Origin of the sequence: Rahnella sp. PAMC25617, from assembly GCF_050606005.1 — a bacterium.
GTDB classification, from domain to species: domain Bacteria; phylum Pseudomonadota; class Gammaproteobacteria; order Enterobacterales; family Enterobacteriaceae; genus Rahnella; species Rahnella variigena.
In genome coordinates this window covers 57,672-115,342 of record NZ_JBOCUM010000013.1, presented here as the reverse complement: position 1 = coordinate 115,342, position 57,671 = coordinate 57,672, and the positions used below count along the sequence as shown (strand labels likewise).

Annotated in this window: 57 protein-coding genes and 1 other RNA gene; 26 read left to right on the top strand and 32 right to left on the bottom strand. The window is 51.1% G+C overall.

Features of this window, described 5'->3' with window-relative positions; translation table 11 throughout:
* Positions 1-191: 191 nt before the first annotated feature.
* The 10 genes from ACM615_RS16735 (at position 192) to ACM615_RS16690 (ending at position 9,115) form a co-directional block, all read left to right on the top strand.
* The gene (locus tag ACM615_RS16735; protein WP_112288357.1) at positions 192-542 is read left to right on the top strand and encodes a PRD domain-containing protein; all 351 of its coding nucleotides are present in this window, start codon (positions 192-194) and stop codon (positions 540-542) included.
* 44 nt (positions 543-586) lie between these two features.
* On the top strand, positions 587-952 hold the full coding sequence (locus ACM615_RS16730) for an SFCGS family glycine-rich protein (RefSeq protein ID WP_112288358.1): 366 nt from the start codon (positions 587-589) through the stop codon (positions 950-952).
* Entirely contained in the window at positions 952-1,251 is a 300-nt protein-coding gene (locus ACM615_RS16725) for a DUF4312 family protein (RefSeq protein ID WP_113876720.1), read from the top strand. Before ACM615_RS16730 ends, ACM615_RS16725 begins: the two co-directional genes overlap by 1 nt.
* 32 nt (positions 1,252-1,283) lie before the next feature.
* A complete protein-coding gene (locus ACM615_RS16720; RefSeq protein ID WP_056776226.1) occupies positions 1,284-2,060 on the top strand; it encodes a DUF4311 domain-containing protein in 777 nt (258 codons plus the stop codon).
* A 12-nt stretch (positions 2,061-2,072) separates the two neighbouring features.
* The gene (locus ACM615_RS16715) at positions 2,073-2,720 is read left to right on the top strand and encodes a DUF4310 family protein (RefSeq protein WP_112288360.1); all 648 of its coding nucleotides are present in this window, start codon (positions 2,073-2,075) and stop codon (positions 2,718-2,720) included.
* 79 nt (positions 2,721-2,799) lie between these two features.
* Positions 2,800-3,933 carry an amidohydrolase/deacetylase family metallohydrolase gene (locus ACM615_RS16710; protein WP_431012207.1) on the top strand — a complete coding sequence of 378 codons (1,134 nt, stop codon included), beginning with the start codon at positions 2,800-2,802 and terminating at the stop codon, positions 3,931-3,933.
* Positions 3,923-5,050, top strand: coding sequence for a DgaE family pyridoxal phosphate-dependent ammonia lyase (locus tag ACM615_RS16705; RefSeq protein WP_431012206.1), 1,128 nt, complete (start codon positions 3,923-3,925; stop codon positions 5,048-5,050). The genes ACM615_RS16710 and ACM615_RS16705 overlap by 11 nt, the downstream gene beginning before the upstream one ends.
* On the top strand, positions 5,047-5,787 hold the full coding sequence (gene dagF, locus ACM615_RS16700; protein ID WP_113876723.1) for a 2-dehydro-3-deoxy-phosphogluconate aldolase: 741 nt from the start codon (positions 5,047-5,049) through the stop codon (positions 5,785-5,787). The genes ACM615_RS16705 and dagF overlap by 4 nt, the downstream gene beginning before the upstream one ends.
* Positions 5,788-5,907: 120 nt before the next feature.
* Entirely contained in the window at positions 5,908-7,107 is a 1,200-nt protein-coding gene (locus ACM615_RS16695; protein ID WP_431012205.1) for a lactonase family protein, read from the top strand.
* An 88-nt stretch (positions 7,108-7,195) separates the two neighbouring features.
* On the top strand, positions 7,196-9,115 hold the full coding sequence (locus tag ACM615_RS16690) for a BglG family transcription antiterminator (RefSeq protein ID WP_431012204.1): 1,920 nt from the start codon (positions 7,196-7,198) through the stop codon (positions 9,113-9,115).
* Positions 9,116-9,140: 25 nt separating this feature from the next.
* Here ACM615_RS16690 and npr read toward each other — a convergent pair whose 3' ends face one another.
* From npr to ACM615_RS16635, 11 genes are all read right to left on the bottom strand, one after another.
* Entirely contained in the window at positions 9,141-9,413 is a 273-nt protein-coding gene (npr, locus tag ACM615_RS16685) for a PTS phosphocarrier protein NPr (RefSeq protein ID WP_112288366.1), read from the bottom strand.
* Entirely contained in the window at positions 9,410-10,264 is an 855-nt protein-coding gene (gene rapZ / locus ACM615_RS16680; RefSeq protein WP_013577261.1) for an RNase adapter RapZ, read from the bottom strand. The genes npr and rapZ overlap by 4 nt, the downstream gene beginning before the upstream one ends.
* A gap of 67 nt (positions 10,265-10,331) precedes the next feature.
* Positions 10,332-10,814 (bottom strand): PTS IIA-like nitrogen regulatory protein PtsN, encoded by a 483-nt coding sequence (gene ptsN, locus ACM615_RS16675; RefSeq protein ID WP_431012203.1) that lies wholly within the window; start codon positions 10,812-10,814, stop codon positions 10,332-10,334.
* 98 nt (positions 10,815-10,912) lie between these two features.
* Positions 10,913-11,200 (bottom strand): ribosome hibernation promoting factor, encoded by a 288-nt coding sequence (hpf, locus tag ACM615_RS16670; RefSeq protein ID WP_013577259.1) that lies wholly within the window; start codon positions 11,198-11,200, stop codon positions 10,913-10,915.
* A 23-nt stretch (positions 11,201-11,223) separates the two neighbouring features.
* Positions 11,224-12,657, bottom strand: coding sequence for an RNA polymerase factor sigma-54 (gene rpoN, locus ACM615_RS16665; RefSeq protein ID WP_112288367.1), 1,434 nt, complete (start codon positions 12,655-12,657; stop codon positions 11,224-11,226).
* A 102-nt stretch (positions 12,658-12,759) separates the two neighbouring features.
* Positions 12,760-13,485: an LPS export ABC transporter ATP-binding protein gene (gene lptB / locus ACM615_RS16660; protein WP_112288368.1), complete on the bottom strand. Its 726-nt coding sequence runs from the start codon at positions 13,483-13,485 to the stop codon at positions 12,760-12,762.
* Between the two features lie 5 nt (positions 13,486-13,490).
* Complete coding sequence (gene lptA, locus ACM615_RS16655) at positions 13,491-14,048, bottom strand: lipopolysaccharide ABC transporter substrate-binding protein LptA (RefSeq protein WP_112288369.1); 558 nt, start codon at positions 14,046-14,048, stop codon at positions 13,491-13,493.
* Positions 14,026-14,595: an LPS export ABC transporter periplasmic protein LptC gene (gene lptC, locus ACM615_RS16650; RefSeq protein ID WP_112288370.1), complete on the bottom strand. Its 570-nt coding sequence runs from the start codon at positions 14,593-14,595 to the stop codon at positions 14,026-14,028. The genes lptA and lptC overlap by 23 nt, the downstream gene beginning before the upstream one ends.
* Positions 14,592-15,158 carry a 3-deoxy-manno-octulosonate-8-phosphatase KdsC gene (gene kdsC, locus ACM615_RS16645; RefSeq protein ID WP_113876727.1) on the bottom strand — a complete coding sequence of 189 codons (567 nt, stop codon included), beginning with the start codon at positions 15,156-15,158 and terminating at the stop codon, positions 14,592-14,594. The genes lptC and kdsC overlap by 4 nt, the downstream gene beginning before the upstream one ends.
* Before the next feature lie 16 nt (positions 15,159-15,174).
* Positions 15,175-16,161: an arabinose-5-phosphate isomerase KdsD gene (gene kdsD, locus ACM615_RS16640; protein ID WP_113876728.1), complete on the bottom strand. Its 987-nt coding sequence runs from the start codon at positions 16,159-16,161 to the stop codon at positions 15,175-15,177.
* A gap of 19 nt (positions 16,162-16,180) precedes the next feature.
* Positions 16,181-17,158 carry a calcium/sodium antiporter gene (locus ACM615_RS16635; RefSeq protein WP_112288373.1) on the bottom strand — a complete coding sequence of 326 codons (978 nt, stop codon included), beginning with the start codon at positions 17,156-17,158 and terminating at the stop codon, positions 16,181-16,183.
* A 307-nt stretch (positions 17,159-17,465) separates the two neighbouring features.
* On the opposite strand from ACM615_RS16635, the gene mlaF reads away from it, so the two are divergent.
* The 7 genes from mlaF to murA all read left to right on the top strand — a co-directional run bounded on the left by mlaF (position 17,466) and on the right by murA (position 22,371).
* Positions 17,466-18,269 (top strand): phospholipid ABC transporter ATP-binding protein MlaF, encoded by an 804-nt coding sequence (mlaF, locus tag ACM615_RS16630; RefSeq protein WP_112288374.1) that lies wholly within the window; start codon positions 17,466-17,468, stop codon positions 18,267-18,269.
* A 15-nt stretch (positions 18,270-18,284) separates the two neighbouring features.
* A complete protein-coding gene (gene mlaE / locus ACM615_RS16625) occupies positions 18,285-19,082 on the top strand; it encodes a lipid asymmetry maintenance ABC transporter permease subunit MlaE (protein ID WP_112288375.1) in 798 nt (265 codons plus the stop codon).
* 3 nt (positions 19,083-19,085) lie between these two features.
* Positions 19,086-19,652 carry an outer membrane lipid asymmetry maintenance protein MlaD gene (gene mlaD / locus ACM615_RS16620; protein WP_113876729.1) on the top strand — a complete coding sequence of 189 codons (567 nt, stop codon included), beginning with the start codon at positions 19,086-19,088 and terminating at the stop codon, positions 19,650-19,652.
* Positions 19,653-19,693: 41 nt separating this feature from the next.
* Positions 19,694-20,326 carry a phospholipid-binding protein MlaC gene (mlaC, locus tag ACM615_RS16615; protein WP_112288377.1) on the top strand — a complete coding sequence of 211 codons (633 nt, stop codon included), beginning with the start codon at positions 19,694-19,696 and terminating at the stop codon, positions 20,324-20,326.
* A complete protein-coding gene (mlaB, locus tag ACM615_RS16610; protein WP_112288378.1) occupies positions 20,323-20,616 on the top strand; it encodes a lipid asymmetry maintenance protein MlaB in 294 nt (97 codons plus the stop codon). Before mlaC ends, mlaB begins: the two co-directional genes overlap by 4 nt.
* Before the next feature lie 173 nt (positions 20,617-20,789).
* The gene (gene ibaG, locus ACM615_RS16605; RefSeq protein ID WP_013577246.1) at positions 20,790-21,044 is read left to right on the top strand and encodes a BolA family iron metabolism protein IbaG; all 255 of its coding nucleotides are present in this window, start codon (positions 20,790-20,792) and stop codon (positions 21,042-21,044) included.
* Between the two features lie 67 nt (positions 21,045-21,111).
* A complete protein-coding gene (gene murA, locus ACM615_RS16600; RefSeq protein ID WP_112288379.1) occupies positions 21,112-22,371 on the top strand; it encodes a UDP-N-acetylglucosamine 1-carboxyvinyltransferase in 1,260 nt (419 codons plus the stop codon).
* Positions 22,372-22,446: 75 nt separating this feature from the next.
* Here murA and degS read toward each other — a convergent pair whose 3' ends face one another.
* The 3 genes from degS to zapG form a co-directional block, all read right to left on the bottom strand.
* Positions 22,447-23,514 carry an outer membrane-stress sensor serine endopeptidase DegS gene (gene degS, locus ACM615_RS16595; protein WP_112288380.1) on the bottom strand — a complete coding sequence of 356 codons (1,068 nt, stop codon included), beginning with the start codon at positions 23,512-23,514 and terminating at the stop codon, positions 22,447-22,449.
* 87 nt (positions 23,515-23,601) lie between these two features.
* Positions 23,602-24,969 (bottom strand): serine endoprotease DegQ, encoded by a 1,368-nt coding sequence (gene degQ, locus ACM615_RS16590; RefSeq protein WP_431012233.1) that lies wholly within the window; start codon positions 24,967-24,969, stop codon positions 23,602-23,604.
* A gap of 153 nt (positions 24,970-25,122) precedes the next feature.
* On the bottom strand, positions 25,123-25,524 hold the full coding sequence (zapG, locus tag ACM615_RS16585; protein WP_013577242.1) for a Z-ring associated protein ZapG: 402 nt from the start codon (positions 25,522-25,524) through the stop codon (positions 25,123-25,125).
* Between the two features lie 285 nt (positions 25,525-25,809).
* Between zapG and zapE the strand changes: the two genes are divergently transcribed.
* From zapE to sspB, 5 genes are all read left to right on the top strand, one after another.
* Positions 25,810-26,946 carry a cell division protein ZapE gene (gene zapE, locus ACM615_RS16580; RefSeq protein WP_431012202.1) on the top strand — a complete coding sequence of 379 codons (1,137 nt, stop codon included), beginning with the start codon at positions 25,810-25,812 and terminating at the stop codon, positions 26,944-26,946.
* A gap of 346 nt (positions 26,947-27,292) precedes the next feature.
* Positions 27,293-27,721 (top strand): 50S ribosomal protein L13, encoded by a 429-nt coding sequence (rplM, locus tag ACM615_RS16575; RefSeq protein ID WP_013577239.1) that lies wholly within the window; start codon positions 27,293-27,295, stop codon positions 27,719-27,721.
* Between the two features lie 16 nt (positions 27,722-27,737).
* Positions 27,738-28,130 carry a 30S ribosomal protein S9 gene (gene rpsI, locus ACM615_RS16570; protein ID WP_013577238.1) on the top strand — a complete coding sequence of 131 codons (393 nt, stop codon included), beginning with the start codon at positions 27,738-27,740 and terminating at the stop codon, positions 28,128-28,130.
* A gap of 333 nt (positions 28,131-28,463) precedes the next feature.
* Positions 28,464-29,105, top strand: a complete 642-nt coding sequence (gene sspA, locus ACM615_RS16565; RefSeq protein WP_112288384.1) for a stringent starvation protein SspA — start codon at positions 28,464-28,466, stop codon at positions 29,103-29,105.
* A 3-nt stretch (positions 29,106-29,108) separates the two neighbouring features.
* Positions 29,109-29,603 carry a ClpXP protease specificity-enhancing factor gene (gene sspB, locus ACM615_RS16560; RefSeq protein WP_013577236.1) on the top strand — a complete coding sequence of 165 codons (495 nt, stop codon included), beginning with the start codon at positions 29,109-29,111 and terminating at the stop codon, positions 29,601-29,603.
* Positions 29,604-29,764: 161 nt separating this feature from the next.
* On the opposite strand, the gene ACM615_RS16555 is transcribed toward sspB, so the two are convergent.
* Both ACM615_RS16555 and gltB read right to left on the bottom strand, forming a co-directional pair.
* The gene (locus ACM615_RS16555; protein ID WP_095924435.1) at positions 29,765-31,183 is read right to left on the bottom strand and encodes a glutamate synthase small subunit; all 1,419 of its coding nucleotides are present in this window, start codon (positions 31,181-31,183) and stop codon (positions 29,765-29,767) included.
* A 9-nt stretch (positions 31,184-31,192) separates the two neighbouring features.
* Entirely contained in the window at positions 31,193-35,650 is a 4,458-nt protein-coding gene (gltB, locus tag ACM615_RS16550; RefSeq protein WP_431012201.1) for a glutamate synthase large subunit, read from the bottom strand.
* Positions 35,651-36,520: 870 nt separating this feature from the next.
* On the opposite strand from gltB, the gene arcB reads away from it, so the two are divergent.
* Together arcB and mtgA are read left to right on the top strand one after the other, a co-directional pair.
* On the top strand, positions 36,521-38,860 hold the full coding sequence (arcB, locus tag ACM615_RS16545) for an aerobic respiration two-component sensor histidine kinase ArcB (RefSeq protein WP_113876732.1): 2,340 nt from the start codon (positions 36,521-36,523) through the stop codon (positions 38,858-38,860).
* 896 nt (positions 38,861-39,756) lie between these two features.
* Complete coding sequence (mtgA, locus tag ACM615_RS16540) at positions 39,757-40,479, top strand: monofunctional biosynthetic peptidoglycan transglycosylase (protein WP_113876733.1); 723 nt, start codon at positions 39,757-39,759, stop codon at positions 40,477-40,479.
* A gap of 70 nt (positions 40,480-40,549) precedes the next feature.
* On the opposite strand, the gene dolP is transcribed toward mtgA, so the two are convergent.
* The 4 genes from dolP to ACM615_RS16520 form a co-directional block, all read right to left on the bottom strand.
* Positions 40,550-41,125, bottom strand: a complete 576-nt coding sequence (dolP, locus tag ACM615_RS16535; RefSeq protein ID WP_113876734.1) for a division/outer membrane stress-associated lipid-binding lipoprotein — start codon at positions 41,123-41,125, stop codon at positions 40,550-40,552.
* A gap of 9 nt (positions 41,126-41,134) precedes the next feature.
* A complete protein-coding gene (gene diaA, locus ACM615_RS16530; RefSeq protein ID WP_013577230.1) occupies positions 41,135-41,725 on the bottom strand; it encodes a DnaA initiator-associating protein DiaA in 591 nt (196 codons plus the stop codon).
* Between the two features lie 30 nt (positions 41,726-41,755).
* Positions 41,756-42,124: a YraN family protein gene (locus tag ACM615_RS16525; protein WP_113876735.1), complete on the bottom strand. Its 369-nt coding sequence runs from the start codon at positions 42,122-42,124 to the stop codon at positions 41,756-41,758.
* Between the two features lie 63 nt (positions 42,125-42,187).
* Positions 42,188-44,215 carry a penicillin-binding protein activator gene (locus ACM615_RS16520; protein WP_431012200.1) on the bottom strand — a complete coding sequence of 676 codons (2,028 nt, stop codon included), beginning with the start codon at positions 44,213-44,215 and terminating at the stop codon, positions 42,188-42,190.
* Between the two features lie 61 nt (positions 44,216-44,276).
* Between ACM615_RS16520 and rsmI the strand changes: the two genes are divergently transcribed.
* Together rsmI and rnpB are read left to right on the top strand one after the other, a co-directional pair.
* Positions 44,277-45,146, top strand: a complete 870-nt coding sequence (gene rsmI, locus ACM615_RS16515) for a 16S rRNA (cytidine(1402)-2'-O)-methyltransferase (protein WP_431012199.1) — start codon at positions 44,277-44,279, stop codon at positions 45,144-45,146.
* A 25-nt stretch (positions 45,147-45,171) separates the two neighbouring features.
* Positions 45,172-45,550, top strand: an RNA gene (rnpB, locus tag ACM615_RS16510) — RNase P RNA component class A.
* Between the two features lie 90 nt (positions 45,551-45,640).
* On the opposite strand, the gene ACM615_RS16505 is transcribed toward rnpB, so the two are convergent.
* The 12 genes from ACM615_RS16505 to ACM615_RS16450 form a co-directional block, all read right to left on the bottom strand.
* A complete protein-coding gene (locus ACM615_RS16505) occupies positions 45,641-46,450 on the bottom strand; it encodes a M23 family metallopeptidase (protein WP_129638086.1) in 810 nt (269 codons plus the stop codon).
* A 3-nt stretch (positions 46,451-46,453) separates the two neighbouring features.
* A complete protein-coding gene (locus tag ACM615_RS16500; protein WP_132966313.1) occupies positions 46,454-47,284 on the bottom strand; it encodes a prepilin peptidase in 831 nt (276 codons plus the stop codon).
* Between the two features lie 28 nt (positions 47,285-47,312).
* Positions 47,313-48,650, bottom strand: coding sequence for a hypothetical protein (locus tag ACM615_RS16495; RefSeq protein ID WP_431012198.1), 1,338 nt, complete (start codon positions 48,648-48,650; stop codon positions 47,313-47,315).
* 11 nt (positions 48,651-48,661) lie between these two features.
* Positions 48,662-49,708, bottom strand: a complete 1,047-nt coding sequence (locus tag ACM615_RS16490) for a type II secretion system F family protein (protein ID WP_129638089.1) — start codon at positions 49,706-49,708, stop codon at positions 48,662-48,664.
* Positions 49,692-51,221: an ATPase, T2SS/T4P/T4SS family gene (locus ACM615_RS16485; protein ID WP_129638090.1), complete on the bottom strand. Its 1,530-nt coding sequence runs from the start codon at positions 51,219-51,221 to the stop codon at positions 49,692-49,694. The genes ACM615_RS16490 and ACM615_RS16485 overlap by 17 nt, the downstream gene beginning before the upstream one ends.
* On the bottom strand, positions 51,218-51,718 hold the full coding sequence (locus ACM615_RS16480) for a hypothetical protein (RefSeq protein WP_129638091.1): 501 nt from the start codon (positions 51,716-51,718) through the stop codon (positions 51,218-51,220). The genes ACM615_RS16485 and ACM615_RS16480 overlap by 4 nt, the downstream gene beginning before the upstream one ends.
* Positions 51,700-52,548, bottom strand: a complete 849-nt coding sequence (locus ACM615_RS16475; protein WP_129638092.1) for a hypothetical protein — start codon at positions 52,546-52,548, stop codon at positions 51,700-51,702. The genes ACM615_RS16480 and ACM615_RS16475 overlap by 19 nt, the downstream gene beginning before the upstream one ends.
* Before the next feature lie 4 nt (positions 52,549-52,552).
* A complete protein-coding gene (locus tag ACM615_RS16470; protein WP_129638093.1) occupies positions 52,553-53,110 on the bottom strand; it encodes a pilus assembly protein in 558 nt (185 codons plus the stop codon).
* An 18-nt stretch (positions 53,111-53,128) separates the two neighbouring features.
* Entirely contained in the window at positions 53,129-54,577 is a 1,449-nt protein-coding gene (locus ACM615_RS16465; protein ID WP_129638094.1) for a type II and III secretion system protein, read from the bottom strand.
* A gap of 22 nt (positions 54,578-54,599) precedes the next feature.
* On the bottom strand, positions 54,600-55,064 hold the full coding sequence (locus tag ACM615_RS16460; protein ID WP_232829847.1) for a TcpQ domain-containing protein: 465 nt from the start codon (positions 55,062-55,064) through the stop codon (positions 54,600-54,602).
* A 55-nt stretch (positions 55,065-55,119) separates the two neighbouring features.
* Positions 55,120-56,787, bottom strand: coding sequence for a pilus assembly FimT family protein (locus ACM615_RS16455; RefSeq protein WP_129638095.1), 1,668 nt, complete (start codon positions 56,785-56,787; stop codon positions 55,120-55,122).
* Positions 56,788-56,882: 95 nt separating this feature from the next.
* Positions 56,883-57,581: a prepilin-type N-terminal cleavage/methylation domain-containing protein gene (locus tag ACM615_RS16450; protein ID WP_129638096.1), complete on the bottom strand. Its 699-nt coding sequence runs from the start codon at positions 57,579-57,581 to the stop codon at positions 56,883-56,885.
* Positions 57,582-57,671: the final 90 nt, after the last annotated feature.

The following is a 57,671-nucleotide window of genomic DNA, read 5'->3' as shown; positions in this document are numbered from 1 at the left end:
ACAGACAGCAATATTCAGTGATATGCCGACTTAACTTTTCGTTTTGCGAATTGGATCTGCTCAGCTCATCGTATTTCCACTTTGAACTGGAAAAAGACCCACTACACAGGAAATCTTCCCGGAGTTAGGGTAAAGACAGACGAAATAAACGGCTGAAATAGTGAGTCAGGTAAGGAGAGAGGTAATCGCGAGTGAATAACGCAAGCGCATCTGTGAAAGGGATCGGGCGGATTGAATTGAAAGATGCTCCGGCCACAACAGAGCAAGTATTAAAAGATATTCAGACAATGCAAAGCGCGAAGAATATCTACACCACAGATGTTCAGTTGCAGATGTTAACGTCTCACGTAAAAGCCATGGTATTACGCGCCATTACCGGCGAGCCGTTACCTGAAGTCGAAAAAGATTTATTTGATGAAATATCTGCCGAATCCATGCAAATGGCAGAAGAAGTGGTCAGCTGGTTCGGAAATTTACCGATTGAGGAAGCCTATTTGCTCTCGGTGCATTTTGAAGTCGCAAGAGACAACGAACCGAAATAACTTTTTTAGAATACCGCGAATTAATTAATCTGGAGATGTGAATTATGGGACAAGTATTAGTTGTGATCGGCGACCGTTTAGGTAAAGGCCAGAAAGTGGCGGCAGGCGTGGAAGCAGCTGGTGGCAAAGCCATTGTTGTCCCGGGTATGGCAGCAGATATGAAACTCGGCGACGTGATGAAAGCAGAAGGTGCCAGCTTAGGTATTTCCTTCTGCGGCAGTGGCGGCGCGGGTGCGATTACCGCACAAAATAAATATGGATATAAAGCCAAGTACGGGATGCGCTCAGTGGATGAAGGCGTCACGGCAATTAACGAAGGCTGTCTGGTATTAGGGTTCGGATTTATGGATAAAGAAGAACTGGGTCAGCGTCTGGTTGAAGCGTTTAACAAGAAGTATGGTCAGGCGTAATGAAGCAACAATTAACCACGACAGTTCGGGTTGAAGGAAAAGGCGAAAATAAGGCTGCCGCCTTTTCTTCCGCACTGAGTCAGGTTCAGAGGACTGTTCTCAAATCTTCCGCCAATAATGTCTTGCTGCGTATTGAACCGCAGGACGTCAAGGTAATAAAAGCAGAAGAGTCAGTGAAAAGAGAAAAGTTTCTGTTCTTTTTTCTGGCCAGGGAAAGAAAGAGTTATTACGTGGCGTTAGACATTATCGTCAACCTGACTGTTATTAATACGGAACAGGTAGTTTTTGTCACGAAATAAAAACGTTAGCTATAAATGACAAGGATATACTGATGTTTTTAATTATTTTATTTAAGTCGCTTATTATCGGCGGACTGGTTGGCGTGGGCGTAGGTGCGGGTGCCGCACGTATGTTCCATGCGCCAACCGTGCAAGGAATGGGGGCTTTTCGTACGCTTGGGGAATTAAACTCCTGTGAAGGCGATCCGGCTTCGCATTTCTCATTCGGTCTGGGCTTCTTCTTTAACGCCTGGGCATCTTCCGTTGCAGCAGGTTCTTTCACGCAGGACGTTGACCACCGCATTATCCCTCACTGGGCTACCGCGGCGCTGATGTTCAAAAACCGCAATGTCGCCGAAACCATGCATGATCCGCGCAAGATGGCGATTGCCGGCGGCATCATCGGCATGATTGTGGTGGCCTTCCTCAACACCACCGCGTCCGCCGTTCCTCCGGCGTTACAGGTTACCGCGATTAAAGTGCTGGTACCGGCGGCCAACCTGCTGGTGAACACTGTCATGCCGGTGATTTTCTGGCTGGCGGCGATTGATGCAGGGCGTCGTTCCGGTTTCTGGGCCACCATTTTTGGCGGTCTGGCGCAGATGATCATGGGTAACGCCGTACCGGGTCTGGTGCTGGGTATCCTGATCGGTAAAGGCGTCGAAGAAAGCGGCTGGAACCACGTGACCAAAGTGATGATGGCGGCGATTATCGCGCTGTTCGTCCTCAGCGGTTTCTTCCGTGGTTTCGACGTCAAACTGTTGCAGTCATTCATGCTGGACGTCCCGACATGGCTGAACGGCATTCACAATTCACTCAGCGGTAAGTAAGGGAGCATGACAATGGAAGAACAAGCCAAACGTGGTTTCTGGTACGCCGAGTGGTCGTTCCCGATTTTTGTCGGACTGCTGTCTTCCGGCGTTTTCGCCGGGACACACATGTATTACCTGTACGGCATCGGCGCATTTAACGAAGTGGCGTTTGTGTCGATGTTGCGCTCGGGCATGGACACCGGTGTGTACGGCGCAGTGGCGGCCTTCGGTGCCAGCTTCCTGTTTGCCCGCATCATCGAAGGTTCACTGGTCGGTATTCTCGATATCGGCGGCGCAATCCAGACCGGTATTGGTCTGGGCGTTCCGGCGATGCTGCTGGGTGCAGGGTTTATTTTCCCGGTGGCGAACTTCGCCGCTTCGCTGGTCACCGGCCTGATCCTCGGTTTAGCCGTTGGTTACATCATCATTCTGGCGCGTAAATTCACCATCAATCAGAGCAATTCAACCTACGGCGCTGACGTGATGATGGGCGCGGGTAATGCCTCCGGCCGCTTCCTCGGGCCGTTGATTATCCTGTCAGCGATGGCGGCCTCGATTCCGATCGGTCTGGGTTCACTGCTCGGCGCACTGGGTTTCTATCTGTGGCAGAAGCCTATCACCGGGGGGGCGATCCTGGGTGCCATGATCCTGGGCGCTATCTTCCCGGTTTCATTGTAAAAACAGCAACATAGAATAAAATCAGCAGTAAAGCGGGCGTCGGGAATATTCCTGACGCCCGGATTATGGAGAACGTCGTATGTATGACTTAATCATCCGGCAGGCATTACGCACAGACGGCAGCCTGACTGATATTGCAATTCAGGACGGCAAATTCGCCGCCATTGGCACGCTGGCAGCCGATGCCACTGCCCGCCAGACTCTCAATCTTCAGGGCAAGGTTTATGCCAGCGCAGGCTGGATTGACTCCCACGTTCACTGTTACCCCAAATCGCCGATTTATCATGACGACGCCGATCTGATTGGCGTCGCCTGTGGCGTCACCACTGTGGCGGATGCCGGCAGCACCGGCGCGAATGATGTCGACGATTTCTATCAGATAACCCGTGCGGCGAAAACCAACGTCTACGCGTTTCTGAATATCGCCCGCACTGGCATTGTCACGCAGAACGAACTGGCGGATATGACGCAGATCGACAAAGTCGGCGTGCGTGACGCCATCGCGCGAAATTCCGGTTTTATCATCGGTATTAAAGCGCGCATGAGCAGCAGCGTGGTCGGCCAGAACGGCATCAAGCCACTGGTGCGCGCAAAAGAAATTCAGCAGGAAAACGACGACCTGCCGCTTATGGTGCATATCGGTAATAACCCGCCGAACCTCGATGAGATCGCGGATTTGCTGACGTCGGGCGACATTATCACCCACTGCTACAACGGCAAGCCGAACCGCATTCTCTCGCCGGACGGTGTGCTGCTCGATTCCATTAAACGTGCGCTGAGCCGCGGCGTATTGCTGGATGTCGGTCACGGCACCGCGAGTTTCAGTTTCGACGTGGCAGAACTGGCGATTAAGCAGGGCATTTTGCCGCACACCATCAGTTCCGATATTTACTGCCGTAACCGTATGAACGGCCCGGTGCATAGCCTTGCGACCGTCATGTCGAAGTTCTTTAGCGTCGGTATGACCCTGACGCAGGTGATTGACTGCGTCACCTCACACGCCGCTGACGCGCTGCGCCTGCCGGCGAAAGGCCGCCTGGAAGCCGGCGCTGATGCCGACCTGACCCTGTTCGAGCAGCGTTTTGCGCCACAGGTGTTTGTCGATTCCGAAGGACAGTCCGTGAAGGGCGAAAGTTTGCTGGTGCCTCTGGCCGCTGTGGTCGCGGGCGTCCCCCTGTTAACTGAAGAAGGGAAATCTGCTCATGTCTTCTGAACAATCTTTATATGAAAAATATGATTTAAAACAGGTTATTAACGCGTCTGGTCGTATGACGGCGCTGGGCGTTTCCACGCCGCGCGAGGAAGTCGCCGCAGTAGTGAATACCGGTCTGAATCATTACTTCGAGATGAAAGATCTGGTGAATAAAACCGGCGCTTACATTGCGAAACTGCTGAACGTAGAAAACGCCGTGGTGGTGTCCTGTGCTTCCGCCGGGATCGCGCAGTCCGTAGCGGCGGTGATCGTCAAAGATGATGCGTGGCTGCTGGAAAACCTGCACGCCGCACCGCTGGAAATCCCGCACGATATCGTGCTGCCAAAAGGCCATAACGTGAATTACGGTGCGCCGGTGGGCACGATGGTCACTATGGGCGGCGGCAAAGTGGTGGAAGCCGGTTACGCCAATGAATGTTCTGCCGCGCAGCTTGCTGCCTGCATCACGCCGCGTACCGCCGCCATCATGTACATCAAATCGCACCACTCAGTGCAGAAAAGCATTCTGTCCGTTGCGGAAGCTGCTGAAGTGGCGCGTGCGCATAATCTGCCGCTGATCGTCGATGCGGCCGCAGAAGAAGACCTGACCTGCTACTACGAGATGGGCGCAGATCTGGTGATTTACAGCGGCGCGAAAGCCATTGAAGGGCCAACCAGCGGTCTGGTGCTCGGCAAAAAACAGTACGTCGAATGGGTAAAACTGCAATCGGGCGGGATTGGCCGTGCGATGAAAGTCGGCAAAGAGGGCATTCTTGGCCTGACGCAGGCGATCGAAAGCTACATCACGCTGCCGAAAACCACCGGGCAGGAAATGGTCGACAAGATGACGCCATTTATCGCCAGCCTGAATGAAATCAACGGCGTTACTGGTCGCGTAGTCTGGGACAGCGCCGGACGTGATATCGCCCGCACGGAAATCACTTTCGATGAAGCGGTGCTGGGCTGGGAAACCAAAGACATTGTGGACGCCATGAAAAACGGCGATATCGCGATTTATTTCCGTGGCTACCGCGCCAACGAAGGCAAGATTGAAGTCGATGTGCGCAGCGTGACGCCACCGCAACTCGCCGTCGTCGCACAACGTTTTAAACAACTTTTTAGCGGAGAGAAAGCATGAAGCTAACCCCAAATTTCTACCGTGACCGCGTGTGCCTGAATGTGCTGGCGGGCTCGAAAGACAATGCCCGTGACATCTACGAAGCGGCAGAAGGTCATGTGCTGGTCGGCGTGCTTTCCAAAAATTATCCGGATGTCGCGAGCGCAGTGGCGGACATGAAAGAGTATGCCGCTCTGATTGAAAACGCGTTGTCCGTCGGTCTGGGCGCGGGCGATCCACGTCAGTCGCTGATGGTCAGCCAGATTTCTGCGCAGGTTCAGCCGCAGCACGTCAATCAGGTCTTTACCGGCGTCGGTACCAGCCGTGGAATGCTTGGGCAAAACGACAGCGTGGTCAACGGTCTGATTTCACCGACCGGTAAACCCGGCTTTGTGAAGATCAATACCGGACCACTGAGTTCTGCTTCTGCGGACGCCATTGTGCCGGTGGAAACCGCCATTGCACTGCTGAAAGATATGGGCGGCAGCTCGGTGAAATATTTCCCGATGGGCGGCCTGAAAACCCGCGATGAATTCGCTGCCGTGGCCCGTGCCTGTGCGGAACAGGATTTCTGGCTGGAACCGACCGGCGGCATCGATTTAGAAAACTTCGAGCCTATTATGGAAATCGCGCTGTCGGCGGGCGTGACCAAAATCATCCCGCATATTTACAGCTCAATCATCGACAGCGCATCGGGTAACACCCGTCCTGAAGATGTGAAAACCCTGCTGGCCAGCGTCAAAAAGCTGCTGGGCTGAGGGTTCTGACCTTTCCTGCGCGGTAAGCCGTCTGCGCGGTTAAACACCCTGCATCTCTCAGCGACTGAGCGGGTGCAGGGTTCTCTCGTTTGTCTGATATCCCAAATTCTGAGGAAATGTATGAGAAACTGGTTTCTGATTTCAGGTTTAACCTCCGCGATGCTGGCAGTGTCTGCCATGCCGCTCTATGCAGCAGAAAAAACAATGACTTCGATGACTCCGCATTTTGCTTACGTCGGCACTTACAACCCGAACGGGGAAGGTGTCTACCGCTTTAAATTCGATCCGAAAACCGGCGCGCTGAGTGATAAAACGCTCGCCAGCCAGCTGCCGAATCAGGCGCAGATGGTGCTCAGCCACGACGGCAAAACGCTGTTTATCGGCAGTGAAATTGATAATTACAACGGCGGCAAACATGGCGCTGTGGCGGCCTACCGCATTGCACCGGAAGACGGCAGCCTGACGCTGATTAACCAGGTGGATTCGCAGGGTGCAGGGCCGGTGTATTTGTCGCTGACGCCAAAAGGTGACCATCTGCTGGTGGCGAACTACATCAGCGGCGTGGTGGCAGTGTTCCCGGTGGATGCCAGTGGAAAACTGAGCGAAGCAAGCAACAGCCAGCAGGATTCCGGTCCGGCGGGGGCAGGCAAACCGGCAGCGGCGGCGGAGGGTAGTTTTGCCATCAGCGACCATAACGGGCCGCACGCGCACATGATCGCCACCGATCCTTCCGGCAAATTTGTGTTCTCCACCGATCTCGGACTTGACCGGATCTATCAGTGGAAACTCAACAGCGAAACCGGCGTGCTGGAAGCCAACGATCCGCCGTTCATCAAGGCCTCTTCAGAAGGGGCAGGACCGCGCCATTTTGTGTTCCATCCGAACGGCAAAGTGGTGTTCCTGATCAACGAGGAAGCCTCGACCCTGACCAGTTATCGCTTTGATACCACCAAAGGCACGCTGACGGAGTTGCACAGCCTGTCATCGCTGCCGGCCGGTTTCAAAGGCACCAACTTTGCGGCAGGCATCGTGCTGAGCAGAGACGGCAGGCATCTGTACGTGGCGAACCGCCTGCATAACAGCATCGCGCAGATTAACGTGACCGGCGAAGGCGCAATGACCTGGAGTGATGAAACCTGGACGCGTGGCGATTATCCAAGAACGCTGACGTTGTCACCGGACGGCAAATATATTTACGCAATGAATCAACGAAGCGATAACATCACCAGATTCAAGGTTTCTGGCGAAAACGGCAAACTGTCATTCGTTGATAATTATGTGGCTGTGGGCAGTCCGTCACAGATGGTGATCTTGCCCTGATAACGTACTGCGTCTGAACTAAACCTTCTGCGTGGAAACTTTCCCGGTGACTGCGCAGAGGGCGTATCCGCAATAATATGGAAGAACAATGGTGAGATTTCCCAATCAACGTCTGGCGCAACTGTTTGATGCGCTGCAAACCGAAACCCTTCCTCAGGATGAGCTGGCAAAACGCCTGTCTGTGTCGACGCGCACGGTGCGTGCCGATATTACTGCGCTGAATGAAATCATCGCCGATTTTGGTGCGACCTTTGTTCACAGCCGTGGCAGCGGATATCAGCTGCGGATTGACGATCAGACGCTTTTCTCAACGTTACAGCAATCGACGCAACGCAAACCGAATCCGACGCCGCGCACTGCCGCTGAGCGGGTGAAAACGTTGCTGATCCGCTTTTTGACCTCAGCTTTTTCATTGAAGCTGGAAGATCTGGCCGATGAATGGTTTGTCAGCCGGGGAACCCTGCAAAATGATATGGCTGAGGTGAGGGAGCATCTGGCTCGCTATCACCTGAATATCGAAACCAAGCCGCGCTACGGCATGAAACTGTTCGGTGCAGAACTGGCGATCCGCGCCTGTCTGACCGATCTGCTGTTCCAGCTGGATGCCGAGGAACAGGCGAATCCGCTGCTGAAGGCGGAAAGTCTGGAGCCGGAAGCGCTGGTCCCGCTGACACGCTTTATGCATCAGGTGCTGACGCAGTCTTCTGTTCAGCTGACCGATGAGGGCGAGCAGTATCTGATCTTGTACTGCGCGGTGGCGATTAAGCGCATTACCGGCGGTTACCCGCTGACCGATTTTGATGCGGAAGACGGTGACCCGGCGGTGAAGCAGGTTTCCGTACGACTGGCGGCTGAGCTCAGAAATCTCGTCGGCAAGGAAATTCCTGCCTCTGAGGAAGCTTATCTGCGGGTGAATATCGCCGCACGCCGCGTGCAGCAAATCCTGCCGACCGACATTAACGCCGACGATGACGAAGCGCTGGTCGATTACATTCTGTCGTATATCAATTCGCACTATAACTATGATTTGCAGGGCGATAAGCAACTGCGTGCTGACCTGCTGACGCACATTAAGACCATGATTACCCGGGTGAAATATCAGATAAATATCCCGAATCCGCTGCTGAACAATATCAAACAGCATTACCCGATGGCCTATGACGTCACGCTGGCGGCGGTCTCCAGCTGGGGAAAATACACCCCGTATACGCTGAGTGAAAACGAGATTGGTTTTCTGGTGCTGCATATCGGCGTCGGGCTGGAGCGGCATTACAATATCGGCTACCAGCGGCATCCGCAGGTGATGCTGGTGTGCGACACCGGCAATTCAACCATCCGCATGATCCAGGCGCAGATTAACCGTAAGTATCCGCAACTGGTGATGAAACAGGTGGTTTCGCTGCGTGATTACGAGCAGCTGGAGCATATCGACGAAGATTTTATTATTTCCAACGCCCGCATTACCGAGAAGAATAAGCCGGTGGTGGTGTTGTCGCCGTTTCCGACCGAATACCAGATGGAACAGCTCGGCAAGCTGGTGCTGGTCGACCGCACACGGCCTTATATGCTGGAAAAATTCTTCGACGAAAAGCACTTCATGATCGTCAACGAACCGATGACGCAGGCGGAGTTGTTCCGTCATGTGTGTTCACAGCTGGAAGAAGAAGGATATGTCGATCAGGCGTTTTACCCGTCAGTGGTCGAGCGTGAGGAGATTGTCTCGACCATGCTGGGCGAAGGGATTGCGCTGCCGCATTCGCTGGGACTGCTGGCGAAGAAAACCGTGGTGATTACGTTGCTTTCGCCGCAGGGCATTGCCTGGGGAGAAGGGGAAACCGCGCACGTGATTTTCCTGCTGGCGATCAGCAAGGCGGATTACGAAGAAGCGATGGCGATTTACGATTTGTTCGTGACGTTTGTGCGGGAACGCTCAATGAGCCGTTTGCTGAGCAGTAAGAATTTTGAAAGCTTCAAGGCCATTGCAATAGACTGTTTAAGCCGCATTTAATACGGCTCAAATAGTGCTTTAATTATTAGTCTTCGTCAAAACCTGAATTAATCAGATTTACGACGGCGCTGAGAGCCTGTTCTTCATCTGGCCCGGTGGCTTCGATTTCGATTTTCTGACCTTTCGGGGAATCGAGCATCAGCAGCGCGATCACGCTGCTGGCTTCCGCTTCAATGCCTGTGCCGTTGCGCAGCATCACTTCTGATTCAAAGCTCTGCACCAGTTCAAATAACTTCATCGCCGGACGGGCATGCATCCCTAACCGGTTTTTGATTTCTACCGTTTGTTTTACCGTCATGATTTACGTTTTTCCAGCGTGCGATGGCGGGATTGCACGTTCTTCCCGCGGGAACGGAAATAGTCGGCCAGTTGCTCTGCGATATACACCGAACGGTGCTTACCGCCGGTACAACCAATGGCGACGGTCAGATAGCTGCGGTTGTTGGTTTCCAGCATCGGCAGCCATTGTTCAAGGTAGCTGCGGGTCTGGTAGATAAAGTTGTGCACTTCGGTATGACGGTCGAGGAACGCCGCCACCGGTTTGTCTAGGCCGGTCATCGGACGCAGTTTCGGATCCCAGTGCGGGTTCGGCAGGAAGCGTACATCGAACACGTAATCCGCATCAATCGGAATGCCGTGTTTGAAACCAAAGGATTCGAAGACCATCGTCAGTTCACGTTCGCGTTTACCCAGCAGGCGGGTACGCAGCATTTCTGCCAGTTCGTGAACGGACATTTCGGACGTGTCGATGATGAGATCAGCGGAAGAACGCAGAGGCTCGAGCAGATCGGCTTCTTCATCAATGGCACTTTCGAGGGAGAGATTTTTGCTGGAAAGCGGGTGCAGACGACGGGTGTCGCTGTAGCGGCGGATCAGCGTGTTGCGGTCGGCATCAAGGAACAACAGCTGCGGTGAGAAGCTCTCCGGCAGTTGTGACATCGCGTACTCATAAACTTCCGGGGTTTCCGGCATGTTACGCACGTCGATGCTGACGGCAGCTGACGTATTACGTTCAACGAGGGTCTGGGCAAGCTGCGGCAATAACACCACCGGCAGGTTATCCACACAGTAAAAACCCATGTCTTCCAATGCCCGTAGGGCAACCGATTTCCCGGAACCGGAACGGCCGCTGACAATCATCAGCACCATGGTGTCACTCCCCTGGCATTCAGTGTTCAGAATTCATTTTCCCGGCACCGTACCGGGAATCAGCAATTTATTCGTTTTCAGTCATTATCTGGAACAGTTCTTCATCGCTCTGCGCACTACGAAGGCGGCGACACACTGTTTTATCAGCTAATTTCTTAGCCACCAAAGATAATGTATGTAAATGGGTTTTACATTGATCTGCCGGTACCAGCAAGGCAAAAAGTAAGTCTACCGGCTGATTATCGATGGCATCAAAAGCGATCGGTTGTTCCAGCTGAATGAACACGCCGACGGCACGTAACGTATCTTCTTCCAGCTTACCGTGCGGGATGGCGATCCCGGCACCGATCCCGGTGCTGCCCATACGTTCACGGGTCAAAATAGCGTCGAAAATCACCTGTGGCGACAAATTAAGTTGTCTGGCTGCCAGTTCGCTGATGATTTCCAGTGCGCGTTTTTTGCTGGCGCAATGAACGCCGCTTTTAGTGCATTCGGCATTAAGCACCGACGTTAATTGCATTGCTATATCGTTGTTCATGTCATCTTTCACTTTTGCGCTGTTTCACCCTTAAAGCTATATCGGCTCGTTTCCCGAAGGTCACAAGCCGATGCCCGAAGGTTTGTAGCACAGGGTTGGCTACATGAATGTCAGTGCTGTTTCAGTTTGTCTTTATGTTTATTCAGCTGACGGGCCAGTTTATCAACCAGTCCGTCAATCGCTGCGTACATATCCTGATGTTCCGAGGTGGCATGTAACTCGCCTCCATTCACATGCAAAGTTGCTTCGGCAACTTTTTGCACCTTTTCCACGCTCAACACCACATACACCTGATTAATCCTGTCGAAATACTGCTCAAGCTTGGCCAGCTTCGACGTGATGAACTCTCTCAGGGGATCCGTGATCTCAATGTGATGTCCGGTAATGTTGAGCTGCATAATGTCTTCCTTCTCTGTTGAGGTCAAACTAACTGTTTACGTTGGTTTGAGGGCGGGATGGACAAAGACTCTCGGTATTTGGCGACGGTTCGTCGTGCAACCATAATTCCCTGATCGGAAAGCAGGGTCGCTAACTTACTGTCACTGAGCGGTTTTACAGGATTCTCCGCTGCGATTAATTTCTTCACCAGCGCCCGGATGGCGGTTGACGATGCCTCGCCGCCGCTGTCTGTACTGACATGGCTGGAAAAGAAATACTTCAGTTCGAAAATGCCACGCGGGCTGTGCAGAAACTTCTGCGTCGTGACGCGTGAAATCGTCGATTCGTGCATTTCTACGGCGCTGGCGATATCAGCCAGCACCATAGGTTTCATAAATTCTTCACCCAGTTCAAAGAACGCCTGCTGCTGCTCAACGATACAGCGCGTGACTTTCAACAGCGTGTCGTTACGGCTTTCCAGGCTTTTGATTAACCATTTGGCTTCCTGCAGGTTGCTGCGGATAAACTGCCCGTCGCTGTCGCTGCGTGCGGAATTCCCCATCGCGGCGTACTGCTGGTTAATCTTCAGACGCGGAATGCTGTCCGAATTGAGTTCAACCGTCCAGACTCCTGACACTTTGCGCACCAGCACATCCGGGATCACGTATTCGGATTCGCCGGTATTGATCGACTGGCCCGGACGCGGATCAAGAGACTGGATCAGGAGCATCGCTCCTTTCAGTGTATCTTCTTTTAACCGGGTTGATCGCATAAGTGCGCGGAAATCATGGTTCGCCAGCAAATCCAGATGTTCGCTGATGATAAGACGGGCTTCGGTGATGAAAGGCGTGTCGGTCACATACTGGGAAAGTTGGATCAGCAGGCAGTCGCGCAGGTCGCGCGCGGCCACGCCGACCGGGTCAAAACGCTGTACGCGTTTGAGCACGGCTTCCACTTCGTCCATCGTGACGTTTTCATCCCCGATGCTTTCCAGAATGTCGTCAAGAGAAACGGTGAGGTAACCGGTGTCATCGACCGCATCGACAATGGACGTCGCAATCGCCGCATCAGTATCTGAGAACGGCGTCAGCTCGACCTGCCACATCAGGTAATCCTGAAGGGTCTGGGTGGTTTCACCCTGATAAATCGGCAGCTCGTCGTCGCTGTAATCATTACCGGTGCCGGAAGGCGTGCCCGCGGTATAGATTTCATCCCAGGTCGCATCCAGCGGCAGCTCTTCGGGCATGTCTTTTTGCTCGAGTGCTTCGCGGGTATCTAACCCTTCGCTGTCGGTGGCTTCTACCGAGTCGATTTCTTCATGAAGGTCGGTTTGTTCCAGCAGAGGGTTGCTCTCCAGCGCGAGTTGGATCTCCTGTTGGAGCTCAAGCGTGGACAATTGCAACAGGCGGATGGCCTGTTGTAACTGTGGAGTCATTGCCAGTTGTTGGCTGAATCTGAGTTGCAAACCTTGCTTCATATCTTGGCTTTATTTCCGTTGATGAGTGAAAACGGCAACACTTCTGTCAGAGACGGCCTGTTTCATTTTAAAGTGAAACAGGCACGGTTCCGGCGGCACAGATCACAGACGGAATTCTTCACCAAGATAAACGCGTTTAACTTGTTCATCAGCAAGAATATCGGCTGGCGTGCCGTGGGCGATTAACTTGCCCTGACTGACGATGTAAGCGCGTTCACACACGTCGAGCGTTTCGCGAACGTTATGGTCGGTGATCAGTACGCCGAGGCCACTGTCACGCAAATGCTCAATGATTTTTTTGATGTCGATAACTGAAATCGGGTCAACACCGGCGAACGGTTCATCCAGCAGAATGAATTTAGGGTTCGCCGCCAGCGCGCGGGCGATTTCAACACGACGGCGTTCACCACCGGACAGTGACTGACCGAGGTTATCGCGCAAATGAGAAATATGGAACTCTTCCATCAGTTCATTGGCGCGATCGTTACGCTGTTCTTTGTTCAGATCGTCGCGGATCTGCAACACGGCCATCAGGTTATCAAATACGCTGAGGCGGCGGAAAATGGACGCTTCCTGAGGAAGATAGCCAATACCGCGACGGGCGCGGGTATGCAATGGCAACAGGCTGATGTCTTCGTCATCGACGATAATACGGCCTGCATCACGCTGCACGATGCCGACGACCATGTAGAAGGTCGTGGTTTTACCGGCACCGTTTGGCCCTAATAACCCGACGATTTCGCCGGAGTTGACCATCAGGCTGACATCTTCAACGACCTTGCGGCCTTTGTAGGCTTTTGCCAGATTCTCTGCGATTAATTTAGCCATAAAAATCAGTTACTCTTTTTGGTCGGCTGGCCCGCCGCTGCAGGTGTTTTCTGTTGCAGCTGCGAAGGAACCAGAACGGTCGTCACACGGTTGCCTTTATCACTGAAGGCTTCCATTTGCTGTTTCTGCACCAGATACGTAATACGGTCGCCTTTCACGTTGCTGTCGAGCTGTTCAAGGTAAGCGTTACCGGTCAGGGTCACCAGATCGTTTTCCACTTCATAGCGGACTTTCTGCGCATGGCCTTTTACCGGCTTGCCGTTGTCCTGCATCTGATAGAAGGTCACCGGGTTACCGTAACCTTCAACCACTTCTTTGCCGGAAACGCCTTGCGGGCGGATGACGACAACTTTGTCCGCTTTAACCTGGATCGTGCCCTGGTTTACCACCACATTACCGGTAAAGGTCGCGGTATTGGTGTTCACGTCCAGCGCCTGATTAGCCGAATCAATGGTAATCGGTTTGGTCGTGTCATCTTTCAGGGCGAATGCCGGAACGCTGACGGCTAACAATGAGCTGACGATCAGGAGATTACGGATTTTATTTTTTGCTTTGAATTTCATAAGAGGTCGTTACCTTTTCGATCAGCTCTGCTGTTTTATCACGCAGATTACCACGCATTTTCATGCCGTTAGATGTAAAACCTGTGCCATAAAGCGTTACTTCATCATCTGAGGCAACGTCCTGTGTCGTCAGGTTAACCCGTGCATTGTCCGTTTTGATTCTTTGCAACTGAGAAGTCTCAGGTGTCAGGCTGTCTGCCTGCACATGCCCGTAAAGATAGAGCATTTTATCCTGAGTCAGCTTGGCCTTGTCAGAATGCAGCACCCACGTCGGGACTTTGTTCTTGTCGTACATGGTCGCTACCGGATTGGTAAACCATGTCACCTGATCAGTGGTGTAATATTTCACCTGATCTGAAACCAGTTTATACGTCAGGCTACCCAGCGGATCGTACACCATCGTGACGGTGTGGGAGCTCTGGTAGGTCGGATCCTGATCGTTGACCGCCGGCTGGACGTCATCGCTGTTGTCAGACATTGACCAGCCGATCAGCACCAGAACGATGGCTGTCAGCGCCAGAATAATCCAAAGTCTTGTTTTACTCATATCGACAGCCCTTTGGCGTCCTCCAGCTTACCCTGTGCCAGTAAAATCAAATCGCACAATTCGCGTACTGCACCACGTCCGCCGGCAATTCGGGTGACATAATGCGCTTTCGGCAACAAGATGGGATGCGCGTCCTGAACGGCCACGGAAAGACCAACTTCAGCCATAACCGGCCAGTCGATCAGGTCATCACCGATGTAGGCCACTTCTTCGGCCCGCAAAGACAGTGTATCTAACAGTTCGCGGAAGGCCAAAAGCTTATCCGATTGTCCCTGATACAAGTGGCGTATACCGAGGGTTTCAGCGCGATCTTCCAGTAATTTCGCATTGCGGCCTGTAATAATCGCAACCTCAATGTCAGAAGTCAGCAGGCAGCGGATACCGTAACCGTCGCGAACGTTAAAACTTTTCAGCTCTTCTCCCTGATTTCCCATGTAGATCAGGCCATCAGACATCACGCCATCTACATCGCAAATCAGCAGGCGGATAGCTTTCGCCCGTTCCAGCACTTGCGTGCTGACCGGACCGTAGCAAGTTTCCACCAGGGCTGCGCTATTACTCATTCAGGGGATTCCTCAATTAAACTACGCCAGCGCGCAGCATGTCGTGCATATGTAACACACCCAGCAACTGGTCACCATCAGCAACCATCACGCAGGTTATGTTTTTTTCCTGCATTAAATTCAGCGCATCCACCGCCAGAAGAGAAGGGCGGACGCGGATGCCCCCGGTCGTCATGACATCGGCAATCGAGGCTTCGTTGATGTTAACGCCCATATCGAAGATGCGGCGTAAATCACCATCGGTAAAGATACCTTCGATCCGCATCAGGTCGTTGCAGATAACCGTCATGCCGAGATTCTTGCGGGTGATTTCCAGCAAGGCGTCACGCAAAGAAGCGTCACGGCTGACATGCGGAATTTCATCACCGGTGTGCATGATATCGCTCACGCGCAGTAAGAGCTTGCGACCCAGTGCTCCGCCAGGATGGGAAAGGGCGAAATCTTCGGGTGTGAAACCGCGGGCTTCCAGTAAAGCCACCGCCAGCGCATCGCCCATGACCAATACCGCCGTGGTGCTGCTGGTCGGTGCCAGACCGAGCGGGCAGGCTTCTTTGGGGACTTTCACGCTAAGATGCACATCGGCCGCTTTGCCCATGGTGCTTTCCGGATTAGACGTCATGCAAATAAGCGTGATGTCCAGACGCTTGAGTACCGGGATCAGCCCGAGAATTTCATGCGCCTCACCGGAATTGGAAATCAGGATCACAACGTCCTGTTTCGATACCATGCCCAGATCACCGTGGCTGGCTTCGCCCGGATGGACAAAGAAAGCCGGTGTGCCGGTGCTGGCAAAGGTCGCGGCCATCTTGCGACCAATGTGGCCGGATTTGCCCATGCCCATCACGACGACTTTGCCGTTGCAGGCGAAGATTTTTTCGCATGCACGGGTAAAATCGCCGTTAATGTATTGATCTAACTGCTCAAGTCCTTCACGTTCTGTTTTCAGTACATCACGCCCGACGGCCTGAAAATCAAAGTCGGAGGCGAAGTTAACGTTAGCCATAGTCAGTTCCTGACAAAGTTCAGAAGGCAATGCTGTCCGGCAACAGGAACAGAACCGCCATATAGGCGATAAATCCACACAGTAACAGTGCGCCGGCGAGATGGCCGATACGATGTTTACGCATCAGGCACAGCCCGGAAAGCACGATACTGACCGCCAGCATGACCCAGTAATCGCGATGAAACGCGTCCGGGTTGAACGAGCCTGGCGCAACCAGCGCAGGTAATCCCAGCACCAGACAGGTATTAAAAATATTCGCACCAATGATATTGCCCAGTGCGATATCATCTTCGCCCTTAATGGCACCTGCGATAAACGTCGCGAGTTCCGGCAGGCTGGTGCCGATGGCGATGACGGTCAGGCCAATCACCAATTCGCTGACGCCAAAGTAACGGGCAATCACTGTACTGTTGTCGACAATCATGCCCGACGCCAGCGGCATGATGATAAAGCCCAGTGCCAGCCACAGAAATGCCACGGTGTTGCTGCTGTCCTGAGGAAGTTCGGACATCTGCTCGTATGTCAGCGTATCCAGCCCTTCTTTTTCGGCCGCGCGGGCGATTTTTATCACCAGCATCATAAACACGGCAGCACTGGCCAGCAGCAAAACGCCGTCAAACCGGCTGAGTTCTCCGTCACTTAGCACAAAACCACAGAGTGCTGTGACCAGTAACAATAAAGGGAGTTCGCGGCGTAATATATCAGAACGAACGGAAAGTGGATGAATCAGGGCTGCACCGCCCAAAATCAGAAGAATATTAATGATATTCGAACCAATTGCGTTTCCGACGGCCAAATCCATCTGATCATTGATGGCGGCTGTGGTTGAAACCACCAGTTCCGGGAGAGATATTCCGACGCCGACGACGGTCATGCCAATCACCAGCGGAGGTATGCCTATTGAGCGTGCCAACACTGCGGCTCCGTACACCAGACGATCGGCGGCGTAAACTAACAGTAACAAGCCGACAATCATCAGTACGATAGCGAGAAGCATGAAACATCCTTTATTGGGTATAATGCGAGGTTCGTTGCCTTTGCAGGCAGGCGATTCCTTCGTCAACATGAGCTAAGGCAACATTTTCTCTGAAAACAAGGCCTGCAGGTTCCTGTATGTTAGACGATGAAGGCTTTTAATTTAAAATGATAATTCATCGATTTTGACCGTCTGTGGCGGAAAAGTAAAACGATGGCAACTTTGGTAACGAAACCGGGGTAAGTTTTTGTAAAAATACCAAAGTTATACGACACCCCATCTGGGTCAGACGTATTCTTAGCGAAAGTATTCCGAAGGGATAAACTGAATGAGTCAAAGCGAATCGAATCTGGTTGAGATCAAGGGCATGAGCTTCGTGCGCGGCGATCGTCCCATTTTCGAAGAGATCAATATGACCGTGCCACGCGGCAAAGTCACCGCCATTATGGGGCCTTCGGGGATCGGTAAAACCACCTTGCTGCGCCTGATCGGCGGGCAACTTGCGCCAAGTAGTGGGGAAATCTGGTTCGACGGAGACAACATTCCGACGTTGTCACGCCGTAAGCTGTACGAATCCCGCAAGAAAATGAGCATGTTGTTTCAGTCCGGTGCATTGTTTACTGACCTGACTGTGTTCGAGAATGTGGCATTTCCGTTGCGTGAGCACAGTAAATTACCGGAAGAACTGTTGCGCAGCACCGTGACCATGAAACTCGAAGCGGTAGGGTTACGCGGTGCCGGTGACCTGATGCCTGCTGAGTTGTCTGGCGGGATGGCGCGTCGTGTGGCGCTGGCGCGTGCGATTGCGCTTGATCCGGAACTCATCATGTTTGATGAGCCTTTTGTGGGTCAGGATCCGATCACGATGGGCGTGCTGGTGAAGCTTATCGATGAACTTAACCATGCGCTGGGCGTGACCTGTATCGTCGTCTCTCATGACGTACCTGAAGTACTCAGTATTGCGGATTATGCATATATTGTGGCGGCACAGCATGTCATTGCTGAAGGTACACCAGAGGAATTGCAAAATAACCCTGATCCGCGAGTTCGCCAGTTCCTCGACGGTATTGCCGACGGACCGGTGCCTTTCCGTTTTCCTGCCGGTGATTACAAAACCGAGCTGCTCGGATAATGGAGTTCCTGATAAATGTACCTTGTTTTGAAAATAAATAGGGCCTTAGCCTCTGTCGGGCGCCGCGGAATAAACACCTGTGCGTCTTTTGGCCGTGCCGGTCTGATGCTCTTTCGGGCGTTGGTCGGTAAGCCGCAATTTGCCAAACAATGGCCGCTGCTGATCAAGCAGCTCTACAGCGTTGGCGTGCTTTCCCTGCTGATCATCCTGGTTTCCGGCCTGTTTATCGGCATGGTACTGGGCTTGCAGGGATACCTGATTTTAACCACCTACAGCGCTGAGGCCAGCCTCGGCATGATGGTGGCGCTTTCCCTGCTGCGTGAGCTGGGTCCTGTGGTGACGGCGCTCCTGTTTGCCGGTCGTGCGGGTTCTGCGCTGACCGCTGAGCTGGGTCTGATGAAAGCTACCGAGCAGATTTCCAGTCTGGAAATGATGGCTATCGATCCGCTGCGCCGCGTTGTGGCACCGCGTTTCTGGGCTGGCCTGATTTCCATGCCTCTGCTGACGGCGATTTTTGTCGCAGTCGGGATCTGGGGCGGCTCGCTGGTCGGCGTGGACTGGAAAGGCATCGATAGCGGATTCTTCTGGTCAGCGATGCAAACTTCCGTAGACTGGCGGACTGACCTGCTTAACTGCCTGATTAAAAGCCTTGTTTTCGCTATCACCGTGACCTGGATTGCTTTGTTCAATGGCTATGATGCGATACCGACGTCCGAAGGGATCAGCCGGGCAACGACACGTACTGTGGTGCATTCGTCACTGGCGGTGCTGGGATTGGATTTTGTGCTGACAGCACTGATGTTTGGAAATTAAACCATGCAAACGAAAAAGAGTGAAATCTGGGTAGGCGCATTTTTGATCATCGCACTGATTGCGGTGTTATTCCTGTGTCTGAAAGTGGCCGACATCCGTTCTATCGGCTCTGACCCGACTTACCGCATTTCTGCGGACTTCGACAATATCGGCGGCCTGAAAAGCGGTTCTCCGGTCAAAGTCGGCGGTGTGGTGATTGGTCGCGTCAGCAGCATTACGCTTGATAAAAACTATTCTCCACGCGTAGAAATGGATATTGACCAGAAGTACAACCAGATCCCGAGTACCAGTACGCTGGCTATCCGCACCTCGGGTTTACTGGGAGAGCAATTCCTGGCGCTGAACATTGGTTTTGAAGACCCTGACATGGGAACGACTATCCTTAAAAACGGTGGCGTCATTCAGGACACCAAATCGGCGCTGGTTCTCGAAGACCTGATTGGCCAGTTCCTTTATAAGAGCGGCGACGGGAAAGCGGATCCGGATGCAGGGTCTGCGACCGCAGCACCCGCGGGCGATTCTGCCCCTGCGCCAGACGCTAACACGGCTCCACAACCGGCTGCTCATTAAGAACTTGCTACTACGGATTCTCCATCAAAGAGGAAATGATTATGTTTAAACGTTTAGTGATCGCCGCACTGCTGGTGGTTATGGCTCCGCTGGCCAATGCCGCGGTTGATAAAACCAACCCTTACAGCGTGATGAATGAAGCGGCGAACAAAACCTTCACCCGCCTCAAAACCGAACAGCCGAAAATCAAGCAGGATCCTAACTACCTGCGTCAGATCGTGCGTGAAGAACTGCTGCCGTACGTGCAGATCAAATACGCCGGTGCGCTGGTGTTAGGTCGTTACTATCAACAGGCGACCCCTGCACAACGTGAGGCGTATTTCGCCGCGTTCTCTGACTATCTGCAACAGGCATATGGCCAGGCGCTGGCGATGTACAACGGCCAGAACTATACCGTGCAGCCAGAACAGTCTTACGCAGATAAAGACATCATTGCTATCCGCGTGACCATTACCGATCCGAACGGTCGTCCGCCAGTGCGTCTGGATTTCCAGTGGCGTAAAAACAGCCGTACCGGCGAATGGCAGGCATACGACATGATCGCCGAAGGCGTCAGTATGATTTCGACCAAGCAAAACGAATGGGCGGATATCCTGCGTCAGAAAGGGATTGATGGTCTGACTGCGCGTCTGAAACAAGCTGCCGCAGAACCGATTACCCTGGATAAAAAATGAGTGAAGCATTGCGCTGGGAATCGCAGCCGCCGCGACTGACGTTGCACGGTGAACTGGATCGCGAAACGCTGGTCCCCTTCTGGGATGCGCGTAAAAAGCTGATGTCCGGGATTACCTGTCTGGATGTTTCCGGGCTGGAGCGTGTGGATTCTTCCGGTCTGGCGCTGTTAGTGCATTTGCGTGAAGAGGCCAGCCAGCAGGGCGTTTCTCTGACGGTGGCTGGTATCACCGACAGACTGAATACTCTGATTGCGCTCTATAATCTGCAGGATATTATTCCGGCTGCCTGAGCAAATAAGCCAGCAGTTCCGGTAAGTTAGGCGGCTGAAGACGTACCGTCGCCTGACGCTCTCCAAAGCCCCTGTGCGAAACTCTTGCTCAGGGGCTTTTTCGTGGTTTAAGAATTGCGCCGATCCCTATAAGATATCGGGCTGTTATGATTCTTCAGAAGAATAGATCCCCTATGGAAACGAGTGAAATTAAAGACGTGCTGATGAACGCATTGGCACTGGACGAAGCCCACATTACTGGCGATGGCAGTCATTTTCAGGCCATTGTCGTTGGTGCGATGTTTGATGGCATGAGCCGCGTGAAAAAACAACAGACCGTTTACGCCCCGCTGATGGAATACATCGCCGACAACCGAATCCATGCACTGTCTATCAAGGCTTATACCCCTGAAGAATGGGCGCGTGACCGTAAACTGAGCGGTTTATAAGACTGCCGGAGTTCCGGCAGCTTCCTCATATCTGACCTGTCGTTTAAATGAATAGAGAGCAGTCATAATGGATAAATTTCGTGTACAGGGTGGGACTCGTCTAAGCGGCGAAGTCACTATCTCTGGTGCAAAAAATGCAGCACTTCCTATTTTGTTTGCCGCACTGCTTGCTGAAGAACCTGTTGAACTCCAGAACGTTCCTCACCTGAAAGATATCGATACCACCATCAAACTGCTGAGCCAGCTGGGCACCAAAATCGAACGTAACGGTTCGGTCTTTGTGGATGCCAGTGCGGTAAACGAGTTTTGTGCGCCCTACGATCTGGTGAAAACCATGCGTGCTTCCATCTGGGCGCTGGGTCCGCTGGTGGCGCGTTTTGGTCGTGGCGAAGTTTCCCTGCCGGGCGGTTGTGCTATCGGCGCACGTCCTGTTGACCTGCACATCACAGGTCTGGAACAACTGGGCGCAACGATCGTGCTGGAAGAAGGCTACGTGAAAGCGTCCGTAGACGGTCGGCTGAAAGGCGCACACATCGTGATGGATAAAGTCAGCGTCGGCGCGACAGTCACCATCATGAGTGCCGCTACACTGGCCGAAGGCACCACCATTATTGAAAACGCCGCACGTGAGCCGGAAATCGTTGATACTGCGAATTTCCTGAATACGCTGGGCGCGAAAATCACCGGCGCGGGCACCGACAGAATCACCATCGAAGGCGTTGCACGTCTGGGTGGCGGTGTTTATCGCGTAGTGCCGGACCGTATTGAAACCGGGACTTTCCTGGTGGCGGCGGCGATTTCCGGTGGCAAAATTGTCTGCCGTGAAGCCCGTCCTGATACGCTGGATGCCGTTCTGGCGAAACTGCGGGAAGCTGGTGCGGAAATCGAAGTGGGCGAGGACTGGATCAGTCTCGACATGCATGGCAAACGTGCTAAAGCGGTGACGTTCCGCACTGCGCCGCATCCGGGCTTCCCGACTGACATGCAGGCACAGTTCAGCCTGCTGAACCTGGTAGCTGAAGGCACCGGCGTTATCACCGAAACTATCTTCGAAAACCGTTTCATGCATATTCCTGAGCTGATCCGTATGGGCGCTCACGCTGAAATCGAAGGCAGCACTCTGATTTGTCATGGCGTTGAAAAACTGTCTGGCGCTCAGGTGATGGCGACCGATTTGCGCGCTTCCGCCAGCCTGGTTCTGGCCGGCTGTATTGCAGAAGGCGTGACAGTCGTTGACCGTATTTATCACATCGATCGTGGCTATGAGCGTATCGAAGATAAACTGCGTCAGCTGGGTGCAAAAATCGAGCGTTTTAAAGGCGAGTAATTCCTGAGCCTGACGCAATAAAAAAGCCGGAAGGGGAGACCTTTCCGGCTTTTTCGTTTCTGTCTTCAGCAGTTATCAGTGATCAGGGTATTCCTGCACGGTGACCTGCAAGGTCAGCTGCTGACCATCACGGATGATTTTAACCGGGATCACCGTGCCAGGGCGGACTTCTGCCACCTGGTCCATTGTCTCAATCGCGGAAACAGCCGGTTTATTATTCACGTTAACAATCACATCGCGCACCTGCATACCCGCATTTGCCGCCGGACCGTTCGGGGTGACTTCATTAACCACAATCCCCTGAATGCGATCCAGTCCGCTGTTCGGCCCGTGCAGAGGCGATACCTCGCGGCCGCTGATGCCGATATAACCGCGAATGACGCGACCATCACGAATAAGCTTGCCCATCACTTTGGTGGCCAGCGCTGTCGGGATTGCAAAGCCAATGCCTTCCGGCGTCGCACCGTCATTACTCTGGTCAAATGACAGCGTGTTAATTCCCATCAGCTCACCCAGTGAGTTCACCAGCGCACCGCCGGAGTTCCCCTGGTTGATTGAGGCATCGGTTTGCAGGAAATTCTGGCGACCGGACGGGCTAAGACCGATACGACCGGTGGCACTGATAATGCCTTGTGTGACGGTCTGCCCGAGGTTATACGGGTTACCAATCGCCATCACCACATCACCGACATGCGGAGTCCGGTGTGAGTTAATCGGGATCACCGGCAGATTTCCGGCGTTGATTTTGAGTACCGCCAGGTCAGTCAGGCTGTCAGAACCGACCAGCAAGGCTTCAAATACGCGGCCATCTTGTAGCGCCACGATGATCTGATCGGCATTATTAATGACGTGCTTGTTGGTCAGGATATAGCCGTTGTCATTCATGATAACGCCGGAACCCAGCGTGCGAATGGCCAGTTCGTTTTGCGAACTGTTACCCATGTTGCGGTTATAGACGTTCACGACGGCAGGAGCAGCGTGACGAACGCCCGAGTTATAGCTGACAGGTTCTTCGCTGGTTTGGGTGAAATTGCGTTCGAACAGCGGGTCTGTGATGTTTTTACGCAACATAGGTACCGCCGCCAGCAAAATGCCAGCAACAATCAGGCCGATAACAGCGGATCTCAATAGCTTAACAAACATGGGTGTATGGGATGCGAGATAAAAAGTGAGGGAAGAATAGCATGAGTTAATCGGACGCAGCAGCACCTGCGTCCGATTTTCAACGCTTTACGGCATGAATAAGTAGATATTCTGCCCTTTACGCACAATGCTCAGCGCAATCAGGTCCGGTTTGCTTTCCAGAATTTTGCGGAAGGCGGCAAGATTCTCAAGCGGCTCACGGTTTACGCCGATAATCACATCGTCTTTTTGCAGACCTATCTGAGCAGCCGGTGTGCCTTTCTTCACGTCATCGACATGTACGCCTTTAGCATTTTTATCTGCCGGATCGCTGAGTGTCACACCCTGCAAGGCAGGATTGAGTTTCTCAATGCTGACTTCCACGGCCGGGCTTTTATCCAGCGTGACGTTCACGGTCATCGGTTTGCCATCGCGCAGCAAACCAATCTGCATGGTAACGCCCGGACCGGCGGTACCGACTTTTGCACGTAATTCTGCAAAGCTGCTGAGCTTTTTGCCCTGAAGTGTGACCAGCACGTCACCGGATTTAATCCCGGCTTTTGCTGCCGCCGAATCAGGCAGCACTTCATTGACGAACGCGCCACGCTGGCTGTCGAGTTTAAATGCCTGTGCCAGTTCCGCCGTCATTTCACTGCCGCGGATCCCCAGCAGGCCACGTTTCACTTCGCCGAATTCAATCAGCTGATGGCTGAGGTTTTTCGCCATGTTAACCGGGATAGCAAAGCCGATACCGACGCTGCCACCCTGGGAAGAAATAATGGCGGTATTGATGCCAATCAGTTCACCTTTCAGGTCGAGCAGGGCTCCGCCGGAGTTGCCGCGGTTAATCGAGGCATCGGTCTGAATAAAGTTTTCCAGCCCTTCAAGGTTCAGGCCGCTGCGACCGAGAGCAGACACAATACCGGACGTCACGGTCTGACCGAGCCCGAACGGGTTGCCGACGGCGACCGCAAAATCGCCCACGCGCAGATTATCTGAATCGGCCATGGTGATTTGTGTGAGATTTTTCGCATCGATCAACTGGATGACAGCGATGTCAGACTGATCGTCTTTACCGATGAGCTTGGCTTTATATTCGCGGCCATCGTTGAGCTGAACGCTGATCTTGTCAGCGTTATTCACGACGTGATTGTTAGTCAGCACGTAGCCTTTAGCGGCATCAATAATAACGCCCGAGCCCAGACCTTCAAAAGGCTGCGGCCCTGCATTTGGCTCCGGATCTTGCTGACCAAAGAAGAATTTGTATTCCGGTGGCACATCCGCACTTGGCGGCTGCGTGCCGGAAACCTGAACGCCCACGACGGCCGGCAGCACTTTATCCAGCATCGGTGCCAGGCTCGGCAAAGGTTGTCCCTGAACTTGTGTCGGTAAAGCAGCATTCGCCATAGGCGCAGAAGCGAAAGTTAATCCAAGGCTAACAGCTAACACACTGAGCAAAAATGACTTTTTCTTCATCACGATAACTCTCTCGCTTTCTGTAAGGGACGTCAGTTATGGACAATAGAACGATGATTCACTACACGGGAAGGGGCTTGAGAACGGCACATGCACGAAACATGTGCCGTAAATACGCCTGCACAAAGATTATCATGCAGGCAGGAGCGTCTGTTATTTACGAACCGGACGCTCGCCACGCAGCAAACCCGATGCGCCATCAGAATAATCACGCGGCATTTGTACCGGCACCTGATCGTTATCGGCTTCAGAACCGGTCAGGCGATAGTTGAACGGATTATCCTGCTCTGGCATATCAGGCAGCAGATTGTTGGAGCTCTTCGCCATATGCTGATAAAGCTGACGGTAATCTGTCGCCATGTTATCGAGCAACTCAGCGCTGCGGGCAAAATGGCCCACCAGCTCCTGACGGTATTCGTCGAGTTCGGCTTTGCTTTTCTCCAGTTCGTTTTTCATGACTTGTTGATCACGTAATTTACGATTACCAAAGCGCATCGCTACCGCACCAATCGCGATACCGACCACTAATCCAATGAGTGCATACTCCCAGGTCATAATGACTCCTATTTTGACTTCGTTGTCCCGCAGGGCTTTTTCACGTAACTTTTATGACTTAACTTTTTTACACAATGGTTTTAACGTAATTGTCACACGCATTCGTCATGCAATAGCTCCACTATAACCGTTAACCTTGTCAGAGTGGAATCCTGCCGGGAAAATCGCTGCCGTCTGATGGTTTTTTAGCACACAGACAGCCGGGAAAAGCGGCGAACCTACGGCAAAAAAGCGGCTAAACGACGTGAAAAACTTAAAATTTTTTTCTCAGGGACGTTAACTAAGATGCAACCCAAATCACCACTTTTCGTTTATCAGAACGCCGTTGATGCTGGCGAGTTCCAGCCGGACGCGGTTCAGAAACAGGCTGTTGCCCAGCTCGACGCTATTTATCAGGCCTTATTTTCCCGTCCGGCGGCGGAACCTGCGACCAGCCGGGGTGGCTTGCTGGGGCGACTGTTTGGCAAAAGTGCGCCAAAAACCGCGCAACGCCCGGTTCAGGGCTTATATATGTGGGGTGGCGTCGGGCGCGGCAAAACCTGGCTTATGGATTTGTTTTTCCACAGTCTGCCGGGCGAGCGCAAACTTCGTCTCCACTTTCACCGCTTTATGTTGCGCGTTCACGAAGAACTGACGCAGCTCCAGGGGCAGGAAGATCCGCTGGAAGTGATTGCCGACCGTTTCAAAGCGGAAACCGACGTGCTGTGTTTCGACGAGTTTTTTGTCTCGGATATCACCGACGCGATGCTGCTGGCGACATTGCTACAGGCGCTGTTCGCACGTGGGATCACGTTAATCGCCACGTCCAACATTCCACCTGACTCGCTTTACCGGAACGGCCTGCAACGCGCGCGTTTCCTGCCAGCTATCGATCTGATTAAAGAATATTGCGATGTCCTGAATGTGGATGCCGGAATTGATTACCGCCTGCGTACGCTGACTCAGGCCAATTTATGGCTGACTCCGGCGGGCGGGGATACGACGGCCGCCATGCAAAGTATGCTGGGAAAACTGACCGGTAATCACAGCGGTTCGGCGGGTACTGAGGCGGTCAAGCTGGAAGTGAATCACCGCCCGATGCGGGCGATTGCCGCCGTTGATGGCGTGCTGGCGATAGAATTCCATACGCTTTGTGAAGAGGCGCGCAGCCAGCTCGACTACATTGCGCTGTCGAAAATCTATCACAGCGTACTGCTGCACAATGTGCCGGTGATGAAGGCGGACAATGAAAACGCAGCGCGGCGCTTTCTGGCTCTGGTGGATGAGTTTTATGAGCGCCATGTCAAACTGGTGGTTTCTGCTGCAGCACCGATGTTTGAGATTTATCAGGGCGAGCGGCTGAAATTCGAGTATCAGCGCTGCCTGTCCCGTCTGCAGGAAATGCAAAGTGAGGAATACCTCAAGCGACCGCACCTGCCGTGATTTTTAGCTGATTATTTTTTGTTCTATTTGTGATATAAGAACACGCAGTACATCCTGCATGGCGAACCCTTCTGCTGTCGTGAAGGAAATCTTCCTTTTCGTCGAAAAAGGGTTCGATCTTTGCAGGAGACTTCTCTATAATCTTGCGACCCCACGTTACTACAAAGTTTTTTTCCCGAAACTTTATAAGTGCCAGCATTGGCTATTCGAAGGGGTAGGTTTGCTGGACGATGGTCGTGTGAACCTCCAATACTTATTTTATAAACCTGGGTTCTTATGTGGTTTATAAAAACATATAGGCGTTTGGGTGTTCGCCAACGTGTAACTTTAATTGGGTAAGCTTTTAATGAAAACTTTTACAGCTAAACCGGAAACCGTACAACGTGACTGGTTCGTAGTTGACGCTACCGGCAAGACCTTAGGTCGCCTGGCCACTGAACTGGCTCGCCGTCTGCGTGGCAAACATAAAGCGGAATACACTCCGCACGTTGATACTGGTGATTACATCATCGTTCTGAACGCAGAAAAAGTTGCTGTAACCGGCAACAAGCGTAACGACAAGATTTATTACCATCACACCGGCCACATCGGTGGTATCAAGCAAGCGACCTTTGAAGAGATGATCGCTCGCCGTCCTGAACGCGTGATCGAACTCGCGGTTAAAGGCATGTTGCCAAAGGGCCCGCTGGGTCGTGCAATGTACCGCAAAATGAAAGTTTACGCGGGTAACGAGCACACTCATGCGGCGCAACAACCGCAAGTTCTTGACATTTAATTCGGGATTATAGGCAATGGCTGAAAATCAATACTACGGCACTGGTCGCCGCAAAAGCTCCGCCGCTCGTGTTTTCATCAAACCGGGTAGTGGTAACATCGTAATTAACCAGCGTAGCCTGGAACAGTACTTTGGTCGTGAAACTGCCCGCATGGTAGTTCGTCAACCACTGGAACTGGTCGACATGGTTGAGAAATTCGACCTGTACATCACCGTTAAAGGTGGTGGTATCTCCGGTCAAGCTGGTGCTATCCGTCACGGTATTACCCGTGCACTGATGGAATATGACGAAAATCTTCGTGGCGAACTGCGTAAAGCTGGCTTCGTTACTCGTGATGCTCGTCAGGTTGAACGTAAGAAAGTCGGTCTGCGTAAAGCACGTCGTCGTCCTCAGTTCTCCAAACGTTAATTTTCTGCTGCTTTGCAGCTCAGTGCTTCGGCACGAAAATCAGCGTCAAAAACCCGGTGCTTCACCGGGTTTTTTTATGCCTTTTTTTCAGCAATCGCAGGCGAAATGATCTCCTGACACACAATTCCCCACGAAATCGTCTCACCGTCCACCACAGCCCGCGTAAAATCTGGTAAACTATCACACACTTTTGTGCCTATTCGCCGAGCAGTTGACGTTGCCGCGCTTCCTGGCTGGGTTCGCCTTGCCGATGGTTGTCTATGAAACTACGGGACAAAAACTGCAGGCTGGCGATAACTCGCTGTAATATTCTAGATAAACTTGGAGGTTTTCATGGCTGTCGCTGCCAACAAACGTTCGGTAATGACGCTGTTTTCCGGCCCGACCGACATTTTTAGCCATCAAGTACGTATCGTACTGGCGGAAAAAGGTGTCAGTGTCGAGATCGAGCAGGTTGAGATGGATCACCTGCCGCAGGATCTTATTGACCTCAACCCTTACCGCACTGTACCGACGCTGGTTGATCGTGAGCTGACCCTGTTCGAATCCCGCATCATCATGGAATATCTTGATGAGCGTTTCCCGCATCCACCGCTGATGCCGGTTTATCCGGTTGCCCGTGGTGAGAGCCGTCTGATGATGCACCGCATCGAAAACGACTGGTATTCGCTGATGCGTCAGGTCGAGCAAGGTTCTGCGACTGAAGCGGACGCTGCGCGTAAGCAACTGCGTGAAGAGCTGCTGGCGATTGCGCCAATCTTCTCGTACATGCCTTACTTCAAAAGCGAAGAGTTCAGCCTGGTCGATTGCTACCTGGCTCCGCTGCTGTGGCGTTTGCCAGAGCTGGGCATTGAGCTGTCAGGTGCTGGTTCTAAAGAGCTGAAAGGCTATATGACCCGCGTCTTCGAACGTGATGCTTTCCTGGCTTCCCTGACCGAAGCAGAGCGCGAAATGCGTTTGCATACCCGAGGCTAAGGTATGGAGATGACCGACATGTCTCCGCGTCGCCCCTATCTGCTGCGGGCTTTTTATGACTGGTTGCTCGACAACCAGTTAACCCCGCATCTGGTGGTTGACGTGACGATGCCTGGCGTGATGGTGCCGATGGAGTTTGCGCGTGACGGACAAATCGTTCTGAACGTTGCGCCGCGCGCTGTCGGCAATCTCGAACTGGGTAACGATGATGTACGCTTTAACGCCCGTTTTGGCGGCGTGCCGCGTAACGTATTTGTACCGATCGCTGCCGTTCTGGCGATTTACGCCCGTGAAAACGGTGCCGGTACCATGTTCGAACCTGAACCTGCTTATGAAGCTGAAGGCGCCTTTGATGGCGACCTGAGCGCGGATGAGCCGACAGAGCCGACCATGTCAGTCATTGATGGCGATTTGCCGGATGTGGCTGAAGAAGATCCGGATGATGAGCCGCCGACTCCGCCACGCGGTGGTCGCCCGGCATTGCGTGTTGTGAAATAACAACCCGACTCAGCCCGGTTTCATGCTTAAACCCTGCGATATTCGCGGGGTTTTTTATTGCCCTGAATTCATGGGCCTCTCATTTCGCCTGTACTGATTGCGTTCGGTTAAAAAAAACGGGGCTGCCATCGCTGGCAGCCCCATTTTTACGACAGACCGGATCAGACTTCGAGGAAGTTCATGATGCCTTCTGCTGCCTTACGGCCTTCGGCAATCGCCGTGACGACCAGATCGGAACCGCGAACCGCATCGCCTCCGGCGAAGATTTTCGGGTTGCTGGTCTGGAAGGCGTTATCGCTGCCTTCAGGGGCTACGATACGTCCCTGCGTGTCCAGCTCGACGTCATGGGCTGCCAGCCATTCCATTTTATGTGGGCGGAAACCAAACGCCATCACTACAGCATCCGCTTCCATCACATGCTCGGAACCCGCCACGATTTCTGCACGACGGCGGCCATGTGCATCCGGAGCGCCCAGCTCGGTACGCGCCATACGCACGCCACATACGCGGCCTGAATCGTTCAGTTCAATGCTCAGCGGTTGCAGGTTGAATTTGAAATCCACACCTTCTTCGCGCGCATTCTTCACTTCACGACGCGAGCCCGGCATGTTCTCTTCATCACGACGGTACGCACAGGTCACATGGGTTGCGCCCTGACGAATTGACGTACGCACGCAGTCCATTGCGGTATCACCACCGCCCAGCACCACGACGCGTTTCTTGTCCATCGTCACGTAAGGCTCTTCCTGGCTGTCATCATAGCCCATCAGCTGCTTGGTGTTAGCGATGAGGAACGGCAGGGCATCGTACACGCCCGGCGCATCTTCGTTCGCCAGACCACCGCGCATGGACTGATAAGTGCCAACGCCGAGGAATACAGAATCGTATTCCGCCAGCAGCGCATCAATGGTGATGTCTTTGCCGACTTCGGTATTGAGCTGGAACTCGATACCCATCTCAGTGAAGATTTCGCGACGCTTGGTCATCACTGATTTTTCCAGCTTGAAGGCCGGAATACCGAAAGTCAGCAGGCCGCCGATTTCCGGATGGCGATCGTAAACCACCGCTTTCACACCGTTACGGGTCAGCACGTCCGCACAAGCCAGACCTGCCGGACCTGCACCGATGATCGCTACACGTTTGCCGGTTGGCTGCACGTGAGACATATCCGGACGCCAGCCCATCTCGATGGCTTTGTCGTTGATGTAGCGCTCGATATTACCGATGGTCACCGCACCGAACTCATCGTTCAGGGTGCAGGAACCTTCGCACAGACGGTCCTGCGGGCAAACGCGTCCGCAGACTTCCGGCAGGCTGTTGGTCTGGTGCGCGAGGTCGGCGGCTTCCATGATGCGACCTTCGTTCGCCAGTTTCAGCCAGTTTGGAATGTAGTTGTGAACCGGGCATTTCCATTCGCAGTAAGGGTTACCACAGGACAAACAGCGGTCTGCCTGAGATGCGGCCTGAGTTGCTGAGAACGGCTCGTAAATTTCCACAAACTCAATTTTACGGATCTTCAGCGCTTTTTTCGGCGGATCAACACGCTGTAAGTCGACAAATTGATAAACGTTTTGACTCATCTTAACCTCTTACTGCGCTTGTACCCGCAGCTCAGCTGCGGAACGACTACGGTGACCCAACAATGCTTTGACATCACTGGACTTCGGTTTTACCAGGGCAAATTTAGGCGCCCATTCCGGCCAGTTCGCCAAAATCTCTTCACCACGGGTCGATGCGGTCAACTGTACGTGTTCGATGATCAAACCGCGCAGATGCTCTTCATGGATAGCCAGTTCGGCCACTTCCAGGACTTCAACCAGTTCCGGGTTAACACGTTTGCGGAATTCGCCGTCTTCATCAAGAACGTAAGCGAAACCGCCGGTCATGCCTGCGCCAAAGTTGACGCCGGTACGACCCAGCACACACACAATGCCGCCGGTCATGTATTCACAACCATTATCGCCAATGCCTTCGACGACAGTGATCGCACCGGAGTTACGCACTGCGAAGCGTTCACCTGCACGACCCGCTGCAAACAACTTACCGCCGGTTGCGCCGTACAGACAGGTGTTACCGATGATGCTGGCTTCGTGGCTGCGGAACGCTGAACCGATTGGCGGACGGATGGCAATGCGGCCACCGGCCATGCCTTTGCCCACGTAGTCGTTCGCGTCGCCGGTCAGCATTAAATCGACGCCGCCTGCGTTCCAGACGCCGAAGCTCTGGCCCGCGGTACCGTTGAAGTTAATACGCACCGGATCAGCCGCCATGCCTTGATCGCCATGTTTCTCAGCAATTGCACCTGACAACATTGCACCCACAGAGCGGTCAGTGTTGCGGATATCAAAGTAGAACGCTTTGCTCTGCTTAGAATCGATGTGCGGCGCGGCCTGTTCCAGAATGTCTTTGTTAAGCTGACCCTTGTCGAACGCCGGGTTGCTTTCGGTGCAGTACACCGCTTTGCCTTCATGCGGCGTGGCAGTCGCCAGCATCGCAGAAAGGTCGAGATTGTTTTGCTTGGCGGTGAAACCGTCCAGCTCAGTCAGCAAATCGGTGCGACCAATCAGATCCACCAGCTGGCTGACGCCCAGTTCGGCCATGATTTCACGGGTTTCCTGCGTGATGAACTTGAAGTAGTTCACTACGCGTTCTGGCAGGCCGTGATAATGGTTGCGACGCAGTTTGTCGTCCTGAGTTGCCACGCCGGTTGCGCAGTTGTTCAGGTGACAAATACGCAGGTATTTACAACCCAGCGCCACCATTGGGCCGGTACCGAAACCGAAGCTTTCTGCACCCAGAATCGCGGCCTTGATGATGTCGAGACCCGTTTTCAGACCGCCATCCACCTGCAGACGGATTTTGTGACGCAGGCCGTTGGCGACCAGTGCCTGTTGTGTTTCCACCAGACCCAGTTCCCACGGACAACCGGCATATTTCACGGAAGACAGCGGACTTGCGCCGGTGCCGCCATCGTAGCCGGCAATAGTGATGAGATCCGCATAGGCTTTCGCCACACCGACCGCGATAGTGCCGACGCCCGGTTCAGACACCAGTTTCACCGAAATCATGGCTTTCGGGTTGACCTGTTTCAGGTCGAAAATCAGCTGTGCCAGATCCTCGATAGAATAAATATCGTGGTGCGGAGGTGGAGAAATCAGGGTCACGCCCGGCACGGAATAACGCAGTTTCGCGATGTACGGCGTCACTTTGTCACCCGGCAACTGACCACCTTCGCCTGGTTTTGCACCCTGTGCGACTTTAATCTGAATAACGTCAGCATTCACCAGATACGCCGGTGTCACGCCGAAACGACCGGAAGCCACCTGTTTGATACGGGACACTTTATTGGTGCCGTAACGCGCAGGATCTTCGCCGCCTTCGCCGGAGTTAGAGCGTCCGCCGATGCTGTTCATCGCTTCAGCCAGAGACTCATGCGCTTCCGGGCTTAACGCACCGATAGACATCGCTGCGGTATCGAAACGGGTATACAAACCTTCCGCCGGTTCAACCTGATCCACAGGGATTGGCTGACCTTTTGGTGTCACTTTCAGCAGGTCACGCAGTGTGGCAACCGGACGTTCGTTAACCAGTTTGGCGTACTTTTTGTAATCGTCGTAATCACCACTGTTCACTGCGGCTTGCAGGGTAGTGACCACGTCCGGGTTATAGGAGTGATATTCGCCGCCGTGGACAAATTTCAGCAGGCCGCCCTGATCCAGTGTTTTGCGTTTCAGCCACGCACGTTTGGACAGGTTCAGCAAATCCTGTTCGAAATCGCTGTAACCGGCACCGCCGATACGGCTGACCACGCCGTTGAAACAGGTGTTGCACAGATCCTTCGCCAGACCGACCGCTTCAAACAGTTTTGAGCAGCGGTAAGAGGCGACGGTTGAGATGCCCATTTTGGACATGATCTTGTACAGACCTTTGTTGATGCCGTTACGGTAGTTCAGCATCACTTCACGGTATTTCTTCTCGATAACCTGCGTATCGACCAGTTTGGCCAGCGTCTCGTAGGCCAGATACGGGTAAACCGCGGTCGCACCGAAACCAATCAGTACGGCGAAATGGTGCGGGTCGCGTGCACTGGCGGTTTCAACAATGATGTTGGCATCGCAGCGCAGGCTTTTCTCTACCAGACGCAGTTGCAGCGCGCCGACGGCCATTGGCGCAGGCAGCGGCAGACGGTTCGGCGCGATATTGCGGTCAGACAGCACCAGCAGAACCGCGCCGTTACGCACTTTCTGTTCGCCTTCGTCACAGAGTTTCTGGACGAATTGCTCCATGTTTTGTTCGCTCGGATCGTAAGTCAGATCCAGCGTTTCAGCGCGATAGTGTTTGCTGTCGAGCGTGGTGAGCTGTTTAAAGTCAGACCACAGCAGAATTGGCGATTTAAAGCTCAGACGGTGCGCCTGACCTTCGGCTTCGCAGAACACGTTCATCTCGCGGCCAATGCTGGTCGCCAGAGACATCACGTGCGCTTCACGCAGCGGATCGATTGGCGGGTTGGTGACCTGCGCAAACTGCTGACGGAAGTAGTCATATACAATACGCGGACGGCTGGAAAGCACGGCGAACGGCGTGTCGTCGCCCATTGAACCGACGGCTTCCTGACCGTTTTCACCCAGTACGCGGATGATCTGATCGAGTTCTTCGCTGCTATAGCCGAACTGTTTCTGGAACGTTTCCAGTAACGAGTCTTCCATCTCGCGGCTGCCGACCTGATCTTCCGGCAGGTCTTCGAACGGCACCAGACGCTGAACGTTTTTCTCCATCCATTGCTTATAAGGATGGCGGCCTTTCAGGTCGTTATCGGTTTCCGCGGAGTGGTGGATCTTGCCGCTGCGGGTGTCGATCACCATCAGTTCGCCCGGTCCGACGCGGCCTTTTTCGACCACTTCGTCCGGCTGATAATCCCAGATCCCGACTTCGGACGCACAGGTGATCAGCTTATCTTTGGTGATGACATAACGCGCAGGGCGCAGACCGTTACGGTCGAGGTTACAGGCGGCGTAACGGCCGTCTGACATCACGATACCGGCCGGACCGTCCCAAGGCTCCATGTGCATGGAGTTAAAGTCGAAGAACGCCCGCAGGTCATCGTCCATATCCGGGTTTTGCTGCCAGGCTGGCGGTACCAGTAAACGCATCGCGCGCAGCAAATCCATCCCGCCGGCCAGGAAAAGTTCCAGCATGTTATCCAGCGAGCTGGAATCCGAACCGGTTTCGTTGACGAAAGGCGATGCGTCCTGCAAATCGGGGATCAGCGGCGTTTTAAATTTGTATGCACGGGCACGCGCCCACTGACGGTTACCGGTGATGGTGTTGATTTCACCGTTGTGCGCCAGATAGCGGAAAGGTTGAGCCAGTTGCCAGCGCGGAACCGTGTTGGTTGAAAAACGTTGGTGGAACAGGCAGATGGCTGATTCCAGACGCAGGTCGGCCAGATCTAAATAGAAACGTGGCAGATCCGCAGGCATACACAGGCCTTTATAGATCGTGACCACGTTGGAGAAACTGCACACATAGAAGTCTTTATCCTGAATGCGTTTCTCAATGCGGCGGCGCGCCATATACAGGCGGCGCTCCATGTCACGCGGACGCCAACCGGCAGGCGCGTTGACAAAAATTTGTTCGATACGAGGCAGGGAGGAAAGCGCGATTTCACCGAGTACGTCCGGATTGGTCGGAACGTCACGCCAGCCCACCACGGACAGCGTCTCGTTTTGCAATTCTTCTTCTACAATGCGGCGGCTCGCCTCAGCTTCTTTTTCATCTTTGCTGAGGAACAACATGCCCACGGCGTAGTTTTTCGCCAGACGCCAGCCACGTTCTTCGGCAATCATGCGGAAGAAGCGATCAGGTTTCTGTAAATGAAGGCCACAGCCGTCGCCGGTCTTGCCGTCAGCAAGGATCGCGCCACGGTGTTGCATACGGGCCAGTGCATGAATTGCAGTACGCACGACCTTATGGCTAGGTTCGCCTTCTATATGGGCGATCAGGCCGAAACCACAGTTGTCCCTCTCTTGGGATTTATCGTACAACATAACGTGAACCTCCCCAGGCTCTGCGAGACTCTCACACCAATCGCGAGCGGTCTTATTCACAGAGTTTGTCCGCAATTTCGCGCACTCTTGCGGTGCGTTGATTGCCCGGACATCTCCGTCAAAGGCCTCTCGTGATGGTTCTCACAAGTGGTGGTTGACTTGTTTTAATGAGGGAGTCTTCAATTACTGCATAAATATGACGAGTTGCTCACCCGTCGAGATTGCTTCCAGCGGACTCCCAACTTAGCGAGAAAGCCCCATCAGGTCAAATGGCGAATTAACTTATATTAAAAGTGATATAAAAGAGTTTAACTCATTGATATATAAAAATTAGATTGCCTTTTTAATGGCATTATATCGGTGTGGTAAAGCGTGCAAAGTGTGAGCTGACTCACTATAGGAAAAGCTTCAGATCTCCGCACCGTGCTGGCAGGTGCTTAATTACCAGTATTTTATACTGGAAAACACTGCGGGCATGCGGTTTGTCACTGTTTTTAACGTGACAGTAATAATGTGTATGAGCGGGGTTTGTAATAAGAATTATTCATATTGCCGGGAATGACTTTATTTGCAGTAATAATGAATAGTTATGCCTGCGCGAAAAGCGCCGAGAAGGAAAGAATTCGGAGGATTAAAGGAAAAGATGTTAGCCACAGGGCATTTGGCGACTTTATCAGCCTGATAAAGCCGGCCGATATTAATAATATCACCCTGCAAAATAGTCAATAACTCTGCCCTTATTTCCTGCATTGCACCATGACCAGCCCTTGTACGGTGCATCTCACAAACTTCACGCTCAATGATGACCCGCCATCACGCCGGGTAGGTTTTGCGGTATGATTCAGGCGTCTTCGTTTTAAGGGAACCGTTATGAAGCAAATCCGGGTTTTAGCGCAGTATTATGTCGATCTGATGGTCAAGCTGGGGCTGGTGAGATTCTCACTGCTGCTGGCGTCTGCGCTGGTGGTGCTGGCGATGATTGTCCAGATGGCCGTCACCATGCTCCTGCGCGGGCAGGTGGAAAGTATCGACGTCGTTCGTTCCATCTTCTTTGGTTTGCTGATCACGCCCTGGGCAGTCTACTTCCTGTCGGTGGTGGTCGAGCAGCTCGAAGAGTCGCGTCAGCGTTTAGCGCGTCTGGTGGATAAGCTGGAAGAGATGCGTCACCGCGACCTCGAACTGAATCAGCAGCTCAAAGACAACATTACCCAACTGAATCAGGAAATCGCCGACCGTGTGAAAGCGGAAGAAGCGCGTCTGGCAGTGGTCGATAAGCTGAAACTGGAAATGCACCACCGCGAACAGGCGCAGATCGAACTGAGCCAGCAATCTGCATTATTACGCTCTTTCCTCGATGCCTCACCAGATCTGGTGTATTACCGCAACGAAGACAAAGAATTCTCCGGCTGTAACCGGGCGATGGAACTGCTGACCGGTAAAAGCGAGAAGCAGCTGGTCGGCCTCACCCCTAACGACGTCTATACTCCGGACATCGCCGAGAAAGTGGTCGAAACCGACGAGAAGGTATTCCGTCACAACGTTTCCCTGACGTACGAACAATGGCTGGTCTATCCGGACGGGCGTAAAGCCTGCTTTGAACTGCGCAAAGTGCCGTTCTATGACCGTATCGGTAAACGACATGGCCTGATGGGCTTTGGACGCGATATTACCGAGCGTAAGCGCTATCAGGATGCGTTAGAGAATGCCAGCCGTGAGAAGACCACCTTTATCTCCACGATCAGCCACGAGCTGCGTACGCCGCTTAACGGCATTGTCGGGCTGAGCCGCATTCTGCTCGATACCGAGCTGGACAAAGAACAGCACAGCTATCTGAAAACGATTCACGTCAGTGCGATCACCCTCGGCAATATCTTCAACGACATTATCGAAATGGACAAAATCGAGCGCCGCAAAGTGCAGCTCGATAATCAGCCGGTGGATTTCACGGAATTCCTGTCAGATTTGGAAAACCTCTCCGGTCTGCTGGCGCAGCCGAAAGGGCTGAAGTTTGTGATGGAACCGGATCTGCCGTTGCCGCGCAGCATCACCACGGATGGCACGCGCCTGCGCCAGATCTTGTGGAACCTGATCGGCAATGCCGTCAAGTTCACCCGTGAAGGCGAAATTGTCCTGAGCGTCCATTACGAGCCGAACGATATGCTGCGTTTTGTGGTGCGCGATTCCGGGATGGGGATCCCGCAGGACGAGCAGGACAAAATTTTCGCCATGTATTATCAGGTGAAAGATCAGAACGGCGGCAAACCGGCGACCGGTACGGGCATCGGGCTGGCGGTATCCAAACGTCTGGCGCAGACGATGGGCGGCGATATTACTGTCAGCAGCGTGCCGGGTCAGGGCTCCAGCTTCACGCTCACCGTGCGAGCGCCTAAACTGGATGCACCGGCAGAACAGGTGGACGAAGAAGAAGATATGCCACTCCCGGCGCTGCATGTGCTGCTGGTGGAAGATATCGAGCTGAACGTCATCGTGGCGCGTTCGGTTCTGGAAAAACTGGGCAACAGCGTGGAAGTGGCCATGAACGGGCACGATGCGCTGGAGATGTTCGATCCTGACGAGTTTGATCTGGTCTTGCTGGATATTCAGTTGCCGGACATGACCGGTCTGGATATCGCCCGTACGTTACGCACCGATTACGCCGGTAAGCATCTGCCGCCGCTGATTGCGCTGACGGCGAACGTGCTGAAAGACAAAAAAGAATACCTTGATGCAGGAATGGACGATGTGCTGAGCAAGCCGCTGTCTGTTTCCGCACTGACTGCGATGATCCAGCAGTTTTGGGATCATCAGCCTGAAGTTTCCGTTTCTGAAAAGGAGCCTGTAGTGATGAAAGACAGTGAATCGTTGCTTGATACTGCCATGCTTGAGCAGTACATCGATCTGGTTGGCGCGAAACTGATTTATCAGAGTGCAGATATGTTTGAAAAGATGATGCCGGGTTATCTCGCGGTTCTCGATTCAAACATGACGGCGCGCGACCAAAAAGGCATTGCAGAGGAAGGGCACAAAATCAAAGGCGCTGCGGGTTCCGTTGGCCTGAAGCATTTACAGCAACTGGCGCAACAGATTCAGACCCCGACGCTGCCGGCTTGGTGGGATAACGTACAGGAATGGATTGATGAGCTGAAGGCCGAGTGGCGCAATGACATCAAAGTGTTACGCGACTGGACGGCAAACGCTGAAAAAAAATAACCCCAGCCGAGGCCGGGGTGCGCGAATACTGCGCCAACACCAGGGAAAGAGGTAACCCACGATAGTTTTTAGGGTTCGGTTTTCGCAGGTCTTGGAATTCAGTCTTAAAGTCTAATACATCCTGTAGCAATCAACATAACAAATATAAGCAGAACTGTTACAACATTCATTAAAAACTGTGATGTAGATTAGTCTTTGTCTATACAAAACATCAAGCCTTTATCGCAGGATTTTTGACAGAATACAAATGAACCCTACTGATGTTGTACTGGTGACATGCAATTTTACTTATGGAAGTGAACAATCACAGGCCGTTTAGCCAGTGATTTTGCAATGTAAACGGCTATGAAACCGGTTGTCTAAAATGCAAAATCACTGGCAAGTGACTGTAATTCATCGTTTATGTGTGATTTTTTCTGAAATGCTATTTTCGGAGCCAAAAGAGATCTGAAATTTATTTCAAATGAAAAAATTTCACTTAGGTTACTGGATTTTTTGTCTGTGAAAAAGACGTACATACTGCTGATTTGTTATGGTTTACAGGTGGCGGATTTGGCTTAGGGGGTTCGCTGGATGTGGAATAATCGATGAGAATTTATTCACTTTCTCAATTGCTATTCATAAGTATGACTTACGTATTTTTTGTGTATCTATTCACAAGTATTTTACTTTATCGCTTAAAAATGCATCAGCATAAAAAAAGCAGGAATTTCAGGCAGTTTTCCGGAACTCCTTGATGGTAGTGGTTAAATAGGAATTTTCTGCTCTGAATGTAAGCAAAAGTTTCATTTTTATTGCTCAATTGTTAGCACTATTAATCTGCATTTCGCTAGCCTGATCTTGCAGGTTATTCTCGAGATTGATTAGATGGTCGGATGTGTTGTGGAAAGCACTAAATGAATAAAATTACTCGAAAGGGCCTTTTGCGCAAGCCAGTCTTATGGCTGAAACGTGCGCTGATACTGTTACTCTGCTTATGGGTAGCGGGCATTCTTCTTTTTTCATTTCTGCCGGTCCCTTTCTCCGCAGTCATGGTGGAGCGGCAGGTTTCGGCCTGGCTGACTGGTGATTTTGGCTATGTCGCACATTCAGACTGGGTGCCGATGAGTGAGATTTCCTCACCAATGGCGCTTGCAGTGATGGCTGCTGAAGATCAGAAATTCCCTGAGCACTGGGGTTTTGATGTGGATGCAATCCAGTCCGTTCTGGATAAAGATGGCGGCAAAATGCGCGGTGCTTCTACGTTATCCCAGCAGACTGCCAAGAACCTGTTCCTTTGGGATGGCCGCAGTTGGGTGAGAAAAGGGCTTGAAGCGGGCCTGACCGTCGGTATTGAAACGGTGTGGACCAAACGCCGGATACTCACTGTGTATCTGAATATCGTGGAATTTGGTGACGGCGTATTTGGTGTGGAGCAGGCGTCGCAGCATTTCTTCCATAAACCTGCCAGCCGCCTTACGGCTTCTCAGGCGGCGTTGCTGGCAGCAGTGTTGCCTAATCCGCACCTGTACAAAGTGAATGCGCCTTCCGCTTATGTGCTGCGTCGCCAGCAGTGGATACTGCGCCAGATGAGCCAGCTGGGCGGTGAGTCTTTCCTGCAAGAGCATAAGCTTCATTAGCCCCTGACGTTTTTGAGGAATAAAAAAAGGACAGCCTGAGCTGTCCTTTTTCGTTATTGCGTTCACGCCATTATTTAACGTAGGTAAACGCCGTAGTGACGTGTTTAACACCGCTGATACCCGCCGCAATGCCTGCCGCCGATTTACCTTCTTCCTGAGTGACCAGACCCAGCAGGAAGACTTCACCGTTCTCAGTGGTCACTTTCACGTTAGAGGATTTCACCGAATCGCTGGTCAGCAACTGAGAGCGAACTTTGGTGGTGATCCACGTATCCGTTGACGCAGTGCCCATACTGACTGGCTTGCCTGTACGGATCTCGTTATACACTTCTGTCGCACCGTCTACACCCACAGCAATCTGTTTGGCGCGGGCAGCCATGTCCGGAGTCGGAGCCTGGCCAGTCAGCAGAACTTTACCCTGATAGGCAGTCGCCACAATACGGGCTTCATCTTTCAGCTGTTTGTCTTTACTGATGGCATTGGAAACACGCGCTTCCAGAGTGCTGTCATCAACCTGAGTGCCCACGGTACGCGGGTCAGTGGTCGTTTTGGTGGCCACGCCAGCCACACCAACCACGGCGGCTGCAACACAGCCTTGTAACAGAAGGGCGCTTAACAATACAGCAAAGAGAGGACTCGCCTTCATTGGATCTCCTTAATCGTCCTGGTGTGGGAACAGCGTATTATCTATCAGGTCACAGAGACAGTTAACTGTGAGCATATGCATTTCCTGAATACGGGCGCTGCGATGGGAGGGAATACGGATCTCAACATCGTGAGGCCCCAGTAAACCCGCCAGTTCGCCGCCGTCATAACCCGTCAATGCGACAATCGTCATATCGCGGGTCACCGCTGCTTCAACGGCTTTGACAATATCACGGCTGTTGCCGCGGGTAGAAATAGCCAGCAGAACATCACCCGCCTGACCTAAGGCGCGGACCTGTTTGGCATAAATTTCTTCATGCAGACGATCGTTAGCAATCGCGGTCAGCACAATGTTATCTGCACATAGTGAGATTGCAGGAAGGCTCGGACGTTCAGTTTCAAAACGATTAATCAGACTGGCGGAAAAATGCTGAGCATTCGCCGCAGAGGTGCCGTTGCCGCAGCACAGAATTTTATTGCCGTTGAGCAGCGATTGCACCAACGTCATCGCGGCGCGTGAAATCGCGTCAGGCAAGGCTTCTGCCGCTGCAATCTGAGTTTGAATACTTTCTGTAAAGCAGACTTTGATTCTATCCAGCACGGGTTTTCGTCCAGTCAGTCGTCGTAATATTTATTCCGCATTGAATGCATCACGCAGCCATTCTACCTGGCTGCCGGTGATGGCAAAAACATCAAAACGGCAAGATGATGTGTCAAAGCTTGCATTCTTTCCTGCAAGCCAGAAAGACGCCGCGCGTAACAGGCGCTGCTGTTTTGGAACGGTCACGCTGGCCGCCGCACCGCCAAAATCAGCGTTACGCCGGTAGCGGACTTCTACAAACACCCAGGTCTGCTGGTCACGCATGATGAGGTCAATCTCACCTGCACGGCAGGCCACGTTGGCCGCCACGAAGATTAAGCCGGCTCTTTCAAGATAACGACGGGCAAAGGCTTCGTACTTATCGCCGCATGCCCGCGTTTTAGATAAAAAAGAGTTCATCAGTACGTCCTTGTACTTGTTATGGCTGGACGTTCCCGTCTCAGCGGCGCGGCCGGGTTTCTTTTATGAAGAAACCGGCACCAGCGAGCCCTGACGGTATTGCAGCCAAGGCAGTTTGCGATGGATAACACAATTCTCATTGGCACTCAGGTCGCCGGTGCTGCCGGAAACCTGGAAGCCAGGCAGGGTGCGCATCTGCGAGAAATGATTTGCCAGACTCCAGGCATCAATCCCCATCGCGTAGAGGCGAACCAGCGAATAGTCATTACCAAATTTTGCGGTGGCCTGCTGCATCAGCGCCGGGTTACCGCCCGCCAGCAATGGAATATCGCTGAACTGCACGCCTTCCATTTCCAGACGATAGTCCGGGCCGGCACCTGCCTGATAGCTGCGGGAACTTGCGTATACGGAAGGATGTACGCGACCATTTACGGCCAGATCCAGCATCGGTTTAATCAGCGTCAGTTCGCTCTGCGTCGCCACCACGTAAACGGAATCCACGCTGCCACCGGTGCTGCCTTGCGTAATCTGGGCATCTGTCGGCGGAGCCGGGATGGTAATGCCACCAATCGTCACGCCCTGCGCTTGTGCCGGCGCGGCGGCATCAGTGGCGATGACCGGTGTACCGGTCAGACGGATACCGCTGCCGATAGAAGAACGCAATTCGCTGCCTGAACCGAGACCTTGTTTCAGAACGGTGCCGCCGCCCAGTTTCTGCCACTCGTTAGCAAAAGCCTGTGCGATACGGTCGCCGAAGTTGCCACGCGGAACCAGTAACAACGGCAACCTTTTCTGCTCAGACCACATGTGGCGTGCAGCATCCTGTGCCTCGTCTTCCGGCGAGAGCGCAAAGTAACAGATATTCGGGCTGTTTTTCTCAGTTTCTGGCTGATTAAGCGCTAAAACATTCAGCGGAGTCTGATCTGAAGAGAGTTCGTTGACCTGATCTTTGAGCAGCGGGCCGACAACCAGTGTGGCGCCATCCTGCTGAGCCTGTGTCAGAAGCGCTGCCAGGGGCTGACCGTTGGTGTCATAGACTTTCACCTGCGCATTGCTGCTGGCAACAGGCGCTGGCGCAGCTGGTGTTGCAGCCGGCTGAGCCTGAGCAGCATCGGTTTGCGGCTGGCTGGCATCCGGCGCGGAAGTACTCACCGCGGCGTTCGGGTCTGCCGGTGGTTGTGTCTGTGCATTCGGATCAGCCGGCGCGGCTTGCGGTACTGGCTGGCTCAACTGACCGTTCATTGCCGCGTTGAAACCTTGCGAAATCGCATTCCCGTAAACCTGCGCCGGACCGCTCATCGGCAGGAAAAGCGCAATTTTGCCGGTAGAGGCTGGCTGGAAGCTCAGCACATTATTCAGCTGAGTCGGCAGGGTTTTCGCTGCCGGATTTACCGGATAACGACGCTGCCAGTCTTTGATTCCGGCTTTCAGCAGATCAGGATCCTGCTTGTTACTCTGCCAGACGCTCAGTAAATCCAGCCATCCCTGCAACGTGTTTTCATCAGCATTAATCACAATACTGTTGACGTCCTGCGCGGACATTTGCGTCAGCGCGGTCCAGCTCTCGTCAATATTGTCCTGATGCAGTTTGCCCTGCAACAGCGGTTCCTGTGCGATATATGCGCGGATCAGTCCGAGACTGGTGCGTCCCTGGCTGGCATCAATTTGCGCCTGGTAGTAACGCGCTTTCTGATCGTTGGTCAGATTGGTCGGGTCTATCTTGCTCAGGCTGGTAGCCGCGGCCTGAACGTTTTTCTGCGCAACCTGTACTTCCGCGCTGGTCAGTTGTTGCTCGAGAGTTTGTGCGACGGTCAGATTTTGCGGTACTTTTGCCAGTTGTTCAGCGGCCTGCGGCACTTTGCCTTCACGTATCAGGGCACGCACTGCAAGCAATTGCCAGTCAGCCTTGTTATCATCACCGCTTTGCTGTGCCTGTTGCAGATAATAGTCAGAGCTGCCGGACGCTGCACCCTGGACACTTTCTGTCGGCGCCTGTGGTGCCTGACCGGAACAGCTGGCGAGAAGCATAGCCACGATAAAGGCAGGGAGTAAACGTCCCGAACGGGTACGAAAGGTCATTGAGGAAGGCATTCAGTTTCCAGTGATGTTTTTTCAAGATGCTCAATATTAAATCGGCAATCCGGATGAAACAATGAATCAAGACGATCAAGCAGATATTTCTGCCTCAACGCTGTATATCGTACCGACGCCAATTGGCAATTTAGGGGATATTACCCAACGCGCGCTGGCCGTACTGAACAGTGTAGATTTGATTGCCGCAGAAGACACCCGCCATACCGGATTGCTGCTGCAACATTTCGCGATCACCGCCAAAATGTTCCCGCTTCACGATCATAATGAACAGCAGAAAGCCGAGCATTTGCTGTCAAAATTGCAGGAAGGCCAGACCATTGCGCTGGTGTCCGATGCCGGTACGCCACTTATCAACGATCCCGGTTACCATCTGGTGCGTCGTTGTCGTGAGGCAGGTATCTGTGTGGTGCCTTTACCGGGTGCCTGTGCGGCGATCACCGCGTTATGCGCCGCAGGTTTGCCTTCTGACCGTTTCTGTTACGAAGGATTTCTGCCGGCCAAAACCAAATCACGTAAAGATACGTTGCAGGCATTAATCGAAGAGCCGCGCACGTTGATTTTCTACGAATCGACTCACCGTCTGATCGACAGTTTACAGGATATGGTGGAAGTGTGGGGGCCGCAGCGTTATGTGGTGCTGGCGCGCGAACTGACTAAAACCTGGGAAAATATTCACGGTGCGCCTGTGGGCGAACTGCTGGCCTGGGTACAGGAAGTTGAAACGCGCAGACGCGGTGAAATGGTGCTGATTGTTGAAGGCCATAAATTCGATACCGAAGCGTTACCGGCGGAAGCCTTACGCACACTGGCGTTACTGCAAAAAGAGCTGCCACTGAAAAAAGCCGCCGCGCTGGCCGCGGAAATCCACGGCGTGAAAAAGAATGCGTTGTATAAATACGCGCTTGATGAGCAAGAGGGTGACAAATAGGGCGTAATACCCTATTATCCGCCGCGGAGTTGACCAGACAGTCGCCGCTTCTTTGCCGTCCCTTTCGGGGGAGACAGAAGGAGGGGAGGAAAGTCCGGGCTCCATAGGGCAGGGTGCCAGGTAACGCCTGGGAAGCGCGAGCTTACGACAAGTGCAACAGAGAGCAAACCGCCGATGGCCCGCGCAAGTGGGATCAGGTAAGGGTGAAAGGGTGCGGTAAGAGCGCACCGCGCGGCTGGCAACAGTTCGTGGCATGGTAAACTCCACCCGGAGCAAGGCCAAATAGGGGTTCACATGGTACGGCCCGTACTGAACCCGGGTAGGCTGCTTGAGCCAGTGAGCGATTGCTGGCCTAGACGAATGACTGTCCACGACAGAACCCGGCTTAACGGTCAACTCCCTCGTCAAAAGAAAGCCCGCGTAGTTAACACTACGCGGGCTTTCGTCTTTTTCCCGTCATCATTTGGGATACACCCACTTCTCTTTTGTTCTCTTCAGGACATTTTTTGTAACCGGTACCTGCCATTCTTCAGGATCACCTTATAATTGCCGAAAACTCTCTGATCAGTACTGGCATAGACTGTTTTTCCGTTATACCTCACCATCACTTTATCCTGACCGGCTATTTCAGTCACCAGCATGATTTTCGGTACGGAAATTGTCGAAACACTGACGTCGGCAGCTTGCCTGTATGAAACATCGGAAGATGAAAGCAGCTTCGCCGCGTCCATTGCCTGTCCCTGATATATCAACTCAAAATGCAAATGTGGCCCCGTGCTGCGTCCGGTATTACCTGAATAAGCAAGGATATCGCCACGTGCTATCTTCTGTCCGGCGATAACCTTTAGTTTGGTCAGATGCAGGTAGCGGCTTCTCCACCCCTGCGGGTGGCTTACTACCACGTAATTTCCGGCGGTGGGATGATACATCGCTTCCACGACAATCCCTTTTTCCGTGGCGAATACCGGTGTTAAAAGCGGGGCTGCATAATCAGTACCTTCATGCCGGGAGAGACGCTGCATGATGGGATGCCAGCGCAGACTGAATGCGGAAGTGACCCGCAAAGGAATATTCATTGGCGAGAGAAAATGCGGGTAGCGAATCGGTGAGCTTCTAGTGTTCAGCTTACTTGCTTCTGATGTTTTCTCTTCTCTGGTCGTAAGCAGCGTCGTCGGAGAAAAATGATCATTATTCACCTCCAAATCGGAACGCGTAGCATGAATCAATGCCAGCGTGACAGCTGCATTGCCAGCAGCCTGTGCAAACAACGGAATGAGCAGCAGGAAAGGCAGTGTCCGGTGCATAGTTTAAAGTTGCTCAATAAAAAATATCACCAGTCCGGCCATGCAGATTGAAGGGCCGAAAGGGATGTAATGCTTTTCAGCGGTGGGATTATCTTCATTCAGCGATCGGCGCTGGTTCAGCAGTGTACAGAGCAGATACACCATCATTCCTGAGGCCGCCGACCCGATAATCAGTTCCGGGATTTTTTCCATTCCAAGCCAGGCGGTGATTGCAGCTAACAGTTTGACATCGCCATAGCCCAGCCCTTCACGCCCGCGCAATTTCTCATATGCCGCCATCACGACATAGAGTAATAGCCATGCTGCCACCGCGCCAAAAATAGCAGAGCGGGGTTCGATATCGGTGATACCTGATACTGAACAGAGTAAGCCACTCCATAGCAGTAAAGACACCAGACTGTCTGGCAAAATCAGATGCTGAAAATCAATCACCGACAAGCTGTAGAGCAAACAGAAATACAGAAAGAAACTGCAAATCTGAATTTCTGTGAACTGCGGCAGGGCAATAATTGCCAGGCCGGTGAAGACGATTGCGCACAGGACCTCGGAAATCAAATACTGTGCGGAAATTGCACTTTCGCAATGGCGACATTTTCCCTTAAGCCATAACCAGCTCAGAACTGGAATATTGTCACGCTTCAAAACCCGCGCACCACATGCCGGGCAATGAGAGGGGGGCCACCAGAGACTGACTTTGACAGCATCAGGCTCAGTGCCGCATTGTGCAAAAATCATTAACGGTAACCGGTAAATTAACACATTAATAAAACTGCCGATAAACAGGCCGAAAATTAATGCCATGAACGGATAAAACCACAGATAAAATGTAATCATAATAATCTCATGCTATTTCGATAATTATTTATCGCGGTGTGACGTCAGTATGTAATTCCATAAAGTCTGTTTTCGTAGTAGGCCCGCCATCGGGCGTATTGACCGTAAGACGTGAAGAAAATAATTGAGTGCCGTTGGTGTCACAAATATAGGCATTATTAGATGTCGGTTTTTTGTCAAACATTTCTTCAAAAGTAAATCCTTTCCTTCCCTCTGGAAGGGAATAGGTTTTTCCCTGCTTTATGATTTTTTTAAAAGAAGCCGGATCTTCAAATTTCACTAAATTAGTATAATCATCTATTGAGTTTTTACCTTTCACGCCGTTCATACACATGAAAATATCTCCTCCACTTGCCCATCCCAATGCGTCATACCAAAGACTTGTCCATTTCAAACCTCCTCCAATACGTGTATGAATCGCAGCAACTTCAATAACAGGCACAGATTCATTCTCGTATTTGTTCAGTAATCCTATGCCCATGAAACCATTATACGCATCAGGGTTTCCGGTTGAGACAAGTGCTGGAGCGGGATAATGGCTCTGACTGTTACCCTCAGGCCCTTTATAATAGGTGAAGCTTTCGCCGTCATTACTTTCTAATGTCCATGCAGTGAGTACCTGATGCATACCCGACGTTCCTTCCAGTAATATCGCCTCCAGATGGATCAGTGACATATGTCGGTGCGGAAGATAAACCACTAATTCATGCCCCTCACCACCTGTACCGATACTACTGGTAGAACCTTCGGGACCTGCAGAAGCGCGTGGAAAAACCAGCGTGCCAACCCACAAGGTCTTATTTTGTTTTGTCGCTACATCAAGAAGTTCATCATATAATGAAAGTGTGCGCGACCCTGAAGTCATGCCTGGCTTACATTTGTAACGCTGTTCTTTAAGTGTTGCCGGTGTTCCGGAACAGGCGGTAATCGCCGGAAACGGATCATTTTTTGTATAGGGTTTTGCATTAATAATGGGCAATCCCCAGTCGCCTTCCTTACCTCCGCTGACCCAACTGTATTTATCACCTGACGCATAATGAAGATAATGTTGTGAAAAATCATAATTGTCATCGGTGATCTCTGGCAAGCGTGATGCTGGGATTTGCATGTCATCTGATTCGATATACATAATATTAACAGCGATCGGAGAGGAACTTTTTTCATCGTAATAATAAGAATTGCCACTCACGGCATAACCAAAAAAATTGGCAACAGGCAATGCCAGCGGCATGTCCAGGGGTTGTGCGGCACCGCCACCCCCATCAGGTTCAGTAAATTTGAAAACGCCACCCTGAGGTATAGTTGCAGAGAATGCACTGATCGGCAGCAAACAGAGTGTTGCGAAAATAAGTGTTATTTTTTTCATGGTATAATCCTTTAAAAAGAGCCGCTTGCACCCATTTTTCCCAGTGTGTCCGACAATGCGAAAAGGGCAGCAAAAACCCAAACTACACATCCTCCCAGTATCAATGTGGAGAGTGACTTCAATAACCCGGATAACTTTTTTATATATTCCTGAACATGTTCACGAGATTTAGCCGAGACGGAACTCAGTACTTCATTAAATGACGGTAACTCGGCGTACAGGCTAATATTTAGCAGTGTTTCAGGTCCAAATAATCCTGTGTTCAGCGCTTCACCGTAACCCAGTCCATTTGCCATGTTCTCGCGCATATTATTAATGTGATGTTTTAACCATCTGTTTGAGTTTAATAAAATAATGGCGAGGCCGTCATTTAAAGGGATACCGTTCTTCAGCATCAGAGCCAGATTGTTTATAAAGACCGACGCCACAATTTGCTTGTATGTAGAGAAAGGGAGTATCCGATCAAGGAATTTGTTTCTAAGCGGCCCGCTGAAATTTGAGATGACCATTTTAATAGTAAATACAACTGCTGCGATAACAATAATGATATAAACCCACAAGCCCGCCACTAAAGAATTTCCGAATGTATATAATGATTTTGTTATTCCGGGCCATTTACTAACAGGAACCACACTTTCAAAAGCAGGGAATACTTTCATTGAGTATCCTGCAATAACAATAAGAGACAAAATTATCATAATGACCGGAAAAAGCACTGCCGAGATGAGTTTACTCTTCAATTCGCTGTTATAGTTTATGACATTAACTAACGTCATAAATCCATCAGCAAGGCTTCCGCTTTGTTCGGCTGCATTAATAACACTGAGTTCGCTTTGCGGAACAAGCCCCTCAAACATCACAGCAATAGATGCCCCTTTAAGTCCAGCCTTCATATTATGAGTTAAATTGGCGATATTTTTGGCAAAACCCGCACCTAATAAGCTCTTGCCCTCAAGCTGAAGTTTTACCAGAGAATCATAAAGAGGTAACTCTGTCCTGATCATGTCAGCACAGAACTTATAAAGAAAAAGCCTTTGTTTTTTACCGAACTTTGCCATGGATAATCTCCCTATTATCTTTATCTACATCGCCAAATTCCATATTGAACCAAGTCGCACACACCCGGCCTCGCAGAACCTCAGCAAATACCTTTTCTTTTATTTCAAAGCCTTCGCTCATTCCTGGTGCCGAAAGGCGTTTTTCCCGCCATAGCGTGTAGACTTGCAACCACTCTTGCTTAGATATTGCGGCCAGCTCATCGTAGGTCGGTCGCATATATTCCATCACCAGTTGCCTGCCACTGATGCCGGTATATTTACATCTCTCACAGCCATCCTCATATTGCTCGTACAGAGACATCAACTCCCCACCGAATGATATATCGACAGGGCGATGACAATGGGAGCAAATAACGGGGACAAGTTTTTGACATTGCAGTCCGGCAATGAACCCTGGCGTGGAAAGCTTATCGCTGGTGATACCCATGGCAGATAAGCGTTGTAATAAGGAGACAATATTCCCCGCATGAACTGTGGTGAAACAATAGTGACCACTTTCCACAGCCCCGGCCAGAGCGTTGGCAGATATGGTGTCGCGGATTTCGCCGACCATCAGAACATCTGGATCACGTCGCAATGCGGATTTGATGGCTGAATGGAAGCCGCCTCCTTCAACACTGACCACTGAGCTTTGTTTCGCTCCGTATATCTGATATTCGACAGGATCCTCAACCGTGAGAAAGCACCCTTTGTTGCCATAACGATTGATTTGTAACCACTCCATCAGGTTCTTCAATGTTGTGGATTTCCCCGACCCCGTGGTTCCTGCAATAAAATAGGCACCATAAGGGTTGCTGAGGATCTTTTTGAGATCGTCTAATTCTTCGTTCGATATGCCCAGTTTATTAAGATTGGCGACTGCACTTTTTGACAATCCGGAAGGAATAATTCGCAGCACCGCGTGGTAACAATCGTTCGTTTCACCAAAAATCGGAAAGTGGGCATAGCGGAAGCGAAAGCTTAATGCGTTCAGCGTATAGAGAATATTGGCACTTTGCGGAATAGTGCGGTTCCAGGTGGTATCGCGGGTACTGGCTTGTACGTTGTACAGGACGAACACCAGCTCATCACATTTGCTGGCAGGCATCTGCATCATGGGCAACAGCATACCGTTAACCCGAACCTCCAGTTGCGCAAGAATATCATTGCGTGTGATGTGAAGGTCACTGGCCCCCATATTCACGGCTTCAATCAGTATGGCTTCGAGTTCTTTCTGCGTTTCACTAATATCCAGCGCGACACGACTCAGTTTCTGCAAAGAAACCAGTTCATAGATTTTGAAATACACGGCCTCGGTGACCCCACCGATCCCGGCAATCTTATGATGATGGATATCATTCATCTTACGAACTTCATACTGCAGAATATGCAGCTCTTCGATTAATGAACGCTGAGAAACGAGATACTCTTGCGTACCCGAGCGGGCAATCAGCATACGATCTTCAATTTCAGCAAAAATCCATTCGCCACTGTGAATGGAATCCTCCGTAAGCCGTATGAAATCCAGGATCACCGGGAGACTTCCCTTACAAATGACTGCTGTGCGTTACTGCCCTGATGGACAGCATAGCGCTTACCGTTCGCCGTAAAAATTTCGCCAATACGTACAAATACGGTTTTTGAACCTACAGCTACTGCGGCTTGGGTGATGCCCGCAATCTGCGATAACATCATAACTCTGGGCTCTGCGGCGGCAGGTAACGGTGTGGGTTGAATATCTTTGTCCGCAGATTCATTATTCATATTGAGGATCGGCCCTTGTGTCAGGTCGGCCGCCTCACTTTTTATTTTTGCCATTTCGAGGCGCAACTTGGCGAGAGTCAGCTGCTGTGACAGCTGATGCTCGGCCTGATTAAACGCTACGTCATCTTCCATCAACCTCGATATATGCTCCTGAATGGGCGCAGGAAGTCCCCCGGCATTCTCGCCAGTGGCTTGAATGTCATCGGCAAAACTGCCAGAAGAGAACAAAGTCATCAGTGCAGTTATTATTAATTTCCGGTTTTGCATACCATAACTCCTGTAATTTTATTATCCTTAACGCTGTCTATTTTCTGGATGATGAAAGCATCCCTGAAAGCTTGTCTCTCTAACAGGCTGGCGGTGTACAATAGCGCCATATAGTTTTTAGACTGTTTAGGGATTTCCATTTCCCAACTCAGTACATTAATCCCATAATTTTTCCCCCTCCCTTTTGCTGCTATTTTATTTTCGATAGCCTGTACAGCAGAGCCTGGTGGCGAGACGATCTTCACTATTTTCCTGGGGGCAGATACTGAGTTATAAGAATAAAGATAGTTCAGCACATCACCGCAAGAGGGCGGGTAAATATCCTTTTTACTCTTGTATGCAGACAATATCGGGTTGTCATCCAGCCCTGATTTAATTCCTGTGAAATCAATGGAAGTATCTGAAAAACTGGCAGTGTAAACTTCATCAAAAAATATTTTTTGTGCGAGCGTAAACACGCTACCTTTTTTTAATTGATAACTGAATGAACAATTCTTTGCATCGCAGGTATAGACTTCATTGACGTAATTAAAATCAGACAGAATACGCTGACTTTTGGAAATCTCTGCAGCTAATGTTGTAAATTTGGAAATGCTCCCGCCTGACAAATTACTCAAATAGAATTTATCAACCGTACTTATGTCATTAGCTAACTGCTGCGCTTCGCGACGTTTTATCTCATCTCGTTGTTGCGCGGGTTCATAAGCAAAAAAATACCAGCCTGCAATACCGCCGGCAATGAGGAGTAATAGCACTCCGATGGCAATTCCAGCTTTGATTCTGCGGGAAACTGGCCGGGAATTTTTGCGTAATTTAAGTCCCTTTATCATATCGTCATCCAGAAATTATACTGTACAAAAATATTGAAGATGCAATGAGTAGAATTAATACGCCACAGGCAACACCCGACCAGAACAGCCTTTGTCTTCTTTTATAAATTAGTTGGTTTTCTTTGCATGATTCAGCAATGCAGTCCAGTTGTGCCGGCGTGATTTCCGATACCTGTAGTCGTGAGTATCTCGATGTAGGTAAGGTTTCCACGATTTCAGAAAAAAAACTCTCTGTAATGACGCAGTCGCTTCCACTAATGATGATGCCATCCATAATCATTAATAGATAAGTTTTATGATCACCTGCATCGAAATGATAAATACCATCGCCGTAAAGGTTTCGGAGATGAACTGCAAAAGATTCACAGCCTGGTGCTGTCTTTACAGAATAGCCAATCAGTTCATTTGTATTAGCTTCATCCTGTACGCGGTAAACATACATGCGGTGACTTCGCCGTATATTCACCATCCACCTCATATAACCGGCATCCATATTGTCGTGACCGGATGGTTCCCAGATTAACCCTGTCAATATATTATTACGTGACAATGTATTTAACATGATAGCCATCTCAATAAATTAACGATTTAAAGGCGCACGGTAATAGTCAATTCCTACGACCATGACAACGGTATGTTCATTGTCCTCTGCACTTTGTCCATAACCCAACATCTGGTACTGCTTATTTTTATTCAGTTCGTTCATTTCATATTTTGCAACCATGAGTAAACTGCCAGGGTTAACCGCCGTGGAGTTAAACATTTCCGTCGTTGTCACATTAGGTAACTGTACGGTATCAAATACATCTATCGAGTTTAACTGGCTCTTGGTAAATCCACTGGTGACTTCCACACGGCCATCCGTCATGACACGCGGAGTGATAATAAAACTGGTACCGGTGATTATTTCAGCTGTTTCGATCTCGACATCTTCATCACCGCTGTCTTTATTCACCGTCCGTGTACGTCCGGAGACATAGTGCTGAGAATTGGTCATATTGAGCGGAATTGGGGTGTTATTCCGTGTCACAAATGAACCACTCTGCAACACTTTGCTCCCGGTAAGGGAATACAGTGCGTTGAGTTTTGCATCAATGCTCAGTGCGCGGTCAGCCCCGCCCGCGATAGTCATGCCTCCTCCCAGCATATCCATCATTGCTGTATCGATAATGACGCTGCTGCCCCCATCCACGTAAGACATATTCAGACCAGCACCATATTCTTCCATTTTTTCTTTATTAAGAGTGAAGATTTTGTAAGTAACGACGAATTGACGGTTATTGTCATCCTGGTATCTTTTTAATACATCACTCAATATCTTATATTCTGACGGGCGACCGGTCAGCGTAACGATTGAAGCATCCTTAAAGACGCTGTACATGCCGCTTGAAACATATTTTTCTGCCATATCCTCGACATCATCCCAGAATGAGGATTCAAACTTAGTTTCAGATTTTCCTTCCAGGCCACCGCTGCTGACTGCGTCATTGGATAAGTCCAGGCTGGCTTCGAATTTGTTATTTTCGCCGTAAAAATCAAGCTTGATAGCATAAACACTAAACGCATCAATCTTAAGAATATTATTCTCATCCAGATTGGTTTTAACGTCATAAAGGGCAGAGATATAGCGCATAAATTCCTCAAAGGTGCCAGTGAAATTAATGCTATGCGCTTCAATATTGACTTTTCCGGCATCGGCACCTTTTACACCCGGGATATCTAAATTAATCCTATGGCTGACTCCTGTTTGTGCCAATAAAACATCCAGAACGGTATTTAGGTCTGTAGGTTCATAAGAGTTAATGGCGACTTTTTTAGCCAGTAAGTGCTGACGTGTTGAACTATAGTCAACTTTTTTCCCTAAATAAGCTGTGTCATATTTAATGTAGGGTTTGACCTTCATTTCATCTGCGGACGTCGCACCCGGCAAGGCATCTTTAACATTGCCGCGTGAAAAATGTTTATTAAAACTTCCCGCGCAGCCCTGCAAAAGAAGCGTCAATATCATAAATCCAATTTTGGTTTTCATATCCCTATCCTGAACTTTTCAGTTACATATCATCAATAATTAGTACGCGATTCTTCTGATAGTTTTTTATAATCAATCCATAGTTTTCAGAAGAAAATAGCTTGCCTAGCTCTGTCAGTACTTCGTCATCATCTTTACCGGCGAGAATGATGTGGCTATAAATCAAATAATCATTTTTGCTCTGCCAGAGAAGCTTATATCCCAGACTGTCTGCCCATCTTTTAATTCCCTGACTCAAAAGTTCACCACTGTTGAGTGTCAGAGGAAATGTCAATGGAACCGGTGCGGGCGACAACATCGTTGTAGTAGTCGTTGAAGTGGCTTTGGCAGCGGCATTCTCTCCACCAGAGAAAGGATTGTGTGGTGTCTCTGGCGAGATATTTGCGGGAACGGGCGTCAGGTTTAAGTCCGCATTAACCGCTGCCTGAGCAAATTGCCCGAGGGACAGTAATAAAGTAATAAACCATCCCAGTAATCTAATTTTCATTTTCTTCATCCTGAAATTTTCAAAAATATACTTACAACCCGTTGGCGATATGCAATCAATTTGGCGGCATGGGTATGGAATCATTTAACTCTGGTTGTTTTATCGAACTACACCATGAGGTCAGTACAACGGAAAGTGAACTCGGATTAATAACGCTAACACCTTGCCCCGTCACATTGTCAAAAACACCGCTGGTTGCACTGATCACCCAGTAATCGCCTTTGGCATCATCTTTAATAAGATTCACTTGCACGGCGACGCCACTTAAATGATCTAATACACCTGTAGTGGTTCTCCGGTTATTTTCACTATTGGAAAAGTCGGTGAAGTCTCCACCGTCTTCATCTTCGCCTTCTGATGTTTCCAGCTTACCCACATCAGCCGCTATAGAAGAAATGGCGGCAGCCATTCTTGGGTAAAGCTGTCGCGGCACTTTCTGCGGGTCAACGGGATCGGGCGGAGCCTGAGGGCAAGTTTGTACGGGAAGCTTGATGTGGCCTGGTTCATCAGTGACTTTTTTATTGTAATTATCCGGGTCATCAACAATGACATCATTGGTACCTGTGTCCTTTTTATTACCAAAAGACTGGTAGGAAACCACCGGACTGGTCATTAAGGCGACGACATTACCTTTTTCCGGGTCAAATGCCTCACCTTCAAAAATGACATTGGCCATTAACGTGCCCGTGACTGTCTGATTATTGGCATTTTTATTGGTCAGATGCATCACGCCTCCATCCTGATTGCGACCTGTGCCGTTTTCAACTTCAAGACAGTGAGTCATCATATTTTCTTTATAATTCCAGCACAGTTTGTTTACACCGACTGAGCCGTCCGGCTTGACGTTTTTCCCGACGCCCGCCTTGAAACTGAAACGGACGCCCATTTGCCCTATATTTTGATTAATATCATCCAGATAAGACGCCATATTGCCAAATGGAACGGCATTATCTGCTGCCTTGGCATTATTTGTTTTTAACAACTTCCAGCCGGTACCAAAGTTTGTGGCTTGTGTATTTTTTTCATCGTTACGATAGAGATAGTCGGCCTGAATGAACGTCAGATCGTAATGGGAAAATGCCTTGCTAAAGGCGGTGGCATAACTTTCGATGGAAAATTTATCAACATCACTTTTACCATTACGTCCTGGATGAAAACTAATGAAAAAATCTACCTGATCAATGGCACGTGAGTCATTCGGACCGATCAGATCGACGCGTTCAAGTACTAAATATCTGTCCTGACTGTCCGCAGGTTGCTTACAGGGCAAGTCCTCCGTATTGAATTCGTCATCTGCAACTTTCTGATTCGTTGAGCTGTAGCAGCGGTGGCTGGTAAAATACCCGCGTGCCTGACTATTGTCCCATTTAATGTAATCATTCTTATCACCCGGTTCTTCATTTGGCTTATTATTAAAACGCGTGGCGTAAGCTTTTCCTTTTTCACTGGAAGCTGATATTTCAGGGTTATAGAGAGGGTTTACGATAAAATCTAATTCTCCATCTGCATCGCTATCCGTGGTGAGTTGCAGATTATCTTTATTAACAAACTGTAAAAAACCATGAATTTCACCTGCGAGTACATTGGTTAGGTTCTCCCTTGCAACCGATTCGATCTGTTTTTTCTTATAAAGAGAGAATGAGGTGAATACGACACCCATAATACCCATGACGATAATCATTTCCAATAAGGTAAACCCTTTACTGTTTCTTACCCCTGGCATACACATTCTCATCATTTCAACGTCATCGAAAATGAGCCTGCAACAATAATCGCGGCAGGCTCCTGTTTTAATAAAGGATAGTTTTAATGTTTTACTTATTTACTGCCTAATACCAGTGCGTTGTCTGATCCGACGGAGCTATCACAAAAACCAGTGCCAACAATGGTTTCTGGTGTTAATTTGTCTTCAGTCAGTGTCTTAAGAATCGGCGCTGTAGCTGTGCCTGATAATGACGTTGGCGCCGATGCTAATACTCCACCTGCAGCAACCTCATCAGAAGCGACATAGTCCCATTGTCCGCCAATCTGAGAGGCAATATTACGGCAATCTTCTGTATCAAGGCCATTAATGACAAGGTAGAAACCTTTCATCTTCGTATCAGCAGTCGCGTACTTAACGCCACCCAATTCGAACGGGTCATTTGATATACCATTGAAAGCTTCCCCAACCGAAATTTTACCCATTTTAACCAGAGTAGAAATGATTGAGCCTGTTGTATCGGTTGCACTACCGATATCCGATTTAGTCAGTGCCGCTGCAGACGCAGTAGCCGGATATTCAGCGCTGTCTTTATAAGCTTCTGTTGTCCCCACGCGGACTGAGTTAGTATTATCGGCTAATTCACTGATGTCCTGTGCTGTGAAGGCACGGTTTGCCAACACAACTACACCGGCTGCAATAATACCGATAATGCCCAGAACGATGATGATTTCCAGTAAGGTAACACCACGCTGTTTTTTAAGTTCCTGATACTGATTTGCTTTACGCTTTAATGCAGTAATTGCATTTTTCATACCTTAATCCTTAGGCTTGAAATAAATTTTATAAATCACGTAGTAATACGATCCCGCTGGAATAGAGCAAGATTCTTATAAAGAAGAAAT

Coding starts and splice junctions, on each gene's coding strand:
- ACM615_RS16730 (WP_112288358.1), top strand. CDS start 587: ATGGGACAAGTATTAGTTGTGATCGGCGACCGTTTAGGTAAAGGCCAG.
- ACM615_RS16725 (WP_113876720.1), top strand. CDS start 952: ATGAAGCAACAATTAACCACGACAGTTCGGGTTGAAGGAAAAGGCGAA.
- ACM615_RS16720 (WP_056776226.1), top strand. CDS start 1,284: ATGTTTTTAATTATTTTATTTAAGTCGCTTATTATCGGCGGACTGGTT.
- ACM615_RS16715 (WP_112288360.1), top strand. CDS start 2,073: ATGGAAGAACAAGCCAAACGTGGTTTCTGGTACGCCGAGTGGTCGTTC.
- ACM615_RS16710 (WP_431012207.1), top strand. CDS start 2,800: ATGTATGACTTAATCATCCGGCAGGCATTACGCACAGACGGCAGCCTG.
- ACM615_RS16705 (WP_431012206.1), top strand. CDS start 3,923: ATGTCTTCTGAACAATCTTTATATGAAAAATATGATTTAAAACAGGTT.
- dagF (WP_113876723.1), top strand. CDS start 5,047: ATGAAGCTAACCCCAAATTTCTACCGTGACCGCGTGTGCCTGAATGTG.
- ACM615_RS16695 (WP_431012205.1), top strand. CDS start 5,908: ATGAGAAACTGGTTTCTGATTTCAGGTTTAACCTCCGCGATGCTGGCA.
- ACM615_RS16690 (WP_431012204.1), top strand. CDS start 7,196: ATGGTGAGATTTCCCAATCAACGTCTGGCGCAACTGTTTGATGCGCTG.
- npr (WP_112288366.1), bottom strand. CDS start 9,413: ATGACGGTAAAACAAACGGTAGAAATCAAAAACCGGTTAGGGATGCAT.
- rapZ (WP_013577261.1), bottom strand. CDS start 10,264: ATGGTGCTGATGATTGTCAGCGGCCGTTCCGGTTCCGGGAAATCGGTT.
- hpf (WP_013577259.1), bottom strand. CDS start 11,200: ATGCAGCTCAACATTACCGGACATCACATTGAGATCACGGATCCCCTG.
- rpoN (WP_112288367.1), bottom strand. CDS start 12,657: ATGAAGCAAGGTTTGCAACTCAGATTCAGCCAACAACTGGCAATGACT.
- lptB (WP_112288368.1), bottom strand. CDS start 13,485: ATGGCTAAATTAATCGCAGAGAATCTGGCAAAAGCCTACAAAGGCCGC.
- lptA (WP_112288369.1), bottom strand. CDS start 14,048: ATGAAATTCAAAGCAAAAAATAAAATCCGTAATCTCCTGATCGTCAGC.
- lptC (WP_112288370.1), bottom strand. CDS start 14,595: ATGAGTAAAACAAGACTTTGGATTATTCTGGCGCTGACAGCCATCGTT.
- kdsC (WP_113876727.1), bottom strand. CDS start 15,158: ATGAGTAATAGCGCAGCCCTGGTGGAAACTTGCTACGGTCCGGTCAGC.
- kdsD (WP_113876728.1), bottom strand. CDS start 16,161: ATGGCTAACGTTAACTTCGCCTCCGACTTTGATTTTCAGGCCGTCGGG.
- ACM615_RS16635 (WP_112288373.1), bottom strand. CDS start 17,158: ATGCTTCTCGCTATCGTACTGATGATTGTCGGCTTGTTACTGTTAGTT.
- mlaF (WP_112288374.1), top strand. CDS start 17,466: ATGAGTCAAAGCGAATCGAATCTGGTTGAGATCAAGGGCATGAGCTTC.
- mlaE (WP_112288375.1), top strand. CDS start 18,285: ATGTACCTTGTTTTGAAAATAAATAGGGCCTTAGCCTCTGTCGGGCGC.
- mlaD (WP_113876729.1), top strand. CDS start 19,086: ATGCAAACGAAAAAGAGTGAAATCTGGGTAGGCGCATTTTTGATCATC.
- mlaC (WP_112288377.1), top strand. CDS start 19,694: ATGTTTAAACGTTTAGTGATCGCCGCACTGCTGGTGGTTATGGCTCCG.
- mlaB (WP_112288378.1), top strand. CDS start 20,323: ATGAGTGAAGCATTGCGCTGGGAATCGCAGCCGCCGCGACTGACGTTG.
- ibaG (WP_013577246.1), top strand. CDS start 20,790: ATGGAAACGAGTGAAATTAAAGACGTGCTGATGAACGCATTGGCACTG.
- murA (WP_112288379.1), top strand. CDS start 21,112: ATGGATAAATTTCGTGTACAGGGTGGGACTCGTCTAAGCGGCGAAGTC.
- degS (WP_112288380.1), bottom strand. CDS start 23,514: ATGTTTGTTAAGCTATTGAGATCCGCTGTTATCGGCCTGATTGTTGCT.
- degQ (WP_431012233.1), bottom strand. CDS start 24,969: ATGAAGAAAAAGTCATTTTTGCTCAGTGTGTTAGCTGTTAGCCTTGGA.
- zapG (WP_013577242.1), bottom strand. CDS start 25,524: ATGACCTGGGAGTATGCACTCATTGGATTAGTGGTCGGTATCGCGATT.
- zapE (WP_431012202.1), top strand. CDS start 25,810: ATGCAACCCAAATCACCACTTTTCGTTTATCAGAACGCCGTTGATGCT.
- rplM (WP_013577239.1), top strand. CDS start 27,293: ATGAAAACTTTTACAGCTAAACCGGAAACCGTACAACGTGACTGGTTC.
- rpsI (WP_013577238.1), top strand. CDS start 27,738: ATGGCTGAAAATCAATACTACGGCACTGGTCGCCGCAAAAGCTCCGCC.
- sspA (WP_112288384.1), top strand. CDS start 28,464: ATGGCTGTCGCTGCCAACAAACGTTCGGTAATGACGCTGTTTTCCGGC.
- sspB (WP_013577236.1), top strand. CDS start 29,109: ATGGAGATGACCGACATGTCTCCGCGTCGCCCCTATCTGCTGCGGGCT.
- ACM615_RS16555 (WP_095924435.1), bottom strand. CDS start 31,183: ATGAGTCAAAACGTTTATCAATTTGTCGACTTACAGCGTGTTGATCCG.
- gltB (WP_431012201.1), bottom strand. CDS start 35,650: ATGTTGTACGATAAATCCCAAGAGAGGGACAACTGTGGTTTCGGCCTG.
- arcB (WP_113876732.1), top strand. CDS start 36,521: ATGAAGCAAATCCGGGTTTTAGCGCAGTATTATGTCGATCTGATGGTC.
- mtgA (WP_113876733.1), top strand. CDS start 39,757: ATGAATAAAATTACTCGAAAGGGCCTTTTGCGCAAGCCAGTCTTATGG.
- dolP (WP_113876734.1), bottom strand. CDS start 41,125: ATGAAGGCGAGTCCTCTCTTTGCTGTATTGTTAAGCGCCCTTCTGTTA.
- ACM615_RS16525 (WP_113876735.1), bottom strand. CDS start 42,124: ATGAACTCTTTTTTATCTAAAACGCGGGCATGCGGCGATAAGTACGAA.
- ACM615_RS16520 (WP_431012200.1), bottom strand. CDS start 44,215: ATGCCTTCCTCAATGACCTTTCGTACCCGTTCGGGACGTTTACTCCCT.
- rsmI (WP_431012199.1), top strand. CDS start 44,277: ATGAATCAAGACGATCAAGCAGATATTTCTGCCTCAACGCTGTATATC.
- ACM615_RS16505 (WP_129638086.1), bottom strand. CDS start 46,450: ATGCACCGGACACTGCCTTTCCTGCTGCTCATTCCGTTGTTTGCACAG.
- ACM615_RS16500 (WP_132966313.1), bottom strand. CDS start 47,284: ATGATTACATTTTATCTGTGGTTTTATCCGTTCATGGCATTAATTTTC.
- ACM615_RS16495 (WP_431012198.1), bottom strand. CDS start 48,650: ATGAAAAAAATAACACTTATTTTCGCAACACTCTGTTTGCTGCCGATC.
- ACM615_RS16490 (WP_129638089.1), bottom strand. CDS start 49,708: ATGGCAAAGTTCGGTAAAAAACAAAGGCTTTTTCTTTATAAGTTCTGT.
- ACM615_RS16480 (WP_129638091.1), bottom strand. CDS start 51,718: ATGCAAAACCGGAAATTAATAATAACTGCACTGATGACTTTGTTCTCT.
- ACM615_RS16475 (WP_129638092.1), bottom strand. CDS start 52,548: ATGATAAAGGGACTTAAATTACGCAAAAATTCCCGGCCAGTTTCCCGC.
- ACM615_RS16470 (WP_129638093.1), bottom strand. CDS start 53,110: ATGTTAAATACATTGTCACGTAATAATATATTGACAGGGTTAATCTGG.
- ACM615_RS16465 (WP_129638094.1), bottom strand. CDS start 54,577: ATGAAAACCAAAATTGGATTTATGATATTGACGCTTCTTTTGCAGGGC.
- ACM615_RS16460 (WP_232829847.1), bottom strand. CDS start 55,064: ATGAAAATTAGATTACTGGGATGGTTTATTACTTTATTACTGTCCCTC.
- ACM615_RS16455 (WP_129638095.1), bottom strand. CDS start 56,787: ATGCCAGGGGTAAGAAACAGTAAAGGGTTTACCTTATTGGAAATGATT.
- ACM615_RS16450 (WP_129638096.1), bottom strand. CDS start 57,581: ATGAAAAATGCAATTACTGCATTAAAGCGTAAAGCAAATCAGTATCAG.